Below are 56,530 nucleotides of genomic sequence, written 5' to 3' on the forward strand. Positions count from 1 at the left end.
CCGGGCCTTCATGGCGCAGATACTCGTTGCGATACTTGCCGAGGAAGACGCCGGCCGGCTGCGTCAGCCCGGCCTTGCGAATGTCATCCGCTTCGGCCCAGCGCGCCGAACCGTAGGTCGTGACCATGCGCGATTGCCGCGAGCGCCACACCGACATGGCGATGGCCACCACCACGGCCAGCAGTCCGCTGCCGCCCGCGATGGCCCCGCCGATGTCGAAGACATGCGGCGCATAGGCATCGAAGAAGAACCACCACTCGAACAGCCGCCAGGGGTGATAGACCGGGGTACCAAAGAAATCGAACCACGGCGAGCCAAGGCGTACTTGATAGCCCAGGGCGGCGGCTGTCCATTGCGTCGCACTCCATATGCCGGCGATCACGATGCCGAAGACGGCGGCGATCTGCCCAAACAGCACGCCCTGAGCTTGCATTGACTGACCTCCGATTTCTCCTGCGCTGATTCCCCGTGGAAAACGCGGCACAAAGGCGTGCCGCAGGCGTCAGGATCGGTGCCGGTTCAGTGCCAGTCAAAGACCGTTATCGGAAGAAAGGTCGAGTAATTGGAAAGAATTAGGGCCGCATCGAAAGAAAGAAAAACGCCGCAAGCGAAGGCGCATTGCGGCGTGTTGAGCGGAAAAACAGAAGTTTTGTGGCGAATCGTCTGCAATCAGAACTTGGGCGGCTCCTTCGGCGGTGTGTATGGCGTATCGCCGTCACCATAAAACCGCTTACGGGTGGCTTCGGCCACCCGGTTGCACAACATGTCGCCCAGCGTGGCACGACCAGTCCTGCACTGCTGGCGCAGCTCTTTCAGGCGTACGGGATCGGATGCCAGTTCTTCAACACTCGGCACGTCTTTCTTCTCTGTCCTATCCTCCGGGCCGCATCCTGTCAGCACCACAACCAGCGCGAACGCAAAGGCCGTCTTCATGATTCGGGCTTCTCCAGGGATTCGGGATCGTCGTACGGCATCGGCTTGTCAGCTTCGGGCGAGCCAATGGCCTGCACCCGTTCGATGAACTGAGCCGGCGTTTCAGCCGGACGAGCGGGCAACAGACGATTGATTTGGATACCAACATTCGGACCTCGGCTGACGAAACGCAGCCGACGTCAACAGCATTCCAGTTTTCGATGAGTAGCAGTCCTTCGCATGCATGGCAACATGCTGCGAACGGGTTTCACGGTCTCATGACAATGCGGCCCAGCGGCTTGGCCGTTTCCGCATAGGCATGGGCCGCAGCGGCCTCCGCCAAGGGGAATGTTCGGTCAATGACGGTGCGTATACGTCCGTCGGCAACAGCCTGCAAAAGCTCGTCCACGGTTGAACGGACAGCAAGTCTCTCAAAAAGCGGCCCCATGAACACGCCCGAGAGCGTCTGGTTGGCCTGCATGGCTGGCCACAGATCGACAGCCAAGTTGCCACCACCAGCATTGCCGACGAAAACAAGATGTCCCTCGGGAGCCAGCGCAGCAAGAGAATCCTGCAGCGTTGTTCCCACCGGATCGACGACGAGGTTGGTGCCAGCGCCATGGGTGATCTGCCGGACGGCGTCTACGACGTCATGGGCAGTACGATCCACGACATGGCTGGCGCCGAGTTCAATCAGCCGGCTGCTTCGCTGCGTTCCACTGGCCACGGCGATGACCGTGGCACCGGCTTGCGCGGCAAGTTGGACGGCGGCAAGGCCCACGCCGCCGGCTGCCGCCTGGATGAGGACAGTTTCTCCGCGTGCGAGTCCGCCGCGCGCGAAAAGGCAGTGATGCGCCGTCCCGAACGAGATCGGCAATACCGCCGCATCCGTTGCATCCACTCCATCGGGTATGCGCCATGTACGCCCCGCTGGCACAGCCCAGAGCGCAGCATGCGAGCCCTGCATGTCAAATGCCGTGACCCGATCCCCTACTCTGCGGCTTGTGACATTCGATCCGGTCGCCACCACTGTGCCCGCCGCCGCGTATCCGACAACCCAGGAAGACTGAGGTGGCGGAGTCGAGCGGCGGTTGATCAGGTCGCCACCTTCAATTGAGATCGCCTCAACGGAAATCAGTACGTCGTTAGGCCCGACGGTTGGGGTGGGAATATCGGCATACCTCAAGACGCCGGGAGCTCCCGCCGCGTCATAAACTGCTGCTTTCATAATGGTTCATCTCTGTCGTCGATGCGTCTGATCAGTAGCGAGCGAACGCTTGAATTGTTAGGCGACATTGCTCAGGGCACGTTTTGACAGCCATGCATGAATCAATCCGGCCTGAAAAAACTGCACGGAAGGTTCGAAACCTCCAGCCTCAATTATTGATGCAATCTTAATTGGCGGAAGAACGCCAACATCATTGGCATACGCTTTGCGCATGCGGTCTATCCCCTCAGGTGAAATATCTGACGATGCCATCATGCTCATCCAGGCGCGAAGCAATACTTCATATTCTGGCGATACCACATCCGAAGCCAAATCAGAACTAGCAAGAATTCCTCCTGGCTTGAGTTTGCTAGATATTTCCCGAAAGAATCCTGATCGCGCTTGCTGGTCGAGAATGAATTGAGACACCAGAAAGCAAGTGGCCGCGTCATGAAGCCCAATGGCAGGGAGCGAATCAAGATAACCTTCGTGGAAATAACAACGAGACGTAAACCCGTCCTCCTCTGCCCGTTGTCGGCAACCATCAAGCATAGGGCCGGAAGGCTCTACTGCAGTAAACCGCCATGCAGGATACTTCCGAGCAAGGTGGGCCAACTCCGCTCCTGTTCCCACTCCGACACAGAGAATTCGTGCGTCAGCAGGCAACTCGGCAAACAACGACTCAAGAAGGAGGTACAAGCAATCTTTGATCGCTGCCGTTTTGGCCCACTGCACATCGTAGCTAGCGGCCTGTTGATCGAATATTGCCTTAATTTCGTCTTGATTCATTCTTTTCTCCGCATTCTTGCTGCCTAATACGATTTTTATTCAAGCATTATCAAAAACTGTAGATCAACAACCAAATACTATTGAAGATGGCATGTACAACGAACCCAGGCCAGATGGATTGAGTCCTGCGAAACAAGAAACCGGTTAAGAGGCCGACGATAAAGGCATTTAGCAGGACAACGCTAAATCCATGGACGACTGCAAAGATCATTGCACTGCCCACCACTCCGGCCCATGCGCCGTATCGGTTCAGTGCATTGGCGATAACGCCACGGAATAAGGCTTCCTCACCCAGCGGCGTCAGTATGCCCCCCATGAGGATTAAGGTGAGGAGCATCATCGGGCCATCCCGTGCCGCAGCCTGGAAGTCGCCCTGCGTGTTCTGCTCGGTGACGAACAGGAAGTACACGTGCTCTGCCAGAACGCTCAACCCGAATGCGGCGATACCCAGCACACCACCCATGGCTAGCCAACGCGACCTCGCGGCTTTGAATCCGAAGGCCTGAAAGTCTCGAATGCGCAGCGCATATGCAGCCAGTAAGGCGAGCATGCCAGCAACGCCATTCGTCGCCATCCCCACGATCCCACGCCAAGCAGCCTGTTCGTCCGGGATCAGCACGAGTAACAATGCGATCAGCAGAAGCAGCAACAGGTAGCTAATCAACGCGATAGCGATTTCTAGCCACCCTAATCCATTCATGGCGTCACCACTATGACAACAGCCTGGCCAATAGCGGCAATGGAGTCGTTGCGCTTGCTAATGGAGGCTTCGATTTCTACCAGATAGATCGCCACGACGATGGATGCCTGTGCGGGCGGCCACATGACGGTCAGCGCCATGGTTGGCAAGAGTTGCATCGCCTTCTTCATAGTTCTGATTCCTCATCAGGATCAGGCATATTTCCTGGCATTGGCCTGATGATTTCGGGTGACTCGATGGCCTGCACACGCTCGATGAAGCGAGCCAGCGTCTCTGAGGGCTGTGTATCCAAGCGCAGCAGGTAGGTCGTTAGCATTGGCGAACGACCAGCTAATGGTCTCGCGACGACACCCTGCTCTCGGCTTGCGGTGATGAGCGCGGCACCAGTAAGTCCCAGCGCGAAGCCGGCCGATACCAGCGCCATCATTAAGTCGCAACTCGATACGCGCTCTACCACCATCGGTTCCATGTCCACACCGCGCAGAACGCGATCCACCTGCCGCGCATGGCCCTCGCATGACTGCGGATCGGACAACACCAAGGGATAGCGCAGCAATTCTTCCAATGGGATGCGCTTATGGACCAGCAAGGGGTGACGCTCCGGTACAGCGACCATCAGCGGATCGTTCCAGACAGGCGAGACAACGATGCCATCGTCGCCTTCATTGGAACGGGAAAATCCTACATCGTATAGATCGTCATGCAGGCCCTTGATCTGCTGCGAAAGCGGCACTTCGGTGAGGCGGATTTCGACTTCAGGTTCCTCCTGCCGGCACAGCGCTAGCAGGGCCGGCAAGCGCGACGGCGTGATCCCGTCCGACAAGGCGACACGCAATTGTCCATCGAAACCATTGGCTACCGCCTTCACACTGTCACGCGCCTGTTGCAAGGCTGCGAAGACACGCGGCACATGATCCAGGAACCGTTTTCCCGCACGGGTCAGTCTAGTGCTGCGTGTGGTGCGAGCAAACAGCAGCACGCCCAGTTCTTCTTCCAATTCCTTGATCGCACGCGACAGCGGCGATTGCTCGATATGCAATCGCTCAGCGGCTCGGGCGAAGTGGAGCTCTTCAGCAACGGCCAGGAAGCAGCGAAGGTGGCGAAATTCCATCTATGTGCATCCTCCTATCTTTCTGGTGCAGCCTATCTATGCTTGCTTCCTGCACAGCGCTTCTTCAAGCTTCTCTCGTCCCACTCCCATTAACCATGCACGCAACGAGACAAGTTCAGGATTGATCTCCCGCATCAAATCGAGGTCTACTTCCTCTGAGAGAGGGCCATCTTGCAGGCTTGACGCCATATGGGCCAGATCGGCGTTGGAGGCCAGAACCTCGTCCGGGAAACGGAAATAGTTGATGGGTCTACCTGCCGCTTCCGAGAACACAGCCTCCAGCTCAAGGCCCGTCACACGATCACTGGCGATCTTCAACGTCTTGCCGGCAAACCGCGCCTTGTCCACGAACATCGCTGTAACGATTTTCCCGATGTCTTGCACGGCAGTGAGCTGGATGGAATGATTGCGGTGGATCAGGGAAACCAACCGCCCTTCATCGAGGCCGAAGCCAGGTCGAACAAGCATCTCCATGAAGATCATGGGACGGATGATGGTGGTCGTCAGCGGCAGTTCGCGGATGTATGCTTCGATACGCGGCTTGGCGTCGAATCGCGGGACGCCTGTCGGTTCGTCGCCAGCGCTTGCGCCCGAAGAGTAGATGAAATGATCGACGTGGCTCTTTGCTGCAAGGTCAGCGACGCGTGTTCCATAACGGACTTCATCTTCTGCCGACAGGTTGGCTGGCATCACACTGAAAACGCCGTGCGCATCCTTCATGGCTGCCGTGATGACGTCGGCATCTTCCAATGATCCTTGCACGAGCTCGGCGCCTGCCTCACGCAGCGCAACTGAGGCAGGTTCGAACTGGTCTTGCACAAAAGCGCGAACAGGCCAGTGGACCTTCAGCAGCGCCTTGGCCACTGATCCGCCTTGCCGGCCGGTGGCTCCGAAAACCAAGATAGGGCGATGTACTTCGGTCATGATTCAGCTCGAAAAAAATGAGAATGTCGTATTCTTTCCTCTATCTCTGAATTGCGGAAGACGGCACTTTTTTTAACCTCAGGCACAAAAATGAAACTCTTGGACCAAGCAGGACTGGACTACCTCAGTGAACGTCTTGAAGACGATTCATCATTCCAGCCGATTCCCTCCAACGGAATCTGCACGCGACTCGGTGATAAATGGACCGTACAGGTTATCTGGCGTCTGGCCATCGCAGATGATCGTCGCCTGCGGTTTTCCGAGATCAAGCGCGAGGTGGAAGGCATCACACAGCGCATGCTGACGCTGACCTTGAGAAATCTGGAACGAGATGGCTTGGTAGAACGCCACTATTTTCCCGAAGTACCTCCGCGTGTGGAATATGAGATCACGGATATGGGGAAAAGCATGTTCCATGCGCTGGAAGGCATCAACTTGTGGATCAGAGAAAACCTTCCGCGTGTAGAGCAATTGCGTCAAACCTACGATACCAACAAGCGCTGATGCATATTTGGGCAGCAAGCCTTACGGGTGCGGGAGTTAGGGTAGTTTGGCAATCACCTTAATCTCGAACTGGAATCCGTAAAGCCACGTCACGCCAACCCCGGTCAAAGTAGGATAAGGCGCTTCTCCCCAGTATTCTGGAAGGACACTCCAGATAGCGTCGAGGTTCGACTCCGGATCGACGACAAAGAGGGTTACGTCAACCACGTCACTGAATGTGCAGCCCGCCGCCATAAGAACAGCATTAAGGTTATCGAATGCCAGCCTGATCTGCGCTTTGAGGTCAGGTTCAGGCGAACCATCCTCACGGCTGCCAACCTGGCCCGAAACAAACAAGAATCCGTTGGATTTGATGGCCGGTGAATACCGGTTGCGCTCATAAAGCGCCTGCCGATCGAGGGGGAAAACTGCTTCGCGTGTTGTCATGTTTGTGCCTTTGCAATAGCGAACTCTGGCCAATGAACAAAAAAGGCACTTTACAGGTGCTGGATCGGGTGAATAAACAGGCGACTCTGTTCATCATTGTTTGTAAAATACAAACAATCTGCGGAAAGAGAGGATGAAGAATGGATCGGTTCGACGCGATGCGCGCCTTTGCTCGTGTGGTGGAGGCGGGTAGCTTCACAAAGGCTGCCCAAACACTTCATATGAGCAAAACCACGGTGACGCAGCTCATCCAGCAGTTGGAAGCACGCCTGCGCGTCAAGTTGCTCCATCGCACCACCCGCAAGCTCGGTGTTACTCCCGATGGCGTGGCGTACTACGAGCGTGTTGTCCGCCTTTTGGCAGAAATGGAGGATGCCGAAACCAGCTTGTCCAGTGCGGCGATCACGCCCAGAGGGCGACTCCGTGTGGATGTGCCCAGTCCGCTGGCCCGCCTCGTACTGGTGCCGGCGTTACCGGATTTCCACGCGCGCTACCCTGATATTCAGTTCGACATGGGCGTGAGCGACCGAGCGGTGGATCTGATCAGCGACAACGTGGATTGCGTCTTGCGTGGTGGTGAAATCAACGACCAATCCCTGATCGCACGCCATGTCGGCGATTTGCAAATCTCCGCCTACGCCGCACCGAGTTATGTGAAGCGTCTCGGCACTCCTGCGAATCCGCAAGAGCTGGAAAACACCGACCATCGCATAGTGGGATTCCTGTCCTCACGCACCGGTAAGATTGATCCTTTGGTACTGCACCGTGAGAGTGAACGTATTGAAATCAGGAGCAGCTATGTGCTCGCAGTGGATGATGGCAATGCCTACCTCGAAGCGGGGTTAGCGGGGTTAGGAGTGATTGCGCTGCCCACTTATATGGCGGCAGCACATCAGGCTTGTGGCGCTTTGATTCCGTTATTTGAACAATGGCGGTTTAATCAAATGCCGCTGTACTTGGCATTTCCACCGAACCGCCATGTCAGTGCCAAGCTGCGAGTTTTTATTGATTGGATCATTGATCTGATGCAGCAGCATGCCCTAAATTCCAGCAATCAGCGACGACATCCCTGCCCCTGATTTGCTCCTCCTGCAGCGGTATCAGTCGCTATGCAGCCGACTTTTTAAATCGAAATTCCACGCTGCCGTCCGACTTCCCAAGACACCCCATTACCGCGCACCATCGCAGAGATCTGCTGCCCCAGCCGCTGTTCAATTACCGGCCGCCACGGTACCAAACTGAATCCCAGGCCATCGTCCAGCATCGCGTAGCGACCGCTGGCGAGCATGACCGAACGCCGGTAGGTGCCGGCCACGCGGTGACCGTCGGCGACGGGCCGATGCTCCAGTCCGGTTTCGGCGGCAATGTCCTTCGCGGTCTGCGCCAATTCCCGATTGCGCAGCGTAGCCAGCAGGTTGCGCGCCAGGATCACGCGCTGCCCACGCCGCTCGGCCAGCCCCTGTTCGGCGAGGAAGTCTGCGCGCTGTTGCAGCGCCTGTCGGGCTTCGCCGCCGAAGCCCAGGTCGCCCAGACCCTTGCCGCCGCCGATCAACTGTTGATCCAGCCAGGTGGCGCCGATCACGCGGGCCTGCCGCTCGATCGACAGGTGCGATTTCAGCTCCACCGTCACGCCGCCCAGCCGCTGCGCGTCGTAGCGGCGGCCACGCTCGGCCAGGTCGTCCGGCACCTTCCATAGCCCTTCGGCTATACGCTCCACGATGCCGGCCCGGCGCAGAGCTTCCAGCCGGCGAACATGGGTCGCGACGACTTCCTGGGGGTCGCGGCCGGGCTTGGCGCGGCCTTGCTCAATCGCCAGGTGGTGATCGGTGCGGTACAGGCCGTCGCTCGCCAGCGCGGCGATGTTCTTGTCGGCCGCCCGCACCTCGGCGGAACCGCGTGCCTCCACCACGGCGCCGGTGGGATAGTTCGCCAGCTCGTCGCGGGCATTGAGCGCGACGTAGTGGGCCTTGCCGTCCACGCCGTCGATGACCAGATAGCCGCGGTCGTGCAGCTCGTCGGCCAGCCCCTTGGCAGCCACGCGGCCGACGATGGTTCGGCCATCGTCTCCTGGCTCGAACACCGCCAACTCGCGCGGCTGGCCGCTCATGGCCCGCTGCATAGTGCGGATGATGTCGCCACGCTCGCCCAGGGCGCGCAAGGTCTTCTCCGCGTCCGCATGGACGGCCCAGGTGCTGGGCTGTGTTTCGTCGGCCAGGCCCAAGCGCTGTAAGCGTTGCAGACGGCCGATCAGCAGCAGGCGCTGGCGTTGCAGCCGGGGTTCGTTGAAGCGTTCGATCTGCACCCGGCCATCCTCGCCGGCCTCGCGCTGCAACGTGCGGTCGAGGCTCGTCCACCGCTCCTGATCCACCTCGCGCTGCAAGGTCTGCTGGATCTCCAGTTCGGTGCGCGGCCCCAGCCATTCGGTCGCCAGCTCGGCGGCCCGGTGGCGGAAGCCGTGGGCGATATAGTCGCCGGCGATGATGAGGTCTTTGCCGGTGTCGTCGCGTCCGCGCACGATCAGGTGGGTGTGCGGGTTGTCGGTGTTCCAGTGATCCATTGCTACCCAATCCAGCCGCGTGCCCAGGTCGGCCTCCATGCGGTTCACAAGTTGCCGGGTGTAAGTGCGCAGGTCGTCCAGCTCCGAACCGTCTTCCGGGGACACGATGAAGCGGAAATGGTGCCGGTCGTCGGCGCAGCGTTCCTTGAAGGCGTCTAGGTCGGCTTCGTCGGCCTGTGGCCCGTAGGCCCGGCCCGGTTCGCCATCGCGGCCCGCGCCATCGCGCTCGATGTAGCGCAGGTGCTTGGCGAGTGACTGCGGGCTGGCCCGTTGGTTATTGACCAGCAAGGTCTTGATGGTCACGCGTCGCGACATGGGCGTGAGCTTCGCCCCAGCGAAGCGCGCCACCGTGTGGCCGCGCCCCAGGCGCGAGCCGGGGCGCTGGCCGGTGCCGGCCGCCCCAGGACGGCGCACCGCCGCCTTGCCGCTGCTGGCCTTGCCAGCCTGCTTGAGTACCTTGGAAACGAAGCTCTGGCCCTGGCTCTTGCCCCGGTTCTTCGGGGCGCTGGGGCGCACCCGGAAATCGTCGTCGCGGCGGTCGGTCATCGCTGTTCTCCCTGCAAGCTCTGGCGTGTCCGGTCGTGCGAAGCACGCGGACATGCCTGCATTGACGCGGGCCTCGCGCCACAAGCGGCACGGCGGCGAAGCCGCTCCGTGCCGCGCAACCCCCATGTGCAGACTGGCTTTCGACGCGGCCCGGTGCCGCGTCCTTTTGTCTTGCCTTCCGCCTTTGCCCCTCGCTGTCGCTCCGGGCGTCGGCGGCCCGGCGGCGCTGCGCTGCTTGCAGTCAGCCCGCCGGCGAACGCGGCGATGGCCGCAGGCCGGGCACGTTCGAGGCAAGACGCCTGCACGCTGGACGGCTGCGCCGGAGACAGCGCGAAGTGCGGCGCGGATACGCTCGCACTGCACGCGCGACGACACGGCAACAGCAGCCGGAACGACATGCCCGATGGCACGATGAGATGCACGGCAACGTGCAGCGAATCGACGGCCATCATGGGCGTGTCTCCAGCCAGACCGGATGCGCGACGCCGATCACGGCGGATGCGCTGACCGGGCCGAAATAGCGGCTGTCGAACGACGCCGGATTGGTCACGCTCAACAGGAACAGCTCGCCCGGTTCGAGGCGGCGGCAAAGCTGCAAGGATGGCAGCGGCCGGCCCAGCCGGTCGGCAGGCAGCGCGGCGGCCGCAGGCTCGCCGTCGATGCGTACCTGACCAGCAACGATGCAAACGTGCTGCGGCGCGACTGCGCCCACACGTTTGAGCAGCGGCACGCGCGTCGGCAGGTAGCCGCGCTGCGCGGCCAACATGGCGGCCTTGGCGGGCAGCGGCACCAGCACGATGCTGCCCACGGACAGCGGACGTGGCAGCGAGGCAGTGCGCGGGTCGAACAGTTCGATTCGATACCAACCGATCGCCACGCTGTCGGACGGGTTGTAGGTCAGGCGCGGTAGCGGCGACACAAAAGCCGCCCAGGCCAGCGCAGCGAGGCCGACGGCGGCGAAGCCCGCCAGCACGATGCGAGCGCGCAGGCGCGAACGAGGACTCGGCGCGGCGCCGGTTGTGGAAATGGCTGTCATGTGAATGTCCTCCCGGCCAGCCAAGCGGCGTGCCGCTCTGCGGTGTATTCGGGCAACGGCGAGCGCGCCGCAAGCCGGTTGGCGAGCGTGCGCCAGTACGCGGGAGACACGGCGGCCGGTGCGATGCCCAGCGCCTCGATGCCGTCGATGCGTTTCAGCACCGCGCGCACGTTGGCATCGCCTTCGGCGTGCAGCAGCAGGCGTGCGCCCGGCTGCACGCCGGGGATGCGTTGCGCAGCATCGAGCGGCGTGGCGGCCTGCATCACCATGAGCTGCCAGCGGATCGTGCCGTAGTCGTTGGCCTGCCAGCGGATGCGGCAGAGCATCGCGTTCGGCAGGAACACGGCGCAGCGCCGCCAGCCGTCCAGGCGAAGCGTGCGCGCCGGTTCTCCAAAGCGCAGGTAGAGCTTGAAACGGGCCTCGATGTAGGCCAGTGAAACGCGCGTCAGCGGCACGTTGCCGGCCTGTCCGGCGAGTGCCGAAAGCGCAGGCAATTGCGTAACCGGTGTCGCGTTCGCGGCAGGCAAGGCGGATGCGGTCATGGTGTGTTCTCCCTGTGGTGCTCGGGAAACTCCCGCTCCAGCAGGGCGCGCAGCAGGTCGGCCACGGTCACGCCTTGCGTGAAGGCCGAGACCTTGATGCGCGCCCGCATGGCGGGCGTGATGTCCAGGGTCAGGCGCGCCGTGTAAAGGTCGCCTTTGCCCAGCGCATCGGCATCGCCTTGGCGAATCCACGCTTCTGCGTGCGGATTCGCTGGCGGACGTGCGCCGATGCCGACGCGCTTGCCGCGTGGTGGCTGCTTCGCCGTCATGTCGGCCACCGCAGCAGTTCGTCCACCAAGGCGGTGATTTCGCGGGCGGCGGCGCTGTCGGGTGCCGTCTCACGGGCGAGCCGGCCAGCGGCCACGCTGTCGGCGAACACGATGCGCTGATGCACTTCCGAGCGCAGCGCGGGCAGCGGCTGTTCTGCGAGCGATTGCCGCGCCTCGCGGCCGATGATGGTGGTGCTGACGCGCCGGTTAATGACGAAGGCCGCGCGCAGCGCAGGCCGGAACACCTGCGCTTCACGGATCAGCGCCACCATCTCGGCGCTGGCCCACACGTCATAGGGGCTGGGCTGCACCGGGATCAGCACGCGCTCGGCCGCCAGCAGCGCGGAGCGCGCCAGGGCGGCGATGCGCGGCGGGCCGTCGATGATGACGTGATCGGCCCGTCTGGCGAGTTCTGGCGCCTCCTGATGCAGCGTTTCGCGGGCAAGGCCCACGGTGCTGAACAGCCGTGGCAAGCCTTGCTGGCTCCGGCGCTGCGTCCAGTCCAGCGATGAACCCTGCGGGTCTGCATCGAGCAGGACGACATGCTGGCCGCGCAGCGCCAGTTCGCCCGCGATGTGCGTGGCGAGCGTGGTCTTGCCGACACCGCCTTTCTGGTTGAGCAGAGCGAGAATCATGGCGCGGCCCTCCGTGTTGGAAAGCCAGCCTTTCGCTTCTGCATTCCGTGCCGTTGGGTGGTTGTCCACCGAAGCGGTGCTTCTCTACTAAAAGTTAGAGAATTTAAGTTAGGAATGTTAGAGGCCGGCGAAACCCAATGCTGGCGCGGGTTTGCGGCCAATTTTGTTGCCTGATAGCACGAGGATTTGTTGCCTGATAGCACGAGCCTTCTGTTGCCTGATAGCACGAGTGAATTAACAGGTTTTCCCGCACTTATCCCCGTGCCGTGGGCGGCACGGGCCGGAAGGTCAGCAGCTCGGTTTTCTCGCCGGGCATCCGCTCGATGCCCAGGACGTAGCCGGGCAGCGACTGCCGCGCCACCAACGTGCGCAGATCGGCGGCGAAGTCGTAGAAACGCGCCACGCTGCCCGACTTGCGGTACAGGTGCTGGAAATCGAACTGCCAGCCGTGTTCCTGCCGCCCGCCGTGCTTGCGCACCAAGCGGTACAGCCAGCGTTCGATGCCGCCAGTGAGTCGGAAATACGTCGGGTCGATGGTCAGTACCAGGGCGGCGTCCACCACGCCCGCATAGAACCAGTCCGGCAGGATCAGCTCGATGCCCAGCGGTGTGCCGCTGGCGTCGGCCAGTTCCTTCCACTCGTTGATCCACGAGAAGCGATGCAAGCGCCTTCCCGTGGTTTCGCGGATGGACGTGGCCACCGTGGTCGATTGCAGCCGGTCGAGCGCGGCCTTGAGACGCTGGTAGTCGCGCAGCGACGTACCGCGTCCGATGAAGCGCAGGATCTCGTAGGGACGCACCTGCATCAGCCGGGATGGCTTGATGCCCGCGTCCTTGGCTTCGACGATCTGGCTGGCGGCCCAGATCAGGATGTCGGCATCCCAGATCGTCGCGATGCCGTGTTCCTGCGTCCCTTCCACGCGGATGGTGATGCCACCCGCCCGGAAGTCGATCGGTGCCGTGCGCCGCGACTTGGCGAGCGAGAAGAACGGAAAGGCCATCAAGTCCTGGCTGTCGCGCGGCGCCATGTCGCCCGGCAGCGCGCGGAACAGTTCGAGCTGTTCCCGCTGCTGCGCTGGTCGCTGCCGCAGCGGCAGCGATGGGCTGGACATGGCGATGGCCATCGGCGAGCCAGAGGTCAACGGCCGTCACGGTAGTCGCCCGCGTGCCGCTCGGCATATTCCGGGTCGGAAGTCGCATCAAAGCTGCGTGCATCGGCCCAGGCATCGAGGTCGCTTACAGCGTACATGACGCGGCGGCCGAACTTGCGGAACTTCGGCCCGCCGCCGATCACGCGCTGTTTCTCCAGCGTGCGCGGCGACAGCCGCAGGTAGTCGGCGGCTTCGTCGTTGGTGAGATAGCGTTGGGGCTGCGCGGGCGCAGCGACAGCAGCGGCGGCAGGCCGCAAGGGAGCGGGTCGCATGGGATGGTCCTCCATCAAGCCCGGCCACACCACGCGGCCGGATAGAGGCACTTTCAAGAAAGATGGGCTTCTTGCTAAGGGACGAAATGCAGGGGCTGCAAAACGTCCCCCTTACTGCGATGCAACCGGCGGAAGCTGCGCCAGGCTGCGATAGCCACCGCGCATCAGCGCCTCGCCACGCCGCACCAGCCGACGTACACGAGCGCGCACAGCGCTGTCCTTGTGCCAGTCGGCCACGACGGCATCCACGCCAAAAAGCCCTTCGGCCACCTCACGCAAGGACGCGCCCGCCAGGGTGCCGTCGAGCGCCTGGAGCGTGTTCAACTCCAGCAATGTGGCGAGTGTCGGTCGTGGCCGTGCCATTCCCGCGGGTAAGGCGTCGCCAGCGGTGGCCAGCTTGTCCAGCTCGGCCGCCAGCGCCTGATAGCGGACGCAAGGTGTGGTGCAGGCTCGGATGGCATAGGCGTAGGCCATGCCATCGGCCAGGCCGGGAGCGATCACCAGCCGCAGGCAGCAGCCCGGCCAGCGTGCCAGCACCACCAAGCGCTTGCCATCGTGGATCAGATGCTTCTGGCCGGGAATGCGCCAGAACGCGAAGGCCGCCGCATCCGGCGGCGGGTCGGCGTCCGGGTAGAGCTGCACGACGGCATCATGGTCAGGGAACCAGGTCGGGTGCGCGTCGCGCGCATCCAGGGCAGGATCTTCCAGCAGGCGCAGTCCCCAGCGTCCGGCGGCCTCTGGCTGTCGGCGACGGCGCAGCCAGTCGCGGCGGTAGTCGGGGTGGCGGCGCAGATATTCCCACGCCAGCGCGGGGCCGTCGAGGTGCAGCGTGTAGAGATACGCGGCGGTTGGATACCAGTGTTCGGCGCTCGGGTCAGCCATGACGCAACCTCCTGTCATTCAGCAGGAACGTCGCCACGGATTCCGCCATGCGGGAGCTATCGAGTCGCCATCAAGTCGTCATCGAGATCGGGGTAAGCTGTAACTGCTGGTGTCAAGACTGATTCGCTCCAGGGCATTGCGGAAATCGTCTGAATGCGACGGCTGCGCCGCCACGAAAATGGTGCGCAGCATGGAGCACCGTGCAGCAGCCCGCGCCAAAGATCATGACTGTTTCCAGCAGAAGCGCACCGCTTCGGTGCAAGAGTGTGGATTTAGACCTTCCGGGTCTTGGGTAAGACTGAAATAGTCAGAATGCGCTGTCGTTGGCTGGGGTTGGTCAGTCGGTGATCGAGCCGTTTTCCTCGGCCAGCCGCAGGTACTCCGACAGCAGCCGCGCCGGCTGGAAGTAGCGATCGCGCATCACAGGTTGCTTGTGCGGCCCGACGATGGACGCCAGATCGGACAGCTTCACATGGCCCAGGCAGGGCATGCCTATTCCCAAGTCGATCAGCCCCCATGCCGTATCGCCATCGACCGGATCGAGCGCGGCCAGCAGCCAGGTGGCGTGCGCGTCAGGAGTGAACAGCCGTACCGTCGGCATCGGGTCGATGCTCCGACCAGCGGTGCGTGCCTCGCCGACGGCGAGCAGTTGCGCCCGCTGTTCAGCGGTGACGAGCGGCTGTGTCATGACTCGAATCCCCACGCACCCGAGCATGCACGGATACGATTTTCCACCGAAGCGCGGAACCGCTGAAGCGGATGCGTGCTTTGGCGAGAAAGCACGAAGGCACAAGCCATCGAATCCGTATATGCACGGAAACGCAGAAGCGGAATTGTGGCGGTCAGGAAAGGCACGGACGCGACTCCCGATTCCGGCGAAATCCGCAGTTGCGGATTTCAGCAAAGACATAAAAATGCACACTATAGATTGTAGCCCTATAGGGCGCAACAGGTTGTCATTCTGGATTTTGGGGAAAGTTCAGAATGACAGCGTTCAAGCCATCGTTGCCCGATGCACTGCGGCGGATCAGAAAGGCGCGTGGTCTGAGCCAGGAGGCGTTCTCGGATGTGTCCAGCCGGACTTACCTCAGCTCTCTGGAGCGAGGGCTGAAAAGCCCAACATTGAATAAAATTGAAGATGTTTGTGCCGTGCTGGATGTTCACCCACTCACGCTTCTGGTCCTTGCGTATGCAGGTAGTGATCCAAAAAGCGTCCACGAACTAATGGATCACATTGCTCGGGAAGTCTCATCATTTTCCGATCCTCAGAATAAATAAAAGGAGGTGAGTCGTGTTCAAAATTACCGGACTGGATAAGCTTCAGAAAAACCTGAAAGATGCGCAGCGCGCCTTGAGCGAGTTGGACGGCGAACTGGGAGTCGTAAACTTTGATCCAAATGATCCCGCCAGCATTGAGGGCGCAATTCAATCGGTCAATCGAATGATCGACGAGCGCTTAGGGGAATATTCTTCGAACCCTATCGTTGGCCCTCTCGCAGAACAAATGAAGGAAAAGTATCGGGAGAGTATTCTTGAAAAAGCGGCCGAAGCTAGATTGAAGTCGGACGGGGATGAGTGATGGCTAAAGACTTATTCTCGGAAATAAACAATGCAGTTCTAGACTTGCAGTCCTCACAGCTTCAAACGTACGAAAGACCTCTCAAAAAATTGGCTCAACTGCTACGACATCCCGACCTTGAGCCATACAACGCCGAGCTCACGGAAGGTCTCGACGTTGAGGCGTTCATCGCTGAAAGTGAAAAGACCGGGGGCAGCATGGTTGGAAGCGCCCAGCTTGCTTGGCCAGATGAGCCCAAACAGGCGCTGGGGTTGACGTTGCTTTTAATCGAAAAGCTGGCGGCAGATCCCGGCTACGCTACCAACTTCGGACACCATTTTTTCTATTCCGGAAAAAAGGTCATTGCTGGAATCCACGCACTTACTGGTCAGCTAATCATTCCCTTTGTGCGAGATTACAAGAGTTATATCCAGGCCAAGGGGAGCACGGATGCCATGTTAAAAGCTCAATTTTCGCGTAAGGTCTTTATTGTTCATGGTCACGATGATGGTGCTCGTGAAACAGTGGCACGATTTCTTGAGCGAATCGGGCTTGAAGCCATCATCTTGCACGAACAGGCTAACCAAGGACGAACGATTATCGAAAAAGTGGTTGCTCACAGTGACGTTGGTTTCGCAGTAGTTCTGCTTACGCCAGACGATGAGGGCTGCGTAAAAGGAGGAACGCCTGAGCCCAGAGCCCGTCAGAACGTGCTTTTGGAGTTGGGGTACTTCATTGGTCGCCTGGGCAGAGACAAGGTATGTGCTCTCAAACGCGGGGCGGTGGAAATTCCAAGCGATTTCGCCGGTGTCGTTTGGGAGACGATGGATAGCGGCGGGGGCTGGAAACAGGCACTTGCGCGTGAGCTTGAAGCTGCCGGTCATAGCATCGACTGGAATAAGGTCATGCGTGCATAGAGTTGCGCCCCGCCGCAATGGGCGGGGCGCGGTGGGCGGCCGTCAGGCCGCCTTGGGCTTGCTGCGCGACCAGATCAGGTCGTGCGTGCCGTCCTCGTTCTCGATCAGGCGGGCATAGACCGTCGCCGGGAACGAAGGGTCATCGAGCGAAACCGACAGGTACGGACGATCGGCCTGGCTGGTCTTCTTCCACGCCGCGCCGATCTCGTGGCCGGCCGCCTGAAGGTGGAAGTCGGGGGCGTTCTCGGTGTCGCCCTTGTCGTTGGGAACCAGCTTGACCTTGACGTTGAGCGTCAGGGTGCGAAGCGTGCCGGTGAAGCCGTCTTTCTCTGCGGTGAAGGTGCCGATGTTAGCCATGATGTTTCTCCTTTCGGGTTGAACAAGGTCGCGCCAGTGCGTCCTTGTTGTGATCCGGCCGGCGGGGGATGGGCTGGCCGCACCGCGCAGCGGTCGCAACACCGTGGAGAACCTGGAAGCGAAAACAATTTTTGCCGCGAGGAATGCGCGCAGCGCAGGGGAAATTGTTTTCGCTGGAAGGTTGCGGCCATGAAGCCCAAGGCGCAGCCGTTCCCTCGCCAGGATTCACGACAAGCCAAGGACGCACCGGCCGCCCGCTCCCGAATGGAGACGTGGCCAACTCGGCATCCCCGCGTGACGGCTGCACTGGCTTGTGCTCTGACGCGGGCAAGGTCAATCTCCCAACGACAGGCGAGAACGCCCCCGCCGCCGCTTGCGGCGACGTACTTGAGGCGTGGCGTGGAAGTTCCATAGGCAAGGCCGGGCGGCGTGTCGGTGAACCGCCCTTCGTGACGTAGAGGCGCGAGCCGCCAGCGTCGAGGACGGCACGCCTTGGCACAACCTGCCGCAGCAAGCCGGGGCGTAGCCCCACAAGCTCCGCCCATTGCGGCGGGGAGCCATCGAAACCTTGCCCGCGCCAGCGGGCACCGATCGCCGTACCGCGCGCAATACACTTGCGCGCGCGCCGTCGCCGCCTGGTCGAAGGCGGCGACGGCGCGATTTTGCTGTGGACGTTGAAACCGGGCGCGGCAGACCTACCGCGCCCGGTTTTGGTGAAGCCCCGGCGCATCACGCCGGGGCCATGCTGCACCCTCACGCGGCGAGTGCGTGGGCCTCCACTTCGTCGGCGGCATCTTCCGACGCATCCACGTCCTGCGCATCTTCCTGCGGCTCCGTGTCGTGTCCGCTCTTGAACACTGCGGGCATCCAGCCCGTGCCATCGGCCAGCCGTTCCGCCTCGCTGGCAATGTCGGCCTTCTTCAACTTCGCCAACCGGGTAGCGTGCGACGGCGCAAACTCGCCCACGGCTTCCAGAATCACCGCCTTGGAAACGTGCTTGAAGTAGCCTTCGGCGGTGGGCTGCCACCATGCCGCCATGTCCAGTCCCACGGCCTGCGCCAGTTCCGCGCCCGGCTGGTGCGCCGTGGCGCGGGACGTCACCACGTCCACGGTCGCCGCCACGCATACCGCCAGCAACCGCACCAGTTCGCCTTGCTCCATCGCCAGCAGCACGCCGAACAGTTCGGCGCTGTCCTGCGGCAGCGCTTCGCCCGCAACCTGCTGCAACTCGCGCAGGGCCACGGCGGCAGGCGAATCGGGCCAGTCGGGGGCCATGCCTTCCAGCCGGTCTTGCACGGTCAGGCGCACGCCCAGCGGCAGGTCGCGGCCGTAGTGGCTGTCCTGCAAGACGGTCTGCACCATGCCATGCACTAGCGCGGCCAGCGCGACTTGCGGATGCCGGGCGACTTCGATTTGCAGCGCGGCGGTACGGTGCGCGCTCAGGCGCTGCGCCAGCCGGTCGGACAGGCTCGCGGCTTTGGGCTGCTCGGCGTCCTCGCCTTCGTCGTCGTTCCCGGCTTCGCCTTCCGCGCTGCCGAACCCCTGCCGCAAGCGTTCCAGCGTGCGCAGCGCCTTGGCTTCGGCTTCGCGCAGCAGCCCGCGATGAATCACGGCTTCGCCGCTGCGGTCAAGGGTGACGATGGCACCGGCCACGGCGCGCACGTCCGGGGCATAGCCCTGCAAGGCTTGCTCCACGGCTTGCAGTTCCCCGGCGACCTGTTCGCGGCGCGGTTCCAGCGCCTCGGTCTTGTCCTCGTCCTCGGCGTCATAGGCTTCTTCCAGTTCGGCGTCGATCTTATCGAGGCGGGTTTGCAGCGATGCGATGCGGCGGGCTTCGCGGGCGCTCGGTTCGCGGCGCTGGCGCGGTGCGTTCTGGAACGCCTGCCGCTCGGCGTAGCTCATGTGCGGCACGGCTTCGACCCACGCCCAACCCTCGGCGCGCACGTCCCCGGCCAGTGCATCCAGCTTGCCGCGCACCAGCGTTTCCAGCAGCACGGCGTCGGTCAGGTAGGTTCCGGCATCGCCTTCCGCGAACAGGTCGCGGCGGAGGCCGCCGCCCGCCGCCGTGTAGGCGTCCAGCCCGGCGAAGCGCACCAGCGGATGCGTGGCGTCGATTTCGCGTTCGGTCAGGCGTTCGCGCAGCACGGATGCGCCACGCTGCCATTCGGGCGCACAGTAGAACGCGGCTTCCTGCGCGGCGTGGTCGTCGGTGATGGTCAGGGCCATCAACTGTTCCAGCGTGACGGCTCCAGCCCGGTAGTCGGCCAGCAGGCGCGGCGAGACGTTGGCCAGCTTCAAGCGGCGCTGCACTACCAGCGGGGACACGCCGAAGTCGGCGGCAATGTCTTCGATGGGACGGCCTTCCTTGACCAGTGCGGCGAACGCCTCGAACTGGTCGGCCGGGTGCATCTGCTCGCGCAGCAGGTTTTCCGCGAGGCTGACGGTACGGGCCGAAGCGTCCGGCACCAGCAGGCAAGGCACCTCAAAGTCGGCGGCGATGCGCTTCTTCTTCGCCAGCAGCTTCAATGCGGTCAAGCGGCGGTCGCCGGCCACCACTTCGTATTGTTCGCCATCGGCGGCGAGGATAACGACAAGGTTTTGAAGCAGGCCGATGCGGGCGATGCTCGCAGCCAGTTCGGGAACGGACAGGCGCGGGGTCTTGCGTGCGTTGCGCTTGGAACGGCGCGGCAGCAACTGCGAGAGCGGAACCAAAATCAGGTTCTTGGTCGGGTCAGCCACTTCCAGCGGCGCGGCGGTGGTTTCGATGGCGCGGGTTTCGGTTTGGGTAACGGCGTTCATGGTGATAACTCCTAGCGGTTGGGATGCAGCAGCGAGAGAAGCGGCAAGGGCTGCTGCCTGCCCCTGCCGCGTGGGGGGGTCAGGCTTTCAACTGGCGCATGCCATCGGCCAGCAGCCAAAGCGCACGGTTGAGGCGGATGTTTTGGTCGATGCCCTGCACCGGGCGGGTTTGCTGGCGGCGTCCGTTGGCGCTGCGCCCGCGCAGGCCTCCTTGAGTCAGGTTCTCTTGCGTGCGGTTGAACACGCTCCACAAGTCCGGGCGGCGGTCGTCGAAGCGGCGCGGCATCAGGATTTGCGATTCGGTGATGGGTGCGGGCTTGTCGGGGTCGTCGTACTTGAGGGCCAGCGCGGCGCGGGCGAACACTTCGGATTCGCCATCGTTCAAGGTGATGGCGCGCATGGAATCGCGGGATTCCTTCACCCGGTCGAAGCCGCTCAACACTTCGTAAGCGCCTTCGATGACGTGCCCGGCCACGTCGCCCTTGTGGGGTACGCGCACATCGGCCACGGTGTCGCCGAATACCAATCCGTTCTGGCAGACAAAGCGCAGCAGGCCAGCCAATAATTGATAGCTGCTGGTGCCGTCGTGCGAGTTCAGCAGGACGATTTCATTGGCTTCTGCATCATTGATCTGGTTGGCATGGCGCAGCCGGATCATGTGCTTGGTGAAGTCGCGGCGGTCTTCGTTGCGCACTCGGGTCTGCGCCACCATGAAGGGCTGGAACCCTTCTTTGCGCAGTTCCGCCAGCACAGCGGCGGTCGGGATATAGGCGTACCGCTCGGAACGGCTTTCGTGCGGGGCGTCCGCGAAGATGGACGGGGCCACACGGCGGATTTGGTCATCGGACAGCGGGTAATCGCTGCGCAGCGACGGGGAACGGGAAGCGAATCGGGATGCGAGTTGCATGGCATTGCTCCTGACGAAAAGGGTTTGCTGTTCAAACCGCACACCGGATTCCTAGATTCGGAGCCCAGCCTTTCGGCTGTTCGGTGCGGTCGGCACGAGGAACCCGGTTGGCCCTGTTGCCACCGTCTTTCCTGAGTTCATCGCCCGCGACGGTCAGGAGCGCGCGGACGGGGGCCGTCAAGGAAACAAGTGCAGGGTTGGTGCGGCCCGCAGGCGCAGCCGAGGACACGGCCCTGCGCGCCTTGACGGCACACGGCCGCGGGCTACAGTCGCGAGCAAGGTGATGAAGTCAGGGGAGACGGCTGGACAAGGCAACGGCCATCCCTGTGTGCCGACCGCACGCAAGCGAAGCGCGCAGGCCCGAAGCTGGAAGCCGGGCCGGAGGCGTCAGGGATGTGGAAGGCTGGCGATAGCCAGTCCCGTCAGGGATGAGCGAATAGCGAACCTGGAGCAGCGCGGTCTGCGAAGCGGAGACGCAAGCATGTGTTTCGCTTAATATCTATTTGTACACGCTATTGATTTTCGCGATGAAGTGACATCGGCTTATGAGACACGGGCATCCGTACTAGGCTGCATTTTTGATTAACGATTTGAAGTAAGGGGAGGAGTAGATGTCGAGGTCATCTTCATTCGATCAATCTTTTTGTATCAAGACGCTTGAACGCGTGCTATGGAAGAGAGATTTCCTCGGGGTTCCTGCTGCTGGTCAAGCTGCCTTGCGAGACCAGCTCCTCAGTCAAGCACTTATATCTGCCATTTCCCATTTTGATCCCCCATCCGCACCTCTGACAGGCTTTCCTCTTAAAGGGAAAACTGTTTATCGCTTGGCCAGACATCAAGACGAGCTGGTGGAGCGAAAACTTCGACTGAACTTAAAGAGGTGTACTTCACTAGCCGTGGATGGGCGATCTCAGATCGTCAAAAACCTCAAGCTCCTTTTAGAAGAAGGAGTTCCCTATCGGGTTTATCGTCTGGATATTCGATCATTCTTCGAGTCTTTCCAGAAGGATCATGTCCTTGATGCTGTTACCAGCATCAAGAATTTGAGTCCGCATAGCAGAAAACTAATCGAGTCTCTGCTTAACGCCCATGCTGCAATTGGAGGCCGTGGCGTACCAAGGGGGCTGTCTATTAGTGCTGTCCTATCGGAAATTTTGATGCGGGATTTCGATCAGAAGGTACGCTGGGCCAGCAATACATTTTACTACTCTCGCTATGTCGATGACATAATTATTGTCTCGTCGGCAAGAGAGGAGGAGAAAGATTTTCTGCGTGATTTGTGCACTTGGCTTCCTCCCGGACTTGAATTAAATCCAGATAAGAAAAATATTGTCGCAGCGGCGGCCAGGGTGGAAAAGCAAAGTTCCGCAATCGCGCCAAACCTCCTTCAGTTCGACTATCTTGGGTATCAGTTTTTGGTCAAAAATCCCACGAAACAGGAAGCGGGAAAAACGAAGGATGGGGAGCTTTATCGAAAAGTCCACGTGGATATTGCAAGGAAAAAGATCAAACGAATGAAAACAAGAATTGTTCGATCATTTCTAAGCTATGCCAAGTCGAATGACTGGGGATTACTCCGTGATCGCGTAGCATTTTTGACGCAGAATTTCAGTGTTTACAACCCGAAAGCTGGCGGGAAGAAAATCGCTGGAATATATCATAGCTATCCATTGGTATCAGAAGGTGCTGCCGGTCTGAAGGAATTGGATAGATTTCTGAGAAATGCAGTGCTCTCGAAAAATGGCCGAGTTTTTCCGATAACGAATGTAATGCTTTCTGCGCATCAGAAACGTCAATTGCTAACGCGAAGTTTTGCAAAGGGGCACAGTAGCCGCAGCTTCGTTCACTTCTCGGCGACAAGAATATCTCAGATCCAGAGCTGCTGGATTTACTAGGGCGATAAAATGAAGAAAAATAGAATTCGTCGCAGCGACTACAACAGGGTTCTTATTACTGAGACTACCCCATTTGAAACCCCAATCGTTTTTTCAAATGATGGTCTCTATGATCAGATTGCCGCCCTAGATAGCGTCGGACACGTGCAACGTGCCGTCATCAAATCTCTGGTTTTGTATGAGGGGGTCAGTAAACCACCAAACTCGACCATACCATATACATATAAAATCAAGAAGGACTCAAAGAGCTTTCGGCGTCTTGCTCTATTGCATCCAGCTTCTCAATGGAAAGCCAGGATCTTCTATGAAAAATATGAGCAACTAATAATTCATTATTGCTCAATAAGTCCGGCATCTATCCGCGCGCCAAAAACGGTTGCAAGCAGCTTTTATTCAAAAAGCTCCTGGGAAAATATTAATAAATACAAAACCGGCTCCATCGCTCTCGATGGTCTCGATAGATATGCCAAGCATGCGCCCTCATTTTTTTCGTATCGAGGATATGACCGTCTGTATAAATTCTTCAACTCGAGAGATTATCTTGCACTGGAGAAGAGGTTTTCTTTTTTAAAGACGCTTGATGTCACAAAATGTTTTGACAGTATCTATACACACTGCCTTTCCTGGGCAGTTAAGGATAAGCCCTTCACAAAATCGCATGTCTCTGTCTCCTCGACCTTTGCCCAAGAGTTTGATGGGGTCATTCGTCACGGGAATCATAATGAAACCAATGGAATCCCAATAGGGCCTGAGGTGAGCCGGGTATTTGCTGAGATACTATTTCAGGAAATTGATAGAAGGGTAATTCAATCGCTAGCGGATTTAAAATTCAAGCAGGACTATGAATTTCGACGCTACGTAGATGATGTTTTTATATTTGCTCGAAATGAGTCCATTGCGAATAGAATTCATGATAAGTATGCAGACGTTCTAATTGATTTCAATCTTCATACAAATACAGCAAAGTCAACATGCATAGGGAGGCCGTTCTCCTCATCCAAGGCAAGGCTTGTCTATGATGCTGGGCAACAAGCCAATTCATTTTTTGACAAGTTTCTGGATCAAACTGGGATGGGGGTGCTCAGCCCCAGAGAAATTCATAACACGTGGAAATTAACCAAAAGCTACATTGACTCAGTGAAGGCTCTATGTCATTCAAATGACGCGACCTACGATGAGATTGCCTCGTTCTTAATTTCAGTAATTACTGAGCGAGTCAAGAGGCTGGTGAATCATGATGATCCCTCTGATGCCATCCAAGATAGTGGATATGTTGATGCGTTTGTTGTGCTGCTCGATGTGTTGTTCTTCCTTTACAGTGTTGCTCCCTCGGTTGGTGCGTCGTACAAACTTAGTACATCCTTGATTTTGGCCGCACGATTCAGCAAGAAACATCTATCCGCCGGATATCCAACCGTACACCAAAAGATTTTCGATCTAACCTGCTCGTTACTGCATGATCAATGTGGCATGAAACATGCCAGCGATATTGAAGGATTTGTACATCTTGAATCATTTAATATCGCGCTAGCAACGCGGGAGCTGGGGGATAATCACCTGTTGCCACCAGAGATTATTGATGAGCTTTTTGTTAGTGCGGGAAAATTGACATACTTTACCATTGTTGCCTCTCTGTTCTATGTGCGAGATTCCAACATGTACCAAGGGTTGCGAAAGAAGCTTTTGGATGCGGCAGTGGAAAAACTATCCGATCTTTCTGATATTTTGATGAATAGCGAAAAAGCCCACCTCCTACTCGATCTCCTTTCGTGCCCCTACGTGCCTGATAAGCAAAAGACCACTTGGATAAAAAGCCTATTTAAAATCCTTCAATTTACCCAGCCCAGCAAAGCGGATTTTCAGGTATTTTTGGCAGGTATTAGTACAAGCCATGCGCAAGTGGATTGGAAGGATATTGATCTCCTCAATTCTTTAGAGAAGAAGGAGCTGAAGCAGGCGTATTAGGTTACACTTCCCCTCGAAGGAAGGGTGTCCCCTCATCTTCTACTGGTTCACCAGTGGCTGAAGCCGGTTCTCGCAAGGGCGCCATTCAGCATCGACTCATGCGTATGGTCAGCAATGGCAGGAAGTACGGGGCGGTGCTTGAGCGGTGCAGAAGTCGCTTCGGTGACTTTTGCATCCACACACTCAGTGGGGCCCCTTCCTTCACCTCCATTTGTCGAAGCAAAAAGGGGCCGAAGCCCCAGGATCAGATCAAGCCTCGCTCGGCAAATGACTCCGTGGCGCTGCCCGCGACGATGACGTGATCGAGCACCCGCACATCGACCAGGCCCAGCGCCTCCTTGAGCCGTTGGGTCAGCGCCCGGTCGGCAGCGCTTGGCTCCGGGTTCCCGCTCGGATGGTTGTGGCTGACGATCACCGCTGCCGCATTGAGCCGCAGAGCCTCTTTGACCACTTCGCGCGGATACACCGAAGCACCGTCGATGGTGCCGTGGAACATCTCCCGGTATTCGATCAGCCGATGGCGCGTGTCCATGAACAGCAACGCGAATACCTCATGCTCGAAGCCGGCCAGCTTGGTGCGCAGGTACTCCTTGACTGCCGCCGGAGAAGTGAACTCGGCACCGCGCTGCATCTTCCGGTCGATCACGTGGCGCGCCGCTTCCAGAATGTCGTCGGCCGACGCCGGCAGATAGCGCCCGTGTGCGTCGCGCACCAACAGCGAAAAATCGGATGAGGAAAAGGACAGTTGCGACATGATCGTACTCCGGTTGCTCGGGCGGAATTGCCCGGAACCGTGGCCAGCACGGCGCAGCGCAAGCAGTCATGGATCGAAGACGGCCGGCAGGCCGCAAGCGTGCGAGCACGCGCAGTCATTGACGGCGAGAACGCCGTGATACGGTGAAGGGAACAGCAAGACCGCCTACACCCCACTCAGCCACACACCCGCCGTTGGCAAGTGCGCAGCATGCACAGGCCCGGATCAACGATCCAGGCCGGAGGCGTCAAGGGGTCAGCGCCGAATGGCTGTGATTCGGCACGAGGCACAGGGCATAGCCCGCGAGCACGACGGCGAAACGCCGGAACGCACGACTATGGCTTGTCGTCCTTGAGGGAAAGCGCTCCGCGCGATTCGAGCAGGCGCCGCGTCTTCTCCAACTCTTTTTGCAGCAACTCGGCATCCGGCAGTACCGTCCGATAGTTGGCTGCCATCACCTTGGTCGGCAAGCCATCTAGCGCATACCGCGCCAGGGCATGGCCTTTGTCTGCGCACAGGATCAGGCCCACCGGCGGATTCTCATCCGCATAGGCCCAATGCTCCTTGGCATAGTTGCAATACATATGCATCTGGCCCACGTCAGCATGGGTCAGACTGCCTAGCTTCAGGTCGATGATGACCAGGCAGCGCAGCTTGCGATGGAAGAACAACAGATCAACCCGATACCAGGTCTGATCGATGCGCAACCGACGTTGCCGCCCAACGAAGGTGAAGCCTTCCCCCAGTTCCAGCAGGAAGTCTTCCAGCCGCTGGATCAAGGCCGCTTCCAGGTCGGATTCCGAATACTCATCCTTGAGGTCGAGGAACTCCAGCACATACGGGTCTTTGATCGCGTCATTGGGCGTGACGACATCCTCGGGCTTGGCCACCGAGCCCTTGACCAGCATCGCTGCCTTGTCCTTGGACAAGGTCGTGCGTTCGTAGAACTGGCTGCCGATCTGCCGGTCGAGCTGGCGCACGCTCCAGCCGCCGCGCAACGCCTCTGTCTCGTAGAATCGACGGGCATGGTCATCTTTGACCGACAGCAGCCGGACATAGGCCGACCACGGCAAGGTGAAGACCTGGGCCAGTTCGGAGAGGTCGAATTTCCGAGACACTGTCTGGGATTTCTCGGCAGGCGACTCATTTCCCAATTTCCCAGACAGTGTCTGGGAAATCTCAGGCTGGGGGTATGCGAGGAAGAAACGCCGCATGTTCTCCAAGTTGTTGACACCGAAGCCACGCCCGAATCGGGCCGTCAGATCGGCGGACAACTGCTCCATCAACTGCTCGCCGTAACCGGCCCGCCGCCTGCCTTTCTGCTCGGCTTCGACGATTCGGTGGCCAATCTCCCAATAGCTGGCCGTCATCAACGCATTGACACTGCGCGCCGCTGCCCGGCGCGCCGCATCCAGCAGTTCCACAATGCCACCGTGGATGCCGGCATAGCCGGCCGGTACGGCAGCAGGTTTCCCCACTGCCGCAGGCGTCTTCCTTGTCATGCTGATGCCTCCATGGAACGGGATGCCCCAGTAATCGCCAGCCGCCGATTCGCCACCAGTTCGGCCGCCTCCCGCACCGGCTTGTCTTCGGTATGAACATAGTGCATAAACATCGCCACGGTCTTGTGACCTGTGAGCTTCATGCCCACCTTGGTTGGCACGCCCGAGTTGGCAATGTCTGTCGTCGCCCGGTGGCGAATGCCGTGCGTGCCAACGTGTGGAACGTCAGCGGCCTTGAGCACGCGCGTCCAGCCGCCGTAATGCTCACCGTGGGTCATGTGCTGGGTCGGATCGTTCGGCGACGGCAGGACGTAGGGGCAACCTTCCCGGCGAGGCGCGGTAGACAGTAGCCGATAGGCTTCTTCACTCATGGGCTTGGAGATACCGCCGGTCTTGCTGTCGGGCCAGACAACGCGGCGCTTTTCCAGATCAACCCAATCCCATTCGAGTGGACAAATTTCGGAGCGGCGGGCGGCAAACTCGAATTGCAGGCGGATTGCCAGCGGGATGACGTAGCTCTCCAGTCCTTCCGCCTCCAAGTGCTCCAACTGGCGGAAGATCCGCACCAGTTCATCGTCCACGATGAGCCGGGTTTCCTTGCCAGGTGGGTACATCGGAACGTGGCGGCATGGATTCGTGCCGTCCGGGCGCAGCCCCCACACTTCGGCCAGGTTGAACATCTTGCGCAGTACGCCGAAGGTGCGATTGGCCTCCGCCTGCTTGTAGGCCAGCTTCTTCATCAGCGTCGCCACGTCAGGGCGCTTCACGTCCTGTACCTTCATCCGGCCCATGATCGGGATGATGCAGCGGTCAATGACGCCCTGATAGCCGCGCTGCGTGCTGGGCTTGTTACGCTGTTTGGAGTAGTCCTCCATGAAAGTGTGGCAAAACTCCTTCATGGTCGGTGCCTTGCGGGCGGCATTCTTGGCTGCGCTCGGGTCGCCGCCCCGGCGCACCTCGGCCAGCCATTCCTGCGCCATTGTGCGTGCCTGATCGACCGTCAGTTCCCCGTACTGGCCCAGGGCGGGCTTGCGGCGCTCGCCCGCGTTCGAGCGGTACTGGAGCATGAACACCTTGCGGCCCGCCGGGGTGATCTTGCACAGGAAGCCGGGCACCACGGTATCCCGCAGTTCGATGGCCTTGTCTTGGGGTTGTGCCGCATCAACTGCGGACTTGGTGAGCTTGATCTTCGCCATGATGACTCCTCGGAAAGCCCGGTTTCCAAGAGCCGCATGGGAGCCACGCGAAGGGAAGCCGGGTCAAGTTTCGGAAAGCACCGGCATATGTTGAACTCGCCTAAGTGATTGATAAACCTGCTGTATCGAGCCTTGGCGTAGTCCAGCGAATTGCGGTACTGGAGTCATCGTGAAACAAAAAAAACGGCGACACCAACGTGCCGCCGCTTCTCACCAACCCAAACCAACAATCACAGAATATAGCGGCTCAGGTCCGGGTCCTTCACAAGCTCACCCAGGTGCTTGTCCACATACGCCGGGTCAATCGCAATGCTGTCGCCATCGCGATCCGGTGCCTCGTAGCTCAGCGAATCCAGCAGGCGTTCCAGCACGGTGTGCAACCTACGCGCACCGATGTTCTCCTGGCGCTCGTTGACCTGGAATGCAATCTCCGCCAGGCGATCCACGGCCTCGGCGGTGAAATTGACCTTGACGCCTTCGGTCGCCAACAAGGCTTCGTACTGCTTGGTCAACGCCGCCTTCGGCTCGGTCAGGATGCGTACGAAATCATTCTTGCTCAGTGCACCCAACTCCACACGGATCGGGAAGCGCCCCTGCAACTCGGGAATCAGATCACTGGGCTTGGCCAGGTGGAATGCACCAGAAGCAATAAACAAGATGTGATCGGTCCTCACCGTGCCGTACTTGGTCGACACGTTGGAGCCTTCCACCAGCGGCAGCAGATCGCGTTGCACGCCTTCGCGCGATACATCGCCACCGGACGAACCGGCGTCGCTGCGCTTGGCCACCTTGTCGATCTCATCGATGAACACGATGCCGTGCTGCTCACAGGCCTCGATGGCCGCAGTGCGGATATCGTCCTCGTTGACCAGCTTGCCGGCCTCTTCCTCGATCAGCAGCGGGCGCGCGGCCTTGATGCTCAACGTGCGCTTGTTCGACTTGGCGTTGCCGAGGTTAGCGAACATCGACTTCAGTTGCTGGCCCATTTCCTCCATGCCCGGCGGGGTCATGATGTCCATGCTGACGTTGGCGGAAATTTCCAGCTCGATCTCGCGCTCGTCCAGCTCGCCGGCACGCAGCATGCGGCGGAACTTGATGCGGGTTTCATTGTCGGCCGCCGAGGGTTCGTTGCGCGCGGCATCAGCATCAAAGCCGATGCCGACGCTGCGGCGCGGCAGCAGCGCATCCAGGATGCGGTCTTCGGCTTTTTCCTCGGCTTGGTTGCGCACGCGCACCTTGGCCTGCTCGCGGTACAGCTTGACCGCGGTATCAGCCAGGTCGCGGATGATCTGTTCCACATCCTTGCCGACGTAACCCACCTCGGTGAAGCGGGTGGCTTCAACCTTGACGAACGGTGCATTGGCCAGCGTTGCCAGGCGGCGCGCGATCTCGGTCTTGCCGACGCCGGTCGGGCCGATCATCAGGATGTTCTTGGGCATCACCTCGTTGCGCAGCTCGGTGGGCAGCTGCATGCGACGCCAGCGGTTGCGCAGCGCGATGGCCACCGCGCGCTTGGCATCGTGCTGACCGACGATGTGGCGGTCCAGCTCCTGCACGATCTCGCGCGGGGTCATGGTGGCGGACGAAACTTCGATCTTATGGTTCATGGGGTGCTCGCAGTTGATGGCCGAAGAGCTCAGAGCTCTTCCACCACTACGTTGGTGTTGGTGTAGATGCAGATACCGCCGGCGATGTTGATTGCCTCGGTGGCCACACCACGCGCATCCAGATCGGTGTGCTTGAGCAGTGCCCGCGCCGCGCTGAGCGCGTACGAGCCGCCAGAACCGATCGCGATGATGCCGTCTTCCGGCTCGATCACATCACCAGTGCCGCTGATGATCAGCGAGGTTTCGCGATCCGCCACCGCCAGCAATGCTTCGAGCTTGCCGTAGCGGCGATCGGTGCGCCAATCCTTGGCCAGCTCCACCGCTGCGCGGGTCAGCTGGCCGTGCTTCTCGAGCTTGGCCTCGAACAATTCGAACAGGGTGAAGGCATCAGCGGCGGCGCCTGCAAAGCCCGCCAGCACCTGACCATCACGGCCAAGCCGGCGCACCTTGCGTGCGTTGCCCTTCATCACCGTGTGCCCCAGGGTGACCTGACCGTCGCCAGCAATCGCCACGTGTTCACCGCGACGCACGCAGCAGATGGTGGTGGCATGAAAAACATTCGGGTTCTGACTGGGGTCCATACGGCCTCCGGAATACTGTTCACCGGTAATGGGGCCGGTGAGCGCCGCGATCAAGCCTCCCCCCCACCCCGCCAGCGACAGCCACCGTTCAGAAAAAGCCACCGGTAGTGCCGCGCCATGCTCGGCAACACCCCTGTCGCCGCCCCCTACCGTTGTGGGAGCGGCGTAAGCCCCGAAGCCAGGAATACATCAGATTGCCCTCATGGCTATGATTCCAGCGCTACCGCCTTCGCGGCCGACGCCGCTCCCACAAACGGGATCACAGCGTCGCCTCGATGGAAAGCAGCCCGCTGTCCGGCAACCTCAGGCCGACGCCCAGCCACCCGCCGCTGTCGGATTGATCAAAGGTACCGTGTCCCCCGGCGTGGAGCGCGCAATGGTATCCATGGATGCGGCCAGCCAATCGAACAACTCCCGGAAACCGCCTTCCTTCAATTTCAAAGGCGCACGTACGGAAATCTGCGCAAGCGTCGCCATGTCCGCGCCGTCCATGCCAACCGCGAAGAACTGGAAATCCTTGTCGGCCTCGCCTTGCCTTACCAGCGCGGCGGCACGTTGCACGCTGTCGCTGGGTGGGCTGCCGCTGATCAGGAATATCCACGGCCGGTAGCAGCCCAGGCCATTGGCCGTGTAGTACGCCCTGCGCTGTCGCACCACCTCCACGCCATGCTCGACCGCAGCGCCGATCGGCGTGTCCGCCGTGCTTACCAGGAACGGCGGGTAGAACCTGTCCGCCGACATGAACTCGCTGAGCGTGCGCGGCGGGCCAAAACCGACGATACCGACATCAATACGCTGCGCGGTCTGCGCGTTGGCATACAGCGCCTGTTTGAAGTGCATCAAACCGGCATTGAGCTGGTCGATACGCGGCCCACTCATTGCCGCCGAGGTATCCAGCAGCAGCAAACAAGCGCAGCGCGTGCCCTGTGCATCGGCCGCCCCGCCGACATCGTGTGCAACTCCATCGTGCATCGCGGAATCTCCTTGTCCTGGCCGCCAGTCTAGTCGCAAACACCTGCGGGCCACAGCGGACAGCGCGCAACTGCCGTAGCGCCGAAGGCGTGCCATGGCGGCGCCGTGTAGCGCACGACTGGCACTGCAGGCACCGGCCTCACTTGATCAGCAATGTACGGATCTTCCCCTCGCTCAACATAAACACATAGTCCAGCGACACCGCGCCGCCGGGGAAATTCCCGGTCACCCTGACCTCGACGCTGACGCGGTCATCGTGCTGGAGGAACTTCACGGGCATCGCCTGGAACTCATAGGCCTTGCGTGTCTGTGCGAGCCACTGCCGTATCGCCTCCATGCCCTGATGCTGCTGGTGCTCATCGGTCACCACTGCATCCTTGCTGAAGCAATCTTCAACCTGCACAGCGGGGTCGCCGTTGCTGAGCGCGAAGTAGGCGATCACCGCCGGGGGCAATGTAATGGGCATGCACGGAACTCCTGATGGTTACCGGCAGTGTCACCCCATGCGCGGTCGCCTTCAAGAACGCAACAGGAAGCAAGCGACTGCCGGTGAGCGCGATGCCCAGCCGCTGCCAGCGTTTTCCAATTCATGGTGCTTCCGATGTAGCGCGAGCCAGCCCAAGGTATGGGGTTGAGCCAGGGTTAGCCGATCAACCCACACCCACCACGCCGGGCGCGCGCTCCGCGCGGCACGCATAGCACCCGTATCGGGCGAAGTGCAGGTGCACGTAGGCAATAGCGGCATCGTCGAAGGCATGCTGCAGCCAGTCCGCGACATAGCGCCCATCGCAGATTTCGGCCGCCACGATGCGGTCCGCCGCGTTGTAGGCACGCAGCGACATCAGCCGGCGCTGCACCTGCGCCGGCACCTCATCCGGCGCCAGCGCTGCACGCCTTGCACCACGCTTGACGAAGATGGGTCCACTGGCGCGATACGGCGAATCGGCGGGCTGATGGAGATACGACAGCAACAGCAGCTCATCGCCCACGTCGGCATCGACAAGGCTTACACGGCAGGGAAAACCCGCCGTCGTGTTGGCGGTTACCCGCGCCATCTGCCGCGCCGCAAGCGCGGTGTTGTCCAGCTGGAACAATGCATCGAACGGTGTGGCGCCAAGGGCGTGTAGAACGAAAGAAGCCATGGTGGAGTTCATTGGTTGGAAGCCTGCAGCATCCACGTCAACAGATGCTCAGGCTCGCCATGATCGGACGTTGCAGTTCTTTGGCGCTGGCGGCGCCGGCCAGTGTTGGTAAAGCAGAGCGTTGCTGCTCTTGAGCACCATGGGAAGGCCCTTGCCGAGCATGGCTCGGCACTACAGAAGACGCGCTGTCGCGTGTGCCGACAACAACTGCGCTCACTACTAACGCTTGGGCTCGCCACCGCCACCTGCGATCCATGCATCCACAGCTTGGGTCACCACCGTCATCGGCATCGCGCCGTTGCCGAGGATCAGGTCGTGGAAGGCGCGGATGTCGAACCTGTCGCCCAGGGCCGTGCGGGCATGCTCGCGAAGTTCAAGCAAGCGCAGTTGGCCCATCTTGTAGGACGAGGCCTGCCCCGGTTGCACCAGGTAGCGGTTGATCTCCACCCGCACGTCAGCCGGCTTCATGCCGGTGGTCCGCTGCATGTAGTCCGCCGCCTGCTCCGGTGTCCAGCGCTTGCGATGCAGGCCGGTGTCCACCACCAGCCGCACCGAGCGGAACATCTCCGCCTGCAGCCGGCCCAGGTCGCTGGCCGGGTCCTGCTTGTACACGCCCGCCTCGGCCATCAGCTGCTCGGCATACAGTGCCCAGCCTTCGCTGAAGGCACTTGGATTGAGGCTGCGGCGCAGCAGCGGCAGGTTGGTCAGGGTCTGGCCGATGGAGATCTGGAAATGGTGACCCGGCGCCGCCTCGTGGTAGGTCAGCGTGGGCACGCTCCAGCGCGTATTGGATTCGCTGTCCCCCAGATTGATGAAGAACGTGCCCGGCCGCGAACCGTCCATCGCCGGCGGATAGTAGTAACCGCCCGGCGAGGTCTTCTGCATGTGAGCAGGTATCGGCTCCACCACCAACGGTTGCGTGGGTACGCGCCCGAACCACGCTGGCAGGATGGGCTGCAGGTCAGCCAGGCGCTGGCGGATATCGCCCAGCAACTGCTGCCGGCCGGCGTCGCTGTCAGCATAGAGGTAACGCGGATCCTGACGCAGCTGCTGGATACGCTCGGACACGCTGCCTTCGCGCAGTCCCAGTTCGACAAGCCGCGCATCCATCGCCTTGTCCAGCCGCGCTACCTCTTCCAGCCCAATCGTGTGGATGGCATCGGCATCCAGATCGGTGCTGGTATACCAACGCAGCGCTGCGTCGTAATAGGCCTTGCCCTGCGGCAGCGCCCACACACCTTTGTTGCCCAGATGACGCGCCTGCAACGCCTGCACGTCGGCAAGCAGGCGCCGATAACCGGGATTGACGGAACTCTGCACCGCAGCCGTTGCCTGCGCGATCAATTCGCTGCGCCGCGTGGAAGATAGTGCCGGCACTTTGTCGAGTTTGCGCTGCAGCGATTGCACCCACAGGCTGTCCTTCGGTGCAGGCGTGAGCAGCGTGACGAATTGATCGGCCGCACCCTGCAATGCCACCTCCGGCGGCACCACGCCCTGGCCTGCCTGCATATCAAGATTGGCGCGGACCTGATCCAGCTTGTTGCCCATCGCCTGCAGACGGGCGATGTAACTCAAAGCGCCGGCTTCATCGCTTACCGCGTGCTGGTTGTCCATGAACTGCGGCAGGTTCACCGGCAGGCTGAACAACTGGTCCACCGCATACGTACTGCCACCCACCGGCAACCATGACGCCGCCCACGGCACCGCCATCAGGTCGATCTGCGCCTGGTAGAACCAGCGCGCCAGGCCGTCGCTCAGGCGTTGCTGTGAATCCAGCGGCGCGCCATTCCAGTGTTCGATCGCGGCGAGATTGTCGGATAGAAAACGGCGATTGAGCGCGCGCCGCTCCAGCGAGACATCGGTTAGTTGGCTGGACAGCGCGTCCAAGCCATCGCCGCTGATGCCGAGCATCGTGCGCAGTTCGGGATCGGCATTGATGGCAGTCAGGGTCTGCGCATCCAGCAGCGCATTGAACGAGGTTGGCGCGGGCGTGCTGGCACTGGGCGGCTGCGCATGGGCGACGGACGTCGTGCTCATCAGCACCGTGGCCAGCGCTGCGGCACGCAGCACAGGCAGGACGAAGGGAGCATTGAGTGTCGGCACGGGCAATCTCCGGAGCGGGCCAAGGCAGGCTCCGCGCAGATTACGCCAGCCATGTTCCACTGCAACCGCTGCAGGTCACACCTGCGGCGGGCGATCCCTCAATCCAGCGCTCAGAAAGCCGCTACTTCAGCGCCCGAACGGTCATTCCGCCCGCACCAGCGCGAACCAGCGATAGACCAGGTAGACAACCGCCCCCAGCACCGGCACCAAGCTGATCCACAAAGGCAGCTTCAGCACGAAGAACAACGCGGAGAAGCAGACGAATGCGAGCATCGACAACAGCAGCGCCCAAACGTCGAACAACGCGGTATCCGCCGCATCCTTGCCCAAGGCATTCGCAGCCCGGCTCCTGCCTTCGCGCTGCCTGCGCAACAGCCAGATATCTGTCACGAAATCCACAATTCCCTCAATCAACCCGCGGAGCAGACCAGACATGGTGGAGCCTTCGCAGCCTTGATGAATACGCGGATAGTCACCGTGGGCCGCGGGCGCGTCAAGCGAAACGCATGATCTGTGACGGCCTGCCTGATTCAAGCCCCTTCAACCAAGCCCGAAGCACCATGGGCGCTTCATGCCTCCGCCCGCAGACGCTGACTTCCCCGTGGCGGCATTGCGCTCAGTGAGGAGCCGATGGTCCCAGCTCCTGGGCCAGCCCGATCAGTATTCCCTCGACACCGCGGATGTAACAGAGCCGATAGGTATTCTCGTAGTTGACCACTTCATCGACCACGGACGCAGCCAGTTTCTTGAGCCGCTCCAAAGTGTCGTCAAGGTTCTCCACGGTAAACATGACGCGCAGGTAGCCCAACGAGTTCACCGGTGCTGTGCGGTGATCGGAGGCGATGGCCGGGGCTTTGAAGCGTGAGAGCTCCAGCCGGCTGTGGCCGTCGGGTGTGCGCATCATCGCAATCTCGACACGCTGATCACGCACGCCAGTAACACGGCCCGCCCACTCGCCTTCGATCGGCATGCGGCCTTCGAGGCTGAGACCGAGCTCGCTGAAAAATTCAATGGCGGCGTCCAGGTTCTCCACAACGATGCCGATGTTGTCCATGCGTTTGACCGTCATAAATACCCCTCGGTGCCATGCACCCGAGTTAAACCGCGATGCGCGACGCCAGGCTGCCGCGTACGGCAAGCCTACACCGTAAGAAGCACCCAGATGAACACCTGGCTTCGCGCACTGGCGGCGCACGCGGACCATCATCGCGGTGGATGCGAAACGCGGTGCGCCACCAGCGTTTCGGGCCGGCAAGCCTGGAGCCGGTGCCCAACCGCCCGCAAGCAACAAATCCGGCCTGCAACGGGCACATCGCAGGACTCCCCCGTCGCATGACACTTGCGCAAGACGGGGCCAGCGTCTAATCCTCAACGCAAGTTCAACCCCCCACCACGAGACCGCCAACGATGCGCAGCGCAAGTTATGCAACAACAGCAAGTTCGCGACGCTGCCATGGCCGCATATCGCTCTTCCACGTTGCCATGGCGGCTACCGCACTGCTGTTGCTCGCACCCTGCGCGATGGCCAGCGCGCCCGCTGTCGCGGTGACGGTGCAGGACATTGCCCCCGATGTTCAGGCCCGTATCGCCCAGGTGGAACAAAGCCTGACCACACCGATAGCCATCAAGGGCATCCCGATCCAGCGCATGCGGTTGCAGGAGCGCATGGCGTTCCATCAGGTGCCTGCGGTCAGCATTGCCGTCATCAACAACGGGCGCCTTGAATGGGCCCGCGCCTATGGCGTACTCGATACCCGCCAGCGCTTACCTGCAACGGCCGCCAGCCTGTTCCAGGCCGGATCGGTCAGCAAACCGATCAGCGCAATGGCGGCGTTGCGGCTGGTCGAACAGGGCAAGCTGTTGCTCGACACCGATGCCAACACGCAGCTCCACAGCTGGCAGATACCCAGCAACGAATTCACCCGGCAAAGCCCGGTCACGCTGCGCAAGCTGCTCAACCACAGCGCAGGCATGACCGTGCATGGCTTTTACGGCTATGCCCGCGGCGAGCAGGTCCCTTCACTGCTGCAGGTACTGGATGGCGCGCCGCCGGCCAACTCGGCGCCGGTGCGGGTAACAACCACACCGGGCAGCGAATGGAAGTATTCCGGTGGCGGCTACAGCGTCGTGCAACTGATGATGATCGAAGCCGTCAAGCAGCCATTCCCCGCGTTGCTGCAGGCATTGGTGCTGGACCCGCTTGAAATGCACGACAGCACCTTCGCGCTGACCCTGCCCCCTGCATGGCAGACGCGGGCGGCCACCGCATACCACGGTGACGGCGAAGCGGTTGCCGGCAACTGGCATGTCTACCCCGAATCCGCAGCGGCCGCGCTATGGACCACGCCTACCGACCTGGCCAAGGTTGTGATTGATATCCAGCATTCGCAGGGGCTTTCATCCGGAAAAGTACTGTCCAACGCCACGACCACCACCATGCTTCAGCCCATTCTGGGCGACTACGGGCTGGGACTGTTCATCGACAAGGCAGGCGACGGCATCCGCTTCGGCCACTCTGGTGGCACCGATGGCTTCCGCACGCAGGTGTATGGCCATACCGGCACTGGCCAAGGCGTTGTGGTGATGACCAACAGCGACAACGGCGCGGGGTTGATCGACGAGATCCTGGCCAGCGTTGCCGCCGTTTACGACTGGCCGGACCTCAAACCGATCGAAAAGGCTGCAGCTGCTCCCAATGCAGTCACCAATGCGGCCGTCGCTGGCGAATACAAGATGATGGACACGCCCGTGCACATCATCGCCGAGGGCAACCGCCTGTACTTCCAGAACGATTTGTTCGGCGCCGCGCGCATGGAACTGTTCGCGCAATCGAACGGCGCGTTCTTCATGACGGCCAGCGATATGACCATCGACTTCCACCGGCAAGGCAGCAGCAAGGCTAGCGGCTTTTCGCTGCTGCGTTCTGGCAGCACCTATGAGGGAACAAGGCAGGAATAGGACGGCGCAGGAGCAATATTGATAGAAGCACGCGCAGACAGCGGTTTCGAAATCAGGACCCTCAGCGCATCAAATGCGGGCCTGCCCCAAATGCCATCGTCCGATATTTGGTGCTGCCTGATCCGATACCCAAAGCCGGAACGTATCTCTCCAATCGCTGTTCTCGATGGCGGGAATACCATCACACGCCGCATCTGTGCGGCGTGGCCGGTCGGTAGCAGGCTATGGATGTGCTTCAATCCGCTTCCGGATGCTTGATAGCTGCCATTCAATATCAGATGGGCAGTCCGTCAGGCAGACCTCCGTATCGATGAAATCGCTCTTGCGCGGCGCCTTGCTATAGCCCTTGGGGCGATCACGCAGCAGTACGCCTAGTGCGAAATCCACCGGTCGAATCGGGTCATCAAAATCGGCATAGAAAAAGTAATCGGTGACTTCGCTGTTGTAGCGATCCTTCATTTCAAACGGCTCACCGTGGGTGAGTCGTTTGTTGATGGTGACCCGATCCGAACCAATCGTAAGCGGAGAAAATTTTGGTGAGATGTCCCGAATTGCGCCACTGTACCTATCAGCAGGCGGGGCGGCTGTCCCCGCACTTTCGTCCTTTCGTGCGAACCGGCAACTGATGCCGCCGTTGGCCATCTGTTCGCAATCAACGGTGTACTGCTGCGGGCGCAACAGCGGGACAAGTCGAGGCAGATGGCGGCCTGATTCATCAATGGAGAAGATGCTGGGTTCGTCGCGGGAGTGGACTTCGACATCAGGATCGAAGCCCGGCAGGTGCATGAGCCGCCAGCGAAGCTGGGTCTCCCTGTCCAAGTAATAGCCGTCGTCACTGAATTGATACAGGTCGTTCTTGATCCCACTCAGCATGTACGCGTTGTAACCGACCAGGCGGTCCAGCTCAAGTTCATCCTCAGGCGTCATCAGTTCAGAGCCAACATAGGAGCCGTCGGATTTCTCGTAGATGTAGCGGGTTCGCCATTGGTCGATGGGAATCAACTCGGACTCGTGAAAGAACTCCCGCTTGTCGTACCAGTAGATATCGTTCGTCATGGGTACAAACTGCTCCTGCGGATCGCTACTGAAGAACCGTTCACAGTAATGACGACTGAGCAACACTTTCTTCCCCCGCCTTCTATCAACAAGCTCAACCTCAGACAGGTCGTTGAGCTGCGGACGTACCAGATCTCGTGCATTTTTGTAGCGATGATACCTATCTGCACGACTGTAGATGGCGCAATGAGCCCCTCCGTGCTTTGGGTCTTCATTCCAGCTGCGCTCGAACTGCGCTGCTAGCACATTCTCATGCTGGCCAAGAAGAACCAGTGCAAGCAGCAAAGCGGTCACTTTGAATCGCGGCTTCCAAATGCTCATATTCTTCCCGGTTACCAAGTAAGCCATGGTCTTTCATCTCCTCTGCCGTTAGCCTCCGGAAACACAGACGGCGGCGTCAACGCTCCCTGTTGATTTGGGCCGATGTAGCCGGCTGTGTCGCGCGGATCCAGCGCTCTGCGGCTCATGCAGGTGATGTGCAGATGATTCAAGTGATGGCCATCGGCACTATGAGGGTATTCATCAAACTGGTAGATGTGCTGGGCACTGTTCGCGTAGCGGTGTTCATACAATAGTGTATTGAAGCGCCTCGCCAATGCATTGTTGGCAACACGATTTCTGTTGAATTGAAACTCCGCCAACCTATCATTGCGTGCGTCTACTGCAACAATATCGAGTGCGTCACCCAGCTTGTGCAGACAGGAGCCCAGCATCGGGCGCCACATGCCGCTGATCTCTACCTTGTTCACGCCTGCTTCCGCGCACGCAGACAGCAGCATCATGTAGATATAGGGGTGGTTCTTGGCCACGATCTCGACTTGTGACAGCCCGGTGTATCTGCCCGCATTGTCACAGAAGCCGACTTGCAGTTTCAGTGTGAGATCCAGTGGCGCAATGATGATCTCGCCGCCTTGTGAAAAAGCTCTATTAGGCAACGGAACATTGACGATCTGCCCGCTATAGAACGGCTCCAGCAGCTCAGACCAAGATAATTGCATGCGCAACGGCGAGGGAAGGGCTGCCGCGTTGGCCGCAAGAACGGCTGCCGGCAATGTGAGCGCCGTACGGTATTCTGCTGCTTGCCCGGCATTGATCTTTCCGTGCTGCTCGGCCCAGTCAATCTGACCGCGACTCGGCCTCGCTACCTGGTACCACGCCCCCAAACTTCCGTCCTCATCCGGAAGCGTCAGGTTGCCTGTAATCAATGCACGGATGCCCTGTACTGAATAGCTCCGTGTGCACAGCGCCCAGACCTTGCCATTCAATATGGCCGTGCGTTGCAGGCCATTCCCTTCGGTTGCAAGCAAGTCCACTATGGACAGATCGAGCCTCAACGACGTGGTCTCCGTGATGGTCACGGTCGTTAGCCCTTCGGCCGCAGGACGCAAGCGATATATCACCATATTTGCTGGATCCCTTCGCCATTCGTCCCAATCACCATTGGCCACCGCGCCGAAGACAATACCAACCGAAGCCACCCCGTCGACCGCGATCTCCACCGTTGACACCTGGGTTTTCGAACCGGTGAATTTTGCGGGTTCGTTGAGCCCCTTGCCGGCGTGCAGGACTTCGAAGGTATTCGCATCCACGATCAGATACGGCAAGTTCTTCAGGTGGTTGTCTTGCCAGCCGCCCCCATCTGGCACGCGGGGCACGTTGTTGATCACATATTTCACCCGCTGCCTGCCTTGGCGCAAAGTCAGCGTTTCGCAGTGATTCTCTGATTGCGGCGCGGTCGTTGCCGTGGCGTTGAAGGTCAACCGCACTGTGGCAACAAAGGGCTTGTTCTCGGGCTTGCTTTGCACGCTTTGCCCTACAGAGCGACATTGCCCCCCAGACGGTGGGGCGATCGCCACAGAGACAGCAACCTGGCCGCGCGTTGTGATCTTGATGGTGCGCCCATCTGCCGCGGTTGTGCCTTCACGGCGGGATGCTTCCTGCGCACCAACATCCGTCCACTCCAACGTGTAGCGGCGCCCTGCAATCATGCTGTTCTGCATATCCACCACCCGAAAGCACAGGTAGTGCGGGGCGGGCGGCGGGGCGGGCCTGTTGGCTGGTGCAGCAGCTGGCTGATTCATTCTTGAGCGCCCTCGATTTGAAGTGTTGCTCGCGTGCAGCATTCCTCATGGCCAGCCATTGAGGTGACATCCGGGTCATCTACCTCCCAGATCTCGTTGTCAGCGAGGACGATCTTCAGGTTCTCAGGCTTGTCACTTCGGGCGACGATTGAAGTAACGCCGTCTGCGCCGGTGACGGCATCCTCATAGGTTCCGTCCGCTCGCAAGATGCGGATCGCCTGCTTGGCAATGGTCTTTCCTGCCTCATTTTTGAGCGCGATACGAATTTCAAATGGACCGCGTGCCAGAATCTGCATTGGCAATGCCGGCATCGCCACAGGGCTATCGCTGCCGCCCAGGAACGGATGATCCCCCGCCCTTACCTTGAACTCCCCAGGGCAGCTGAAGGTGATATCACCACCCTCCAAGGTGATTGCGCTGCTACCGGCCTGCAGCGCCACCTTGTTCTTCGCGATCACCTCAATGCGATTGTCGGTTGCGGTGATGGTGAGTGCCTGCTCAGAGAGCACTTCTAGCTCACCGTTGTGCGCCTGCAGACTCGCCGGGCCATTGGCCGCGATCAACCGTACCGGCCCATATTGCGCGAACAATGAAACCTCTCCGCCAGAGACGGTGGCGAGGGTTTGGCCGCTGCTGACATGCAGGTCCTGTTGTACGGTGATTTGCAGGTTCTGGCCGGCGTACGCGATTGCGCTTGCCGGTGTGGTCCAGGCGATGTGATTGGGTGCTTCGGCCAACAGTATTGGTTTGGCGAAGCGCTCAACCGGTTCATCGCCAGGCTTACGGCCATCGCTGGGTTTGAACTGCGATTGGCCGTTGACCTCAGCCTCAAAGCGACCCTCGGCGCGTGGATCCGCCAGCTCGCGTAACAGGCCGGTGCTCTGCCATGCCGTTAGTCCGGGAACCTGTTGTTGCTGCAGGGTCTGCTGCATCTGCTCCAGGCTGCGTTCGGCGCCTTTGAGCTGGGCGACGACTTCAGCGTTGTCCATCACGGTGGATGCGGCGCCTTGCTGGGCACTGGCCGACAGCAGCATACCTTCACCCGCATGCACATTGCCCCAGCCCTGCGTTGCAAGTTCGAAGCCTTCGCCGCGCAGTGCGCCGCGTGCCTTGTTCTGGTGTTGGATCAGATAGCCCAGTTCCAAACGACTGTCCGCCAATGAGCTATGCAGACGCGTGCGCAGCTGACCGGGCGTGTCGTCCATCACCCATTGCTGGGTACCGCTGCCATCGTGTGCTTGCGTATGCAGGCCGCTGAGCACACCGGGGTGCTGTGCCTGCGCATCGATGCCGCCGCCGAACGGCGGTGCGACTTCACCGTTGTAAAGCTGCCCGGTGATGCGTGGTTGGTCGATGTCGCCGTGCAGGAATTCCACCAGCACTTCGCTGCCGATGCGCGGCAGGAATGCGGTCCCCCAGTTGGGTCCGGCTACCCATTCAACAACCGGCACCCAGCTGCCACTGCTGTGATCGCCGGGTGCGTGCCCGGGCTGGCTGCTGCCGGTGTCCGTTATGCCGCCAGGATTTGGCACCCTGCCGCGCTGCCAGTTGAACTGGATACGCACCTGATGCTCGCGATTGGGGCTCAGTGCTGCATCGGCGACGCCAACCACCCGTGCGGTCTGCGGGCCGTGCAGGCTGGGGCGATCCTGCGGCAACGCCCGCACTGGAACTGCGGCATCGGTGGCGAGGAACTGATTGCGGTAGCTACCGCGTTCCAGTTCGCTATGCCCGAGCAGTTCGGCGATGCCGCTGTCCAGATTGTTGACTGCGGCGTGCTGCACCACCAGCACCTGGAATTGCTGCGCCTCGTGTTGCGGGTGCTGGACCAGGGTGAAGCGATTGCCCGCCGCCAGGCGACGCTCGCTGCCGCTACCGCTGTACAGCAGCTGTGGCACGCGCAGTGCATCCAGGCGCGCTTGTGCTTCATCCTGCGCCCAACGGGATTCGGCAAAGCGGCCAGCACGCGGCTGTACGTAAACCTCTAGTGCAGGCAGCTCCCCGGCCGCCGCGCTTGCCTGCGCGGAAGCGGCTTTGATCTGTTCGCCATGCCAACTGGCCACCGCGCTGCTGTTCGCGACCAATTGCTGGCGTTCGCCGAACGCGGCAATGCCATCGGTGGCCTCGGTGGCTGCAATGCGATGGAAACGCACCGCACCTATGTCCGGAAGCTGCGCCTGTGGCCCAAACACCACCAATGTGTGACTACCCTCGCCGTCCTGCGCCTGCTCAATACGCCAGACCAAGCCAACCTCTGCCAACAGGCGGGTAACGAACTCCCAGTCGGTCTCGCGGTATTGGGTAATGATGGGCCGCTGCGGTAGCGCGGCTTCCACGTCGAAACGATAGGACGCTTGCGGGTAGTCGGCGAAGATCCGCTCGCAGATGCCGCGTACATCCATGTCCTGGAAGATCACCGCGTTGCGGCGCAGGCGTAGCAAGGCAGTCCAGGGTTCAAGCACCAACTGGTACCGCGCCAAGCCGCCGTCACTGCCCAACTGCGCCACTTCAGTGCACAGGCCGTGCCATTGTCGCTGTGCACCGCTTGCCATCCGCAACTGCAGCGTCAGTGGCTGTTCCAGCCAAGGATCGACATCCAGAAAGGCATCGGTGGACAGGCAATCGATTTGCAGACGGGACGTGCCGCAGATGCTTTCCTGCCCTTCGAAGCGTTCCACCACCAGACCGTCATGCGGCCCCTGTAGCTGGATCAGACGATTGTGGTGCGACAGGGACGCCAATGAGGCGAGCAATGCCGAGTGTCGGATATCCATATCGACAGACTCTTGATCAGGGCGAAATGCGCGCGATGCTTCCGGCTATCGCGAGCGCGGCCCGATTAGGCCATAGCACTGAACTGATTTGACGCTGAGCCGCTACTTTTGAGACGTTTCTCGTGAAATCTGTCAGTGCTGCTGACCCTGCTTGTCCAACCAAGTGTCGGTTTGGATGAAGCAACACCCTCCTCTGATATAGGCCTATCCATCAGGGTGGATGCGCGCAACAACTGAAGGCTACGGGCGAACTCATTCGAGATGAGTGACAAGGCTGTCCGCTGCCACCCAGCAGCGGGCAATCCAGCTCAGCTGCAGCTACTCAACCACCCGCTTGCGCAGCATTTTGTAGCGCAGCACTCTCAGCCTCCAAGCGCTGAATGATCGCTGCCACCACGCCACGGGTGGATTCCCAGTTCATGCCGGTGATCAGCCGGCCATCAACTTCCACATGCGATGCGCCCCGCGCGCCATGACTGAACCGAGCTTTGCTGCCGCGCAGGCGCTGTTCGATCGAGAACGGGTAGGTCTTGTAATAAGCCGCGCTCTTGTCCTCGTAGGCATCTGGATAGCCGGTGACACGCTTGCCGCTGACCAGCGCGGAGCCGTCTGACAGGGTCAGGTTCACCAGCCCTGCACTGCCGTGGCACACCGCCGAGACAATGCCGCCCCGTTGCTCGTAAATGCGCACCGCCAGCCATTGCATACCGGGGTGCTCGGCAACGCCGTACATCGCGGCACTGCCGCCGATGTACATCAGCGCGGAATAGTCGCTGGCCGTCACCTCGTCGGGCCGGCGCGTGTTGGCCAGCGCCCACATCAGATCGGCATCGTAGATGCCGGCTTTGTGCTCGGGGTTGCTGGTGTCGATGTAGGCCAGCGGCACGGCTCCGCCTTCGGGGCTTACGAACTGCACGCCGTAGCCGGCCTCGCGGAAACCGGCATAGGCGCCCACCAGCTCCAGGAAACTGTTGCCGGCGCTCAGGCGGGTGCCGGGCATGGTGTCCACGTTGGACACCGCCAGCACCACCTGGCGGCCATGGGCGGGCGCGGTTTCGCGGGTGGCTGTCTTGCTGATGATCAGCCAGCGCCCTTCCAGCTTCTTCAGCAGGAACAGATCGACGAAGCGCGCCTGATCCTTGCTGACCAGAATCTCCGCCTTGGCCGTGGCGATATTGCCGTCGACCTGGATACCGAGCAGGCGACCGACGCGGCCGTTGAACAGCCCCGGCTCCTTGCCGAACCAGCTGGTGTACTCGGCGATGCCCACCTCGCGCATGCCGTCGGTGCCCTGGCTCAGGTATAGCCGCGCATCGGGATGGAAGGCCCGGCTGAGCCGATCGCGCTGGTTGTACGAACTGCCATGCAGATAGTCCTGGATGACCGCGGAGATCTCCCGCTCATCCGAAACCGGTTCGGCATGCGCCAGCCCGCCGAACAACAGCGCAAGGCTGACCACGGCGAACCATCTGACAAGACGTGCTGGCAGTGATATCGCGCCGGCAGCGGCCGGCTGGGAACGCGTTATTGACATGAAGAGACTCCGGAGGATAGGTGCCCCGAAGTCTGCAGAATCCCTTTACGAATCAATCTACTGAAGCGCGTTTACGGACTCACCAAACACGTTTCAGGAGCCCGCCACCAAGCGCGACTGGGCCTGCCGCCACGCCGCGGGGGTCGTCCCTTCCACCTTCTTGAAGCTGCTGTAGAAGCTGGAGGTGGACAGGAAGCCGGACGCCTCCGCCACATCGTCCATCGATGCCGACGCCTGTGCACGCAGCAACTGCTTGGCGGCCTCGATCCTGACCTGCGCCAGGTAGGGCTTGAAGGCGGTCTTGAGGTTGTCGTTGAGCAGCTGCGACAGCCGAGCCGTGGGTATGTTGAGCCGCTTGGCCAGCTTGGCCAAGGTCAGGCCAGCATCCTTGTACAGGCCCTCGTCGGCCATCAGCGTGTGTAGGGTGCGCAGCGTTCCCTCGGCTTCGCTAGGCGCGATCTTGCGGTCACGGTAAGGCTCGGCGACCGGAGCAGGCCTACGCCGGGCAAGCGCAACGCTGATGCTCAGGTACAACACCAGTGAAAACGACAGCGCGCCGACGATGTACGACGTCAAGCCGGAGGTGGCATAGGCCAACCAGATCACCCCCACGCCCACGATCACCGAGAGCACATGGCTTCGGCTCAGCGCACCGGGTGCCGTATCGGCGCGACCTTGCTTGCCGCCGCGCAGGAACAGCAGCGTTGCCACCAGCAGGCATGCCAACCAAATCAATTGAATGGAGGCCCACACTGGCCCAGCCCACAGGCTGACGTTCTCGGTATAGGGCCAGGCGGCACCAAAGGCAGTTGCCAGCACCAGCATGCCCAAGGCGATAACCGCATCGTTCCGGGTTTGCCGGCCATCGGGATCAAGCCAGGCCCGCACGAAACCGATCAGGCAGACGCCGATGAAGAAACAGGCGGTCAAACCGACCTGCAGAACCAGCTTGGAGACATCGGGCCAGAAGAAGACCAGCACGGACTTGCCAGTACGCAGGCTCAACATCAGCACCAAGGCTGCCAGCCAACGCTGGGCCGGCCTGACGGGCTTTCGGCATAGCAGGTAGACCGACAACGCCGCACCGTTGAAGACGCCCAGGCCGGCGAAGAAGAACAGCAGGTAGGAGGTCAGCATGGGTGAGTGGGTGCTCGGAGGGAAGCAATTGGATGTGGGAAATTCAGTGCGTCGAAGTATGTCCGCTTCGGGCTGTGGCGTCATGGGGCAACCAATACCCAAGCGAGCGTCTAGAACAGAAGAAATCGAAGTGCAGCCTCAACCAGGAGAACATACAGCGCAATAAAGAGGAGCCTTCATAATTTCGAACCCAACCATGACCGATAGCCATCTGCAATCGATCCCATGCTGACGACCACATCCGCCCACTCTGACGGCCGTTTTCGAGGCATGTAATGACCTCTACTTCGCCTGCCCTAGAGCTAGATTTCTATTCCGCAGCTTTCAAGCCAGCACTGAAGCAACTGTCGATACCTTGGCTCGCAGTCACACAACCAATCTTCGCTTCTAAGCAGGCCGCCCAATACAATGCCGACGCTCCCAAGTAGTGTTTTCTCTTTGAGAAAAGCAACATAAAAATCAACCGGGCTCATCCAACTTGGACTTTCGGCATTTGACCCTAAAAGGAATGCATCCTGAGTTGATGCGATGGCCGCAACATCGCGAATATCGGCAAGAATCTCATTCCGCTTCTTGTCCCGGGGATCAAAGGGATATCTCCTCGTCACAACAATTCTGTCGCATCCGGATAGAAGACGATTCATACACTCGTTCGCAGCGCCAAACATTTTGCCCCTCAACCGTCTGGTTCCCACTCGCCGAAGCACGACTATACAGCCGTATGCAGATCGCCCGGCCTGCAGTGATCCATTGGAAATCTGCTGACAAACCCTCTGCCCCACGCTATGTTGCGGCCTGAAATGGAGGTTCTTGCATGGGACGTAGAAGACGTCAAAGCGGATTGGATGTTTTGGCCTCAATGCCGTGGCCGGTAGGCATTGCTGCTGGCATCGTCGGCTTTGCAGCGGTTGGCTATGGCGTTCCGTGGTGGCTGTCGCGCAAAGGCGGGATGTTGGCACAGGGACTTACCGGACAACCCGGCTCGATGTTCATGATATTGGCTGGGATGCTGCTCGGCCTGTGCTGGATAGCGGCGCTGAAGTCCTATCTGGCCGCTCGTAAACGCCGCCGCTTCCTGGATACGCGCACAAACCTGGACAGCCTTGCCGCCGGCGGTTGGCGCCAATTTGAGCAACTTGTTGGAGAGGCATTCCGGCGCCAAGGCTACGCCGTTGAAGAAACCGGTTTGGGCGGCCCCGACGGCGGCATAGACCTTATTCTTCGAAAAGACGGTCGCCGTACTCTTGTCCAATGTAAACAATGGAAACGCCAACAAGTAGGCGTAAGCGTGGTGCGCGAAATGGCCGGGCTACTAACCCACCATCAAGCCCACGCGGTCAAGATCGCCTGCATCGGCGGCTTCACTCCGGATGCGGAGGCGTTCGCACATGGAAAGCCTATCGAACTGATCGGCGGAGAGCAGTTGCTGGAAATGATCCAGATGGTGAAAGCCGCGGACATTTCTCCCTTGGCGACAAATCAGCGCAAGGAGCCGACGGTGCCGACATGCGCTGATTCGGAACCCAAAGCCCCTCCCTGCCCGCGCTGTGGTGGCGCATTGGTGCAGCGGATGAACAGTCGCACTGGGCAGCGCTTCTTGGGCTGCAGCAGTTTTCCGAGATGCAGAGGTACGGAGGGACTCTAACCATACGAGCCCATAGTGATACCTCGGCTCTACGGTCTGTTTTGGAAAACTCGAAGAAGCACCACGGACCGCTGGCCGCCGACCGTCAGCCTACGCACTTGCCACGCTCTTCCAGAAGCGGATACGTGGCATGGCTCGATTGTGAGCTCTGGGTGTGCCTAGGGAGCCGGGGCGATACATCCACGCACGCCCCAATCGCCTCGCGGAGAACGGTGATGATTTCGACGCGGTGGTGATCGGATCAAAAGGAAGAAGCCCGGCTTTTGGCCTAGCACCATCGCATGATGACAGGACTGTAGCGATGATAGTGGACCAGTTTCGCCGGCGCATTGTCAGCGTAGATACTCGTTACATCAGACTTGCCTCAATCGCATCCGCCAGTTCGAACAATTTACCCCTGTAACTGTTGCCTAATAGAACGATTGTCAAACCTCCGCTCGAAATCAACAGTGACTCGTAGCTTCCTGATCGCCCGTCATGAACATGCCGGCTCAACCTTCCGTCCTGATATTCCACCTGCCCAAGCGAAGACTGGGAGTCTGCAGAGTCGTATCTATCTGCTAATGCAGCTAGTGATACAGCGTTCAGAAGGTTGCCTGAATTCAAACATCTGGACCAATTCAGCAGATCCGTCGTTGAGAGATAGCTGCCGCCGGTTATTGGGAGCTCAGGTTTATCTGCGACCAGGTTTTCCTTGAATCCTGAAGCGATATCACTTCCCACAACTATTGGTGTTATGGCAGCTCCGGGCATGTCGCACCGTCGGAAGATTTCCTCCGCAACGTATGCTTTGTATGGCCGGCCAGTCAGCCTTTCGACGATCAACTGCCGGACAAAAATATTATTGTTGTTGTAGTCATAACTCGAGCCAGGATCGAAATCGAGAGTCTGGATTCCACGCAAACCATCGTAGATATCTTTGTCTCCGCGAACTTTCTTCCAGTGAACATTCGGAATTCCGCTCGTATAGTTGAGCAGATACTTCACTGCCACCCTGTCAGCCCAGGGCGAGAACTCGGGGAGGTATGTTGAGACGGGATCTTCAAGGTTGAGTTTCCCTTCTTCTTGCAACTGCAGAATTGCAACCGAACTAAATTCCTTGGTGATGGAACCAATGTTGAAGCGATAACTTGAGTCAAGCTTTTTGGTGCCGGCCGCATCGGTAAAACCAAACGAATGGCTGTAAACCACCTCATTGTTGACTGCAACCAGCACGTTGCCATTGAAGGCGTCCTTGCGTGCCGCTTCTTGCATGATTTCATCAATGCGCTGCTCCACCACATCGTTGGCAGACGCGCGCACCTGATATGTGGACAAACCTGCAAGCACAAGGCAAGCGGCCTTCGATGATAGCCGCGCCTTTTGCAATATGCTGCCGATGATCGCTGGCATCCCCACTCTCTGTAGCACCTACGGCCCAATGGCTGCGAAGCATGCCTGGGACGCAGGCTTTGGGCAAGTGCAGTAGGTAACGACGAGATTCAAGCCTTCTCACAGCATTTGGAAGGCGTAATGCGACCCGGCAAAGGCCAGCGACTTTATTATCCCGAACGCCCTATCTCTCGCAGATGACAAGCGACTGTTTTGGGTCCTATGACGCCCTACGGCTAGAAGCGGACATCCACCCTGCCCTCGATAAACATCCCTAGTGACCCGACCCCCTACATGTCGGGTATCGGCCAAAAGTGGGCGTTCGTTTTGAAGAAGAACTGAGCATCTCAGATATTGCGGCCAGGTTGATTCCATATAGAATCATCACCCATGAATTCGCCAGCTTACCTTCATCATCTGAAGCAGGAAAAATCATTGGCGCTGGGTGAGGGCTTCGACTGCGAAGTCTGGGAACTTGCCGTCCCTGACGATTCTACGTCACTAAGTGAGTGGGCTCGTCGGTTTCGTGAAACCTACTGCCTCGATAGTGACCTAGATATCCTGCGCGAGGGCACAGGCAAGTCACGAGCCGAATATCTGCTGGAACTGGTCTTTCCCGACGAGCGCATAGCACCTGGTCCCGCCGTACGCTCAGGCGATTTTGCGGAGATGCTCGTCTCAGATTACGTCGAATTCGTCTTGGGCTATTGGGTTCCACGTGGCAAGTACGCAGAGAAGGGGAGTCGAGACGAGTCCGTCAAGGGGGTGGACATCATCGGCTTTCAGTGCCAAGACCCAACTGAGCCGAAACCTACCGACGAAATGTTGGCCTTTGAGGCGAAGGCTCAGCTCGGCGGTGGGATGTACAAAGATCGCCTGCAGGTCGCGGTCAACGACTCAGGCAAAGACTATCTTCGAGCTGGCGAAACGTTGGCCGCGATGAAACGACGTATGCTCGTATCCGGCGATCGTGCTTCGATGCTGGTTGTTCAGCGATTTCAGGACGCGGTCGACAGGCCCTATCGGCTTGTCTCGGGTGCAGCTGCCATTCTTTCCGATTCGGCTTACGATACAGACGGCATCAAGGGAACGTCTATCACCGGACACACCAACGCTGACAACCTGAAGCTAGTTGCAATCAGGGGCAAAGACCTGATGAAGCTCGCTCATGCCCTGTACCAGCGAGCAGCGAATGAAGCCTGATTTCAACAGTCGTCGGTACTTCGGAATTACCCGCTCGAAGGGAAAGATGTACGAGTTGGGTTTGCCTGAAGAGTCCCACATCGCCGTGCCGGACGGAGTTGAACCTGCCGCCCTGTTCCCGTTGTCTATCGGGACGCTAATGGATGCGTCGGCAGCGCTAAATGACGCTATCGATGTCGAAGGGGGCCTAGCCGACGACCTGCGAGACGATATCGGTTTTGCTGCAAGCTTCTTCGATGCTTACTTGAGTTCTCGGTTTGATGCCAGCGTGTCGCGGGAAGTCACTTTGCTCGCATCAGCCAGCTATTTCTTGGGCCAACGCCCAGGAAGTAGCTTGGTCCTTGCCCGTCGGCTTCAAGCAGAATCTGCCAATCCAATCGAACACCTGACGATCTGGGTACTGCGAGCAGACTGGCGTGCACCGCCAAAGCTGGCTGTGCATTGGCTATCCGGGATGCTCCAAGAGCTTTCCTTCCGGCTCATGGGCCACTTCAACGAGGGTGTGCCGCCCGAATCGGCCATCGAGTTACTGAGCGAACTCCGTCAATTGACCTATGCTAGCGGCAGCTCAAGGGAAGTTGTACTGGTGGAGGTCGCATCGGCCGTGGTCAGGCTGCGTTTGGCGGGATCGGCCTGGATCTTGTTGCCTAAGTTTACTGGGTTGGACAATGCAGCTTGGGCTGGCGCAATCCGTCGCCCCGGCTTCCCTAAGGAACTCTGGCCATCCCAGAAGTTGCTCGGCAAGGCCGGCCTTTTCGCTGGAAGGTCGGGGGTAGTCCAGATGCCCACGAGCGCTGGCAAGACACGCTCTGTAGAGGTCGTTCTCCGCAGCGCATTCTTGGCTGACCGGACGCGTGTCGCGGTGATCGTCGCTCCTTTCCGCGCCTTGAGCCATGAGATTGCCGCTTCGTTGCGTCAATCGTTCAAAGGCGAAGACGTCAAGGTCAACGAGCTTTCCGATGCACTGCAGCTGGACTTCGTCGATCAATTGGCCGAGTTGCTCGGCCAGACGGTCCCCGCAGCGCGGTACTTGCTGGTGTTGACTCCGGAGAAGCTCCTGTATGTGTTGAGGCAAGAGCCTAGCTTGATTGCGCACATTGGGATGGTGGTCTACGACGAAGGGCACCAGTTCGACGCAGGATCACGCGGGATCACTTATGAACTGCTGCTCACGGAAATCAAAGCGCTACTTCCAGCAACAGCCCAGACTGTGCTTATCTCTGCTGTCATCAAAAACGCTTCGGACGTCGGCACGTGGCTCATTGGTGCAGAGCCGAACGTTGTTAACGGTAAGAGCCTGTTGTCGACGGCGCGGTCAGTAGCGTTTGCGACCTGGAGTGAACGACTTGGGCAGCTTCTGTTCTTCGAATCGGATAGTTACGCCCGCCCGGACTATTTCGTGCCCAGGAGCATCGAAGCTCAAGAGCTTGAGCTGCACGGAAGGGAGAGAAATGTCAGAAGGTTTCCACAGAAGGGCGATGATGCTTGGAAAGACATTTCTCTCTATCTCGGAATTCGATTGGCTCCGAGCGGTGCCGTGGCCGTATTCTGCGGCAGAAAGGACACCGCAAGCGGCCTAGCAGAACGAGCAGTTGAAGTGTATGAGCGGGGGTTCAAGCTACCCTCTCCAGCTGCGGCATCCGACGCCAATGAAGTTCAGCGCTTGACTCACCTGGCGACAGAGCATTTTGGGGCGGACTCCATGGTGACGAAAGCCGCATTGCTCGGCGTCTTTGTACATCACGGAACGACACCTCAAGGATTACGCCTATCCATTGAGCATGCGATGCAAAGCGAGCTCATCAAGCTGGTCATTTGCACTTCGACTTTGGCTCAAGGCGTCAATTTGCCAATTCGGTACCTAGTCGTTTCGGGAGTGAATCAAGGCGCTGAACGTATCAAGACGCGAGACTTCCAAAACTTAATTGGCCGAGCCGGTCGCGCAGGCATGCATACCGAAGGACTTGTCCTTTTCGCGGACCCCAAGGTCATCGATAATCGTCAACGTGAGAATTGGCGCTTGGAAGCGGCAGTTGGGCTATTAAAGGCAGAGAATTCCGAAGAAACATCAAGCTCGCTTCTCGAATTACTTGAGGCTATTTCGTCGCCTGATGGCAGAAGCACTTTGCCAATCGCGACCACCGAAGTACTGCAGGCATACTTCAAGCGAGGCGAGGAGTTGGCGGCATGGACCAGGCATATGGCCGTCGTTCATCAGTCACTTGGATTCGACGAACGGTCGTTGGCGAAGGAAATTTCGAGAAGGCAGAGATTGATGGTAGCTCTCGAAAGCTTTCTGATGGCCAATCGTGGATTCGAGAGCTTCGAAAACGTACTAGGAAAAGTGCGGGTGTTGGCAGGCTCTACGCTGGCTTTTTCCTTGGCGGACGAGGCCATGAAAGCGTCTCTTGTTCAACTCTTTGTGTTGTCGGCAACGCACATCGAGCAAGTTGTTTCCGAACCCGCTCGACAGATGTCTTATGCTAAGACGCTGCTGGGCGCTTTCGACGCAAAGATAGTCGACGCTTGGGTCCAGGAACATGCGAATGCGCTGCGCACTCTTGCGACACCTGATGCGTGGCTGACGGCAATATGGCCGCTTTTCATGACTGTTGTCGACGACAAGCTACTGACAGCGATGGAGCCCGCTGGGATGCCGATGCAGCTCGCGCAGGGCTGGATGCGCGGGGCTTCATACCGAGAGCTGATTGCTATGACCAAGGACGCCAAAGCGTCTAAGCCTTGGGGAAAAGCCGCTCGCCGCAAGCTCAACGATGCCGATGTGCTTCAGTTCTTGGAAGGCTGTCTCGGTTTTGATTGCCCGTTGATCGTCGCCGCCGTAGGTCAGTTCCTTTTCGGGGCAACAGGGCTCAATGGCGAGGAGGCTGGCGCGCTTAACGATTTTCAGAAGTCTTTGGCTTACGGGTTGCCAAGCAGACTTGCGGTGTCGACCTATGAGTCTGGTCTGGCCGACAGGCAAGTTGCGCAGGAAGTTGCGTTTCAAGTTCGGCTGACTGGATATGAAGGGTTCAATTTCCGTGCCGCGTTACGTGAGCACCGCGATGTAGTTGTACGCTCACTGGCGGCGTACCCCTCTTACTTCGACAAGGTGCTCGATGGTCTGTAAGTCCTAGCGCGGCTCTTCGCGATCTTGGGTTACTGGTGGCGAAGCGGTATTAAGGTCGACAGCTTCCAATCGAACGGATGCAATGACGCGTTGTGTGCAAGCGTTGATAGATTGCATCAGTCGGCAGTCAAGCAACGAAAGACTGCTTAGGTCGAGAACAGCCTCCACCCCCGATACATCTTCCTAATCCCCTGCCCCGCCGGTGTCCGTTTCCGGCCAGAAGCCGACATTGGCAAAGACAGCTAGTTTCCCCGTCCATACCAAGGGCCAACGGCTTCTGGCAGATACGGCCAGTCCGAAGGCCGCGGAAGCGCTGCTCGCGAAGCCTCTGCGTGCTCCGGCGTGAGAAACAAGCCGCCCAGTTCATTGCCACCGTCGATCGCATAGAAGCGGAAATTGGTGTTGACAAGCTGATCGTTGATCACTTTAAAGAAGACGTAGGTAGCAGCTCCCCAGCTCGCATCCTCACTCCTCTGGATATCCGCAGAGTAGATGACGTACTCCGTGCCATTGACCCGAATGGCGTAGCGCGGCATGTCGGGGTCAACTACGTCCTCGATGTGCGCAGGCTGGGAAACATACTTCTCAAGCTCTGGCAGAAGTTGCGAGTACGCCTCGCCAATACCACTCTCCGCTAGATTTTCGGCGTCAAGGAGGATTAATTTGTCGTAATCGAGGTTCACGTTTTTGGTTGTCTGTGCATTGCAAGTGGCGGCCATGATGACCATGAAAAACGTGGTCGCAAACTTGACCAACTGCATGATGGAACCTCCTGTTCCCGTTCAAAACTACCAGCGCTTAGTCCCGCCAACAACCGAAGCATCGCTGGAAACGAGCAGTTGCCCAATGTCCGCTCCGGGTCGGAGGCAGCCATCCAAAGAAAAACTCAGCTCTTACGCTTCGCCCTAGGATGCGCAGCATCATAAACCTTGGCCAGATGCTGGAAATCCAAATGCGTATAGATCTGCGTGGTCGCAATATCCGCATGCCCCAGCAGTTCCTGCACGCCGCGCAGGTCGCCTGAGGATTCCAGAATATGGCTGGCAAAACTGTGCCGCAGCATATGCGGGTGCACGTTTTTGAACAGCCCCTGGCGTTGCGCCAGTTGCTTGATGCGGATCTGCACGGCGCGTTGGCTGATGGGTCCGCCGCTGCGGCCTGGGAATACCGGTTTCTCGCCGGTGCCTCCACTTTCCTTGCGCCACTCCTGCAATGCGTTCATTGCATGCGAGCCGACCGGCACGGTGCGTTCGCGGTTGCCTTTGCCGTGCACCAGCACGATGCCGCTGGCGGTATCGAGGTCGCGCCAGCGCATGGCGCAGAGTTCGCTCAGGCGCAGGCCTGAGGAATAGAACAGTTCGAGCAGCGCGCGGTCGCGCAAGCCGAGCGGTGCATCGGTGGGCAGTTCGACCAGCTGCACAGCTTCATCGGCGTCCAGCACCTGCGGCAGTTTGCGTGGTGCCTTGGGCGCGCGCAGGCCGGCGGCGGGGCTGGTGTCGATGACGTTGTTCTTCAGCAGCCAGGCGTAGAAGCTGCGGCAAGCCGACAGGCGGCGTTGCAGGCTTTTGGCCGACAGGCCGCGGCGGTGCTCGCTGGCGATGAACTCGCGCAGCTGCTCGCCTTGCAGCGCCTGCGGATCGGCGACTTCGTGCGCTTCGCACCATTGGCTGAGCGCAGCGAGGTCGCGCTGGTAGGCGTCCAGCGTGTGCGCCGACATGCGGCGCTCGACCTGCAGATAGGATAGGAATGCCTGGACGGCACTCATCGCCGCGTCACTCCATTCAAGCGCTGTGGAAGCGCTGCAAACCCGTCACCAGCGATTCACCCATCATGCGCAGGAACAGCGTGCCCATGCCGGGATAGAAGCGGTTGGGGTCGTAGCTGCCGACTGCAATCAGGCCGACGCCGGGCAGCGGCAGCAGTGCGGTGGACGAAACTTCGTTGACGCGCTCGCCGTACAGCACCACGTTCTTTTCCTGCTGCAGGCGGCCGCAGATGGGCTCGCCGTCCTGCAGGCAGTCGTGGAACGCAGCCAGCCGTTGGTCGTCCTTGGCGATGACCTGCAGCCACGGCGCTTCGGCCAGTTCCGGCACGTCATCGAAGGAGACGATGCGCACCAGGTCGCCGGCGAAATCTTCTTCCAGCGAGGCGGCCATGGCGCGCAGGGTGTCGGCGGCGCTGTTCTGGCGCATCAGCGCCAGGGTCAGCTGGTGAGTGCGCACGGCCAGGCGTTCGTTGATCTGCGCGTTGGCGCCGAGGTCCGCCAAGCGCCGCGACAGCTCGCGGTTCTTGTCGCGCAGCACTTCCAGCTGGTAGCTGGCCAGCGAGGCGGTGGGGCCGTCGTCGCGCGGCACCACCATGGTCAGTGCCAGATCGGGGAACTGCTTGAGGAAGCTCGGATGACGCCGCAGCCAGGCTGCAACTTCATGGGCACCGATTTTCTCGACTGTGTCGTTCATCCCATCCACTCTCCGTCGAATACGAATGCTGCCGGGCCGGACATCACGATCTCGGCATCATCTGCCGGCCATTGGATACGCAGGTCGCCACCGGGCAATGAGATCAACGCGTCGCGCTGCAGGCGGCCGCGCTGCATCAGCACTACCGCCGCTGCGCAGGCACCGCTGCCGCAGGCCAGGGTTTCGCCAACGCCGCGCTCGTAAACGCGCAGACGGGCGTGGCCGGCGTCCATCACCTGGGCGAAGCCGACATTCACCGATTCGGGGAACGAGGGGTTCTGCTGCAGCAAGGGCCCTACCCGCTCCACCGGTGCGGCGTCGACCGAGCCCACTTCCAGCACCGCGTGCGGGTTGCCCATCGACACGGCACCGAAGCGCACGTTCTCGCCCTGCAGCGAGGTCATGTATTCCTCACGTGCGCGCGGGAAGCCGAGCAGTGGGATCTGTGCCGGTTCGAACTCGGGCTTG

The 56,530-nt window shown here is 59.9% G+C and carries 55 protein-coding genes (2 of these 55 running past the window's edge); 11 read left to right on the top strand and 44 right to left on the bottom strand.

Annotated features, from left to right (window positions below):
- The 9 genes from BCV67_RS06305 to BCV67_RS06335 all read right to left on the bottom strand — a co-directional run.
- Window positions 1-433, bottom strand: the 5' end (the start) of a protein-coding gene (locus BCV67_RS06305; RefSeq protein ID WP_062166952.1) for a conjugal transfer protein TraG. 1,583 nt of this gene lie to the left of the window's left edge; 433 of the gene's 2,016 nt are visible here — the first part of the coding sequence; the start codon lies at window positions 431-433; its stop codon lies beyond the left edge, outside the window.
- A 236-nt stretch (window positions 434-669) separates the two neighbouring features.
- On the bottom strand, window positions 670-933 hold the full coding sequence (locus tag BCV67_RS06310) for an EexN family lipoprotein (protein WP_062166953.1): 264 nt from the start codon (window positions 931-933) through the stop codon (window positions 670-672).
- Complete coding sequence (locus tag BCV67_RS20610) at window positions 930-1,055, bottom strand: hypothetical protein (protein ID WP_257721455.1); 126 nt, start codon at window positions 1,053-1,055, stop codon at window positions 930-932. The genes BCV67_RS06310 and BCV67_RS20610 overlap by 4 nt, the downstream gene beginning before the upstream one ends.
- A gap of 125 nt (window positions 1,056-1,180) precedes the next feature.
- A complete protein-coding gene (locus tag BCV67_RS06315) occupies window positions 1,181-2,140 on the bottom strand; it encodes a quinone oxidoreductase family protein (protein ID WP_062166954.1) in 960 nt (319 codons plus the stop codon).
- Between the two features lie 57 nt (window positions 2,141-2,197).
- Complete coding sequence (locus BCV67_RS19450) at window positions 2,198-2,908, bottom strand: class I SAM-dependent methyltransferase (protein ID WP_082746508.1); 711 nt, start codon at window positions 2,906-2,908, stop codon at window positions 2,198-2,200.
- Between the two features lie 49 nt (window positions 2,909-2,957).
- The gene (locus BCV67_RS06325; protein WP_062166956.1) at window positions 2,958-3,608 is read right to left on the bottom strand and encodes a CPBP family intramembrane glutamic endopeptidase; all 651 of its coding nucleotides are present in this window, start codon (window positions 3,606-3,608) and stop codon (window positions 2,958-2,960) included.
- A complete protein-coding gene (locus BCV67_RS19965; protein WP_156455769.1) occupies window positions 3,605-3,778 on the bottom strand; it encodes a hypothetical protein in 174 nt (57 codons plus the stop codon). Before BCV67_RS19965 ends, BCV67_RS06325 begins: the two co-directional genes overlap by 4 nt.
- Window positions 3,775-4,719, bottom strand: coding sequence for a LysR family transcriptional regulator (locus BCV67_RS06330; protein WP_062166957.1), 945 nt, complete (start codon window positions 4,717-4,719; stop codon window positions 3,775-3,777). Before BCV67_RS06330 ends, BCV67_RS19965 begins: the two co-directional genes overlap by 4 nt.
- 36 nt (window positions 4,720-4,755) lie before the next feature.
- Window positions 4,756-5,643 carry an NmrA/HSCARG family protein gene (locus BCV67_RS06335; protein WP_062166958.1) on the bottom strand — a complete coding sequence of 296 codons (888 nt, stop codon included), beginning with the start codon at window positions 5,641-5,643 and terminating at the stop codon, window positions 4,756-4,758.
- Window positions 5,644-5,733: 90 nt separating this feature from the next.
- On the opposite strand from BCV67_RS06335, the gene BCV67_RS06340 reads away from it, so the two are divergent.
- A complete protein-coding gene (locus BCV67_RS06340) occupies window positions 5,734-6,147 on the top strand; it encodes a winged helix-turn-helix transcriptional regulator (protein ID WP_062166959.1) in 414 nt (137 codons plus the stop codon).
- A gap of 36 nt (window positions 6,148-6,183) precedes the next feature.
- Here BCV67_RS06340 and BCV67_RS06345 read toward each other — a convergent pair whose 3' ends face one another.
- Window positions 6,184-6,573 carry a RidA family protein gene (locus BCV67_RS06345; RefSeq protein WP_062166960.1) on the bottom strand — a complete coding sequence of 130 codons (390 nt, stop codon included), beginning with the start codon at window positions 6,571-6,573 and terminating at the stop codon, window positions 6,184-6,186.
- Between the two features lie 140 nt (window positions 6,574-6,713).
- On the opposite strand from BCV67_RS06345, the gene BCV67_RS06350 reads away from it, so the two are divergent.
- The gene (locus BCV67_RS06350) at window positions 6,714-7,652 is read left to right on the top strand and encodes a LysR family transcriptional regulator (RefSeq protein ID WP_062166961.1); all 939 of its coding nucleotides are present in this window, start codon (window positions 6,714-6,716) and stop codon (window positions 7,650-7,652) included.
- A 44-nt stretch (window positions 7,653-7,696) separates the two neighbouring features.
- Here the strand turns inward: BCV67_RS06350 and BCV67_RS06355 are convergent, their stop codons facing one another.
- The 9 genes from BCV67_RS06355 to BCV67_RS06395 all read right to left on the bottom strand — a co-directional run bounded on the left by BCV67_RS06355 (window position 7,697) and on the right by BCV67_RS06395 (window position 15,150).
- Complete coding sequence (locus tag BCV67_RS06355) at window positions 7,697-9,676, bottom strand: relaxase/mobilization nuclease and DUF3363 domain-containing protein (RefSeq protein ID WP_062166962.1); 1,980 nt, start codon at window positions 9,674-9,676, stop codon at window positions 7,697-7,699.
- A gap of 448 nt (window positions 9,677-10,124) precedes the next feature.
- Window positions 10,125-10,712, bottom strand: a complete 588-nt coding sequence (locus tag BCV67_RS06360; RefSeq protein ID WP_024537630.1) for a S26 family signal peptidase — start codon at window positions 10,710-10,712, stop codon at window positions 10,125-10,127.
- Window positions 10,709-11,254 carry a DUF2840 domain-containing protein gene (locus tag BCV67_RS06365; protein WP_014859386.1) on the bottom strand — a complete coding sequence of 182 codons (546 nt, stop codon included), beginning with the start codon at window positions 11,252-11,254 and terminating at the stop codon, window positions 10,709-10,711. Before BCV67_RS06365 ends, BCV67_RS06360 begins: the two co-directional genes overlap by 4 nt.
- Entirely contained in the window at window positions 11,251-11,523 is a 273-nt protein-coding gene (locus BCV67_RS06370; RefSeq protein ID WP_014859387.1) for a hypothetical protein, read from the bottom strand. Before BCV67_RS06370 ends, BCV67_RS06365 begins: the two co-directional genes overlap by 4 nt.
- The gene (parA, locus tag BCV67_RS06375) at window positions 11,520-12,158 is read right to left on the bottom strand and encodes a ParA family partition ATPase (RefSeq protein ID WP_024537631.1); all 639 of its coding nucleotides are present in this window, start codon (window positions 12,156-12,158) and stop codon (window positions 11,520-11,522) included. The genes BCV67_RS06370 and parA overlap by 4 nt, the downstream gene beginning before the upstream one ends.
- Before the next feature lie 253 nt (window positions 12,159-12,411).
- Window positions 12,412-13,281, bottom strand: a complete 870-nt coding sequence (locus BCV67_RS06380) for a replication initiator protein A (protein ID WP_014859390.1) — start codon at window positions 13,279-13,281, stop codon at window positions 12,412-12,414.
- A 14-nt stretch (window positions 13,282-13,295) separates the two neighbouring features.
- On the bottom strand, window positions 13,296-13,580 hold the full coding sequence (locus BCV67_RS06385; protein WP_014859391.1) for a helix-turn-helix transcriptional regulator: 285 nt from the start codon (window positions 13,578-13,580) through the stop codon (window positions 13,296-13,298).
- Window positions 13,581-13,691: 111 nt separating this feature from the next.
- Window positions 13,692-14,462 carry a DUF2285 domain-containing protein gene (locus BCV67_RS06390; protein WP_014859392.1) on the bottom strand — a complete coding sequence of 257 codons (771 nt, stop codon included), beginning with the start codon at window positions 14,460-14,462 and terminating at the stop codon, window positions 13,692-13,694.
- A 337-nt stretch (window positions 14,463-14,799) separates the two neighbouring features.
- Window positions 14,800-15,150: a DUF2958 domain-containing protein gene (locus BCV67_RS06395; protein WP_014859394.1), complete on the bottom strand. Its 351-nt coding sequence runs from the start codon at window positions 15,148-15,150 to the stop codon at window positions 14,800-14,802.
- A 296-nt stretch (window positions 15,151-15,446) separates the two neighbouring features.
- Between BCV67_RS06395 and BCV67_RS19465 the strand changes: the two genes are divergently transcribed.
- The 3 genes from BCV67_RS19465 to BCV67_RS06405 are packed head-to-tail and all read left to right on the top strand — an operon-like array spanning window position 15,447 to window position 16,937.
- Window positions 15,447-15,740: a helix-turn-helix domain-containing protein gene (locus BCV67_RS19465; RefSeq protein WP_079390835.1), complete on the top strand. Its 294-nt coding sequence runs from the start codon at window positions 15,447-15,449 to the stop codon at window positions 15,738-15,740.
- Window positions 15,741-15,753: 13 nt separating this feature from the next.
- Window positions 15,754-16,041 carry a hypothetical protein gene (locus BCV67_RS06400; protein WP_014859395.1) on the top strand — a complete coding sequence of 96 codons (288 nt, stop codon included), beginning with the start codon at window positions 15,754-15,756 and terminating at the stop codon, window positions 16,039-16,041.
- A complete protein-coding gene (locus BCV67_RS06405; RefSeq protein ID WP_062166963.1) occupies window positions 16,041-16,937 on the top strand; it encodes a TIR domain-containing protein in 897 nt (298 codons plus the stop codon). The genes BCV67_RS06400 and BCV67_RS06405 overlap by 1 nt, the downstream gene beginning before the upstream one ends.
- Window positions 16,938-16,979: 42 nt before the next feature.
- Here BCV67_RS06405 and BCV67_RS06410 read toward each other — a convergent pair whose 3' ends face one another.
- The 3 genes from BCV67_RS06410 to BCV67_RS06420 form a co-directional block, all read right to left on the bottom strand.
- A complete protein-coding gene (locus tag BCV67_RS06410) occupies window positions 16,980-17,294 on the bottom strand; it encodes a DUF736 domain-containing protein (protein WP_014859397.1) in 315 nt (104 codons plus the stop codon).
- Between the two features lie 753 nt (window positions 17,295-18,047).
- Complete coding sequence (locus BCV67_RS06415; protein WP_024537634.1) at window positions 18,048-20,093, bottom strand: ParB/RepB/Spo0J family partition protein; 2,046 nt, start codon at window positions 20,091-20,093, stop codon at window positions 18,048-18,050.
- Window positions 20,094-20,172: 79 nt separating this feature from the next.
- Window positions 20,173-21,000: a DUF932 domain-containing protein gene (locus BCV67_RS06420; protein WP_014861252.1), complete on the bottom strand. Its 828-nt coding sequence runs from the start codon at window positions 20,998-21,000 to the stop codon at window positions 20,173-20,175.
- 611 nt (window positions 21,001-21,611) lie between these two features.
- Here BCV67_RS06420 and drt3a point away from each other — a divergent pair.
- Entirely contained in the window at window positions 21,612-22,895 is a 1,284-nt protein-coding gene (gene drt3a / locus BCV67_RS19475; RefSeq protein WP_082746510.1) for an antiviral reverse transcriptase Drt3a, read from the top strand.
- A gap of 9 nt (window positions 22,896-22,904) precedes the next feature.
- Window positions 22,905-24,860 (top strand): antiviral reverse transcriptase Drt3b, encoded by a 1,956-nt coding sequence (gene drt3b / locus BCV67_RS06425; RefSeq protein WP_014861254.1) that lies wholly within the window; start codon window positions 22,905-22,907, stop codon window positions 24,858-24,860.
- Between the two features lie 244 nt (window positions 24,861-25,104).
- Here the strand turns inward: drt3b and radC are convergent, their stop codons facing one another.
- The 11 genes from radC to BCV67_RS06480 form a co-directional block, all read right to left on the bottom strand.
- A complete protein-coding gene (gene radC / locus BCV67_RS06430; protein WP_014861255.1) occupies window positions 25,105-25,614 on the bottom strand; it encodes a RadC family protein in 510 nt (169 codons plus the stop codon).
- 335 nt (window positions 25,615-25,949) lie between these two features.
- Window positions 25,950-27,116, bottom strand: coding sequence for a PDDEXK nuclease domain-containing protein (locus tag BCV67_RS06435; protein ID WP_014861256.1), 1,167 nt, complete (start codon window positions 27,114-27,116; stop codon window positions 25,950-25,952).
- A complete protein-coding gene (locus BCV67_RS06440) occupies window positions 27,113-28,312 on the bottom strand; it encodes a tyrosine-type recombinase/integrase (protein WP_014861257.1) in 1,200 nt (399 codons plus the stop codon). Before BCV67_RS06440 ends, BCV67_RS06435 begins: the two co-directional genes overlap by 4 nt.
- A 230-nt stretch (window positions 28,313-28,542) precedes the next feature.
- Window positions 28,543-29,919 carry an ATP-dependent protease ATPase subunit HslU gene (gene hslU, locus BCV67_RS06445; RefSeq protein WP_062166964.1) on the bottom strand — a complete coding sequence of 459 codons (1,377 nt, stop codon included), beginning with the start codon at window positions 29,917-29,919 and terminating at the stop codon, window positions 28,543-28,545.
- Window positions 29,920-29,948: 29 nt separating this feature from the next.
- The gene (hslV, locus tag BCV67_RS06450; protein WP_055772387.1) at window positions 29,949-30,500 is read right to left on the bottom strand and encodes an ATP-dependent protease subunit HslV; all 552 of its coding nucleotides are present in this window, start codon (window positions 30,498-30,500) and stop codon (window positions 29,949-29,951) included.
- 303 nt (window positions 30,501-30,803) lie between these two features.
- Window positions 30,804-31,472, bottom strand: a complete 669-nt coding sequence (locus BCV67_RS06455; RefSeq protein ID WP_062166965.1) for a vWA domain-containing protein — start codon at window positions 31,470-31,472, stop codon at window positions 30,804-30,806.
- Between the two features lie 139 nt (window positions 31,473-31,611).
- On the bottom strand, window positions 31,612-31,938 hold the full coding sequence (locus BCV67_RS06460; protein ID WP_062166966.1) for a nuclear transport factor 2 family protein: 327 nt from the start codon (window positions 31,936-31,938) through the stop codon (window positions 31,612-31,614).
- A gap of 184 nt (window positions 31,939-32,122) precedes the next feature.
- Window positions 32,123-32,614, bottom strand: coding sequence for a DUF1203 domain-containing protein (locus BCV67_RS06465; RefSeq protein ID WP_062171469.1), 492 nt, complete (start codon window positions 32,612-32,614; stop codon window positions 32,123-32,125).
- 219 nt (window positions 32,615-32,833) lie between these two features.
- The gene (locus BCV67_RS06470) at window positions 32,834-34,717 is read right to left on the bottom strand and encodes a DUF885 domain-containing protein (RefSeq protein WP_156455770.1); all 1,884 of its coding nucleotides are present in this window, start codon (window positions 34,715-34,717) and stop codon (window positions 32,834-32,836) included.
- Between the two features lie 141 nt (window positions 34,718-34,858).
- Window positions 34,859-35,251 carry a hypothetical protein gene (locus tag BCV67_RS06475; RefSeq protein ID WP_156455771.1) on the bottom strand — a complete coding sequence of 131 codons (393 nt, stop codon included), beginning with the start codon at window positions 35,249-35,251 and terminating at the stop codon, window positions 34,859-34,861.
- A gap of 82 nt (window positions 35,252-35,333) precedes the next feature.
- A complete protein-coding gene (locus tag BCV67_RS06480) occupies window positions 35,334-35,786 on the bottom strand; it encodes a VOC family protein (RefSeq protein WP_062166969.1) in 453 nt (150 codons plus the stop codon).
- Window positions 35,787-36,199: 413 nt separating this feature from the next.
- Between BCV67_RS06480 and BCV67_RS06485 the strand changes: the two genes are divergently transcribed.
- On the top strand, window positions 36,200-37,675 hold the full coding sequence (locus tag BCV67_RS06485) for a serine hydrolase domain-containing protein (protein ID WP_082746511.1): 1,476 nt from the start codon (window positions 36,200-36,202) through the stop codon (window positions 37,673-37,675).
- A gap of 222 nt (window positions 37,676-37,897) precedes the next feature.
- Here the strand turns inward: BCV67_RS06485 and BCV67_RS06490 are convergent, their stop codons facing one another.
- The 6 genes from BCV67_RS06490 to BCV67_RS19970 form a co-directional block, all read right to left on the bottom strand.
- Entirely contained in the window at window positions 37,898-39,079 is a 1,182-nt protein-coding gene (locus tag BCV67_RS06490) for a hypothetical protein (protein WP_062166970.1), read from the bottom strand.
- Entirely contained in the window at window positions 39,064-40,812 is a 1,749-nt protein-coding gene (locus BCV67_RS06495; protein ID WP_156455772.1) for a hypothetical protein, read from the bottom strand. The genes BCV67_RS06490 and BCV67_RS06495 overlap by 16 nt, the downstream gene beginning before the upstream one ends.
- Complete coding sequence (locus BCV67_RS06500) at window positions 40,809-43,586, bottom strand: type VI secretion system Vgr family protein (protein WP_082746512.1); 2,778 nt, start codon at window positions 43,584-43,586, stop codon at window positions 40,809-40,811. The genes BCV67_RS06495 and BCV67_RS06500 overlap by 4 nt, the downstream gene beginning before the upstream one ends.
- Window positions 43,587-43,908: 322 nt before the next feature.
- The gene (locus tag BCV67_RS06505; RefSeq protein WP_082746513.1) at window positions 43,909-45,120 is read right to left on the bottom strand and encodes a nuclear transport factor 2 family protein; all 1,212 of its coding nucleotides are present in this window, start codon (window positions 45,118-45,120) and stop codon (window positions 43,909-43,911) included.
- A 93-nt stretch (window positions 45,121-45,213) separates the two neighbouring features.
- A complete protein-coding gene (locus tag BCV67_RS06510; protein ID WP_062166973.1) occupies window positions 45,214-46,257 on the bottom strand; it encodes an AraC family transcriptional regulator in 1,044 nt (347 codons plus the stop codon).
- 302 nt (window positions 46,258-46,559) lie between these two features.
- A complete protein-coding gene (locus tag BCV67_RS19970; RefSeq protein WP_156455773.1) occupies window positions 46,560-46,901 on the bottom strand; it encodes a hypothetical protein in 342 nt (113 codons plus the stop codon).
- A 170-nt stretch (window positions 46,902-47,071) separates the two neighbouring features.
- Between BCV67_RS19970 and BCV67_RS06515 the strand changes: the two genes are divergently transcribed.
- Window positions 47,072-47,902 (top strand): restriction endonuclease, encoded by an 831-nt coding sequence (locus tag BCV67_RS06515; RefSeq protein WP_062166974.1) that lies wholly within the window; start codon window positions 47,072-47,074, stop codon window positions 47,900-47,902.
- A 348-nt stretch (window positions 47,903-48,250) separates the two neighbouring features.
- Here BCV67_RS06515 and BCV67_RS06520 read toward each other — a convergent pair whose 3' ends face one another.
- Entirely contained in the window at window positions 48,251-49,294 is a 1,044-nt protein-coding gene (locus BCV67_RS06520) for a serine hydrolase domain-containing protein (protein ID WP_197430076.1), read from the bottom strand.
- A 369-nt stretch (window positions 49,295-49,663) separates the two neighbouring features.
- On the opposite strand from BCV67_RS06520, the gene BCV67_RS06525 reads away from it, so the two are divergent.
- Together BCV67_RS06525 and BCV67_RS06530 are read left to right on the top strand one after the other, a co-directional pair.
- A complete protein-coding gene (locus BCV67_RS06525; RefSeq protein ID WP_062166975.1) occupies window positions 49,664-50,476 on the top strand; it encodes a hypothetical protein in 813 nt (270 codons plus the stop codon).
- Window positions 50,466-53,603: a DEAD/DEAH box helicase gene (locus BCV67_RS06530; protein WP_062166976.1), complete on the top strand. Its 3,138-nt coding sequence runs from the start codon at window positions 50,466-50,468 to the stop codon at window positions 53,601-53,603. Before BCV67_RS06525 ends, BCV67_RS06530 begins: the two co-directional genes overlap by 11 nt.
- Before the next feature lie 242 nt (window positions 53,604-53,845).
- On the opposite strand, the gene BCV67_RS06535 is transcribed toward BCV67_RS06530, so the two are convergent.
- From BCV67_RS06535 to dapF, 4 genes are all read right to left on the bottom strand, one after another.
- Window positions 53,846-54,364: a hypothetical protein gene (locus tag BCV67_RS06535; protein WP_062166977.1), complete on the bottom strand. Its 519-nt coding sequence runs from the start codon at window positions 54,362-54,364 to the stop codon at window positions 53,846-53,848.
- 125 nt (window positions 54,365-54,489) lie between these two features.
- Complete coding sequence (gene xerC / locus BCV67_RS06540) at window positions 54,490-55,368, bottom strand: tyrosine recombinase XerC (RefSeq protein WP_062166978.1); 879 nt, start codon at window positions 55,366-55,368, stop codon at window positions 54,490-54,492.
- A gap of 16 nt (window positions 55,369-55,384) precedes the next feature.
- A complete protein-coding gene (locus tag BCV67_RS06545; RefSeq protein ID WP_057629383.1) occupies window positions 55,385-56,062 on the bottom strand; it encodes a DUF484 family protein in 678 nt (225 codons plus the stop codon).
- Window positions 56,059-56,530, bottom strand: the 3' portion of a protein-coding gene (gene dapF, locus BCV67_RS06550; protein ID WP_062166979.1) for a diaminopimelate epimerase. The gene runs 380 nt beyond the window's last position; the window shows 472 of its 852 coding nt (coding positions 381-852); its start codon lies beyond the right edge, outside the window; the stop codon is at window positions 56,059-56,061. The genes BCV67_RS06545 and dapF overlap by 4 nt, the downstream gene beginning before the upstream one ends.

The organism is Stenotrophomonas nitritireducens, assembly GCF_001700965.1.
GTDB lineage: Bacteria > Pseudomonadota > Gammaproteobacteria > Xanthomonadales > Xanthomonadaceae > Stenotrophomonas > Stenotrophomonas nitritireducens_A.

Coding starts and splice junctions, on each gene's coding strand:
- BCV67_RS06310 (WP_062166953.1), bottom strand. CDS start 933: ATGAAGACGGCCTTTGCGTTCGCGCTGGTTGTGGTGCTGACAGGATGC.
- BCV67_RS06315 (WP_062166954.1), bottom strand. CDS start 2,140: ATGAAAGCAGCAGTTTATGACGCGGCGGGAGCTCCCGGCGTCTTGAGG.
- BCV67_RS19450 (WP_082746508.1), bottom strand. CDS start 2,908: ATGAATCAAGACGAAATTAAGGCAATATTCGATCAACAGGCCGCTAGC.
- BCV67_RS06325 (WP_062166956.1), bottom strand. CDS start 3,608: ATGAATGGATTAGGGTGGCTAGAAATCGCTATCGCGTTGATTAGCTAC.
- BCV67_RS19965 (WP_156455769.1), bottom strand. CDS start 3,778: ATGAAGAAGGCGATGCAACTCTTGCCAACCATGGCGCTGACCGTCATG.
- BCV67_RS06330 (WP_062166957.1), bottom strand. CDS start 4,719: ATGGAATTTCGCCACCTTCGCTGCTTCCTGGCCGTTGCTGAAGAGCTC.
- BCV67_RS06335 (WP_062166958.1), bottom strand. CDS start 5,643: ATGACCGAAGTACATCGCCCTATCTTGGTTTTCGGAGCCACCGGCCGG.
- BCV67_RS06340 (WP_062166959.1), top strand. CDS start 5,734: ATGAAACTCTTGGACCAAGCAGGACTGGACTACCTCAGTGAACGTCTT.
- BCV67_RS06345 (WP_062166960.1), bottom strand. CDS start 6,573: ATGACAACACGCGAAGCAGTTTTCCCCCTCGATCGGCAGGCGCTTTAT.
- BCV67_RS06350 (WP_062166961.1), top strand. CDS start 6,714: ATGGATCGGTTCGACGCGATGCGCGCCTTTGCTCGTGTGGTGGAGGCG.
- BCV67_RS06355 (WP_062166962.1), bottom strand. CDS start 9,676: ATGACCGACCGCCGCGACGACGATTTCCGGGTGCGCCCCAGCGCCCCG.
- BCV67_RS06360 (WP_024537630.1), bottom strand. CDS start 10,712: ATGACAGCCATTTCCACAACCGGCGCCGCGCCGAGTCCTCGTTCGCGC.
- BCV67_RS06365 (WP_014859386.1), bottom strand. CDS start 11,254: ATGACCGCATCCGCCTTGCCTGCCGCGAACGCGACACCGGTTACGCAA.
- BCV67_RS06370 (WP_014859387.1), bottom strand. CDS start 11,523: ATGACGGCGAAGCAGCCACCACGCGGCAAGCGCGTCGGCATCGGCGCA.
- parA (WP_024537631.1), bottom strand. CDS start 12,158: ATGATTCTCGCTCTGCTCAACCAGAAAGGCGGTGTCGGCAAGACCACG.
- BCV67_RS06380 (WP_014859390.1), bottom strand. CDS start 13,281: ATGGCCATCGCCATGTCCAGCCCATCGCTGCCGCTGCGGCAGCGACCA.
- BCV67_RS06385 (WP_014859391.1), bottom strand. CDS start 13,580: ATGCGACCCGCTCCCTTGCGGCCTGCCGCCGCTGCTGTCGCTGCGCCC.
- BCV67_RS06390 (WP_014859392.1), bottom strand. CDS start 14,462: ATGGCTGACCCGAGCGCCGAACACTGGTATCCAACCGCCGCGTATCTC.
- BCV67_RS06395 (WP_014859394.1), bottom strand. CDS start 15,150: ATGACACAGCCGCTCGTCACCGCTGAACAGCGGGCGCAACTGCTCGCC.
- BCV67_RS19465 (WP_079390835.1), top strand. CDS start 15,447: ATGACAGCGTTCAAGCCATCGTTGCCCGATGCACTGCGGCGGATCAGA.
- BCV67_RS06405 (WP_062166963.1), top strand. CDS start 16,041: ATGGCTAAAGACTTATTCTCGGAAATAAACAATGCAGTTCTAGACTTG.
- BCV67_RS06410 (WP_014859397.1), bottom strand. CDS start 17,294: ATGGCTAACATCGGCACCTTCACCGCAGAGAAAGACGGCTTCACCGGC.
- BCV67_RS06415 (WP_024537634.1), bottom strand. CDS start 20,093: ATGAACGCCGTTACCCAAACCGAAACCCGCGCCATCGAAACCACCGCC.
- BCV67_RS06420 (WP_014861252.1), bottom strand. CDS start 21,000: ATGCAACTCGCATCCCGATTCGCTTCCCGTTCCCCGTCGCTGCGCAGC.
- drt3a (WP_082746510.1), top strand. CDS start 21,612: ATGTCGAGGTCATCTTCATTCGATCAATCTTTTTGTATCAAGACGCTT.
- drt3b (WP_014861254.1), top strand. CDS start 22,905: ATGAAGAAAAATAGAATTCGTCGCAGCGACTACAACAGGGTTCTTATT.
- radC (WP_014861255.1), bottom strand. CDS start 25,614: ATGTCGCAACTGTCCTTTTCCTCATCCGATTTTTCGCTGTTGGTGCGC.
- BCV67_RS06435 (WP_014861256.1), bottom strand. CDS start 27,116: ATGACAAGGAAGACGCCTGCGGCAGTGGGGAAACCTGCTGCCGTACCG.
- BCV67_RS06440 (WP_014861257.1), bottom strand. CDS start 28,312: ATGGCGAAGATCAAGCTCACCAAGTCCGCAGTTGATGCGGCACAACCC.
- hslU (WP_062166964.1), bottom strand. CDS start 29,919: ATGAACCATAAGATCGAAGTTTCGTCCGCCACCATGACCCCGCGCGAG.
- hslV (WP_055772387.1), bottom strand. CDS start 30,500: ATGGACCCCAGTCAGAACCCGAATGTTTTTCATGCCACCACCATCTGC.
- BCV67_RS06455 (WP_062166965.1), bottom strand. CDS start 31,472: ATGCACGATGGAGTTGCACACGATGTCGGCGGGGCGGCCGATGCACAG.
- BCV67_RS06460 (WP_062166966.1), bottom strand. CDS start 31,938: ATGCCCATTACATTGCCCCCGGCGGTGATCGCCTACTTCGCGCTCAGC.
- BCV67_RS06465 (WP_062171469.1), bottom strand. CDS start 32,614: ATGGCTTCTTTCGTTCTACACGCCCTTGGCGCCACACCGTTCGATGCA.
- BCV67_RS06480 (WP_062166969.1), bottom strand. CDS start 35,786: ATGACGGTCAAACGCATGGACAACATCGGCATCGTTGTGGAGAACCTG.
- BCV67_RS06485 (WP_082746511.1), top strand. CDS start 36,200: ATGGCGGCTACCGCACTGCTGTTGCTCGCACCCTGCGCGATGGCCAGC.
- BCV67_RS06490 (WP_062166970.1), bottom strand. CDS start 39,079: ATGGCTTACTTGGTAACCGGGAAGAATATGAGCATTTGGAAGCCGCGA.
- BCV67_RS06495 (WP_156455772.1), bottom strand. CDS start 40,812: ATGAATCAGCCAGCTGCTGCACCAGCCAACAGGCCCGCCCCGCCGCCC.
- BCV67_RS06500 (WP_082746512.1), bottom strand. CDS start 43,586: ATGGATATCCGACACTCGGCATTGCTCGCCTCATTGGCGTCCCTGTCG.
- BCV67_RS06505 (WP_082746513.1), bottom strand. CDS start 45,120: ATGTCAATAACGCGTTCCCAGCCGGCCGCTGCCGGCGCGATATCACTG.
- BCV67_RS06510 (WP_062166973.1), bottom strand. CDS start 46,257: ATGCTGACCTCCTACCTGCTGTTCTTCTTCGCCGGCCTGGGCGTCTTC.
- BCV67_RS19970 (WP_156455773.1), bottom strand. CDS start 46,901: ATGAATCGTCTTCTATCCGGATGCGACAGAATTGTTGTGACGAGGAGA.
- BCV67_RS06515 (WP_062166974.1), top strand. CDS start 47,072: ATGGGACGTAGAAGACGTCAAAGCGGATTGGATGTTTTGGCCTCAATG.
- BCV67_RS06520 (WP_197430076.1), bottom strand. CDS start 49,294: ATGCCAGCGATCATCGGCAGCATATTGCAAAAGGCGCGGCTATCATCG.
- BCV67_RS06525 (WP_062166975.1), top strand. CDS start 49,664: ATGAATTCGCCAGCTTACCTTCATCATCTGAAGCAGGAAAAATCATTG.
- BCV67_RS06530 (WP_062166976.1), top strand. CDS start 50,466: ATGAAGCCTGATTTCAACAGTCGTCGGTACTTCGGAATTACCCGCTCG.
- BCV67_RS06535 (WP_062166977.1), bottom strand. CDS start 54,364: ATGCAGTTGGTCAAGTTTGCGACCACGTTTTTCATGGTCATCATGGCC.
- xerC (WP_062166978.1), bottom strand. CDS start 55,368: ATGAGTGCCGTCCAGGCATTCCTATCCTATCTGCAGGTCGAGCGCCGC.
- BCV67_RS06545 (WP_057629383.1), bottom strand. CDS start 56,062: ATGAACGACACAGTCGAGAAAATCGGTGCCCATGAAGTTGCAGCCTGG.